This is a genomic window from Pseudobutyrivibrio sp. (assembly GCF_015057185.1).
In the GTDB taxonomy this organism is placed as follows: domain Bacteria; phylum Bacillota; class Clostridia; order Lachnospirales; family Lachnospiraceae; genus Pseudobutyrivibrio.
Genome location: NZ_SVEV01000013.1, coordinates 1 through 57,671, shown reverse-complemented (window position 1 = coordinate 57,671; position 57,671 = coordinate 1). Strand labels below are relative to the sequence as shown.

At 40.0% G+C, this 57,671-nt stretch carries 50 protein-coding genes (1 of these 50 running past the window's edge); 40 read left to right on the top strand and 10 right to left on the bottom strand.

Going from position 1 to position 57,671, the window contains the following annotated elements; genetic code table 11:
• From E7276_RS06830 to E7276_RS06815, 4 genes are all read left to right on the top strand, one after another.
• Nucleotides 1-1,517 carry the final stretch of a fibronectin type III domain-containing protein gene (locus tag E7276_RS06830; protein ID WP_294215450.1) on the top strand. It extends 8,923 nt beyond the left edge of the window, so 1,517 of the gene's 10,440 nt are visible here — the last part of the coding sequence; its start codon lies off the left edge, out of view; the stop codon is at nt 1,515-1,517.
• Between the two features lie 126 nt (nt 1,518-1,643).
• Nucleotides 1,644-2,819, top strand: coding sequence for a class B sortase (locus tag E7276_RS06825; protein ID WP_294215445.1), 1,176 nt, complete (start codon nt 1,644-1,646; stop codon nt 2,817-2,819).
• A 49-nt stretch (nt 2,820-2,868) separates the two neighbouring features.
• Nucleotides 2,869-4,626, top strand: coding sequence for a hypothetical protein (locus E7276_RS06820; RefSeq protein WP_294215442.1), 1,758 nt, complete (start codon nt 2,869-2,871; stop codon nt 4,624-4,626).
• A gap of 17 nt (nt 4,627-4,643) precedes the next feature.
• On the top strand, nt 4,644-5,291 hold the full coding sequence (locus E7276_RS06815; protein WP_294215438.1) for a lysoplasmalogenase family protein: 648 nt from the start codon (nt 4,644-4,646) through the stop codon (nt 5,289-5,291).
• 40 nt (nt 5,292-5,331) lie between these two features.
• Here E7276_RS06815 and E7276_RS06810 read toward each other — a convergent pair whose 3' ends face one another.
• On the bottom strand, nt 5,332-7,587 hold the full coding sequence (locus tag E7276_RS06810; RefSeq protein ID WP_294215435.1) for an LTA synthase family protein: 2,256 nt from the start codon (nt 7,585-7,587) through the stop codon (nt 5,332-5,334).
• A 137-nt stretch (nt 7,588-7,724) separates the two neighbouring features.
• Here E7276_RS06810 and E7276_RS06805 point away from each other — a divergent pair, with 137 nt between their 5' ends.
• Nucleotides 7,725-10,277, top strand: a complete 2,553-nt coding sequence (locus tag E7276_RS06805) for a hypothetical protein (RefSeq protein WP_294215432.1) — start codon at nt 7,725-7,727, stop codon at nt 10,275-10,277.
• A 758-nt stretch (nt 10,278-11,035) separates the two neighbouring features.
• Here E7276_RS06805 and E7276_RS06800 read toward each other — a convergent pair.
• The 4 genes from E7276_RS06800 to murC form a co-directional block, all read right to left on the bottom strand.
• Nucleotides 11,036-12,211 (bottom strand): ribose-phosphate pyrophosphokinase, encoded by a 1,176-nt coding sequence (locus tag E7276_RS06800; RefSeq protein ID WP_294215429.1) that lies wholly within the window; start codon nt 12,209-12,211, stop codon nt 11,036-11,038.
• A 21-nt stretch (nt 12,212-12,232) separates the two neighbouring features.
• Nucleotides 12,233-13,222 carry an ATP-binding protein gene (locus E7276_RS06795; RefSeq protein ID WP_294215426.1) on the bottom strand — a complete coding sequence of 330 codons (990 nt, stop codon included), beginning with the start codon at nt 13,220-13,222 and terminating at the stop codon, nt 12,233-12,235.
• 17 nt (nt 13,223-13,239) lie between these two features.
• A complete protein-coding gene (locus E7276_RS06790) occupies nt 13,240-14,343 on the bottom strand; it encodes a DnaD domain protein (RefSeq protein ID WP_294215423.1) in 1,104 nt (367 codons plus the stop codon).
• A gap of 212 nt (nt 14,344-14,555) precedes the next feature.
• Nucleotides 14,556-15,935 (bottom strand): UDP-N-acetylmuramate--L-alanine ligase, encoded by a 1,380-nt coding sequence (murC, locus tag E7276_RS06785; RefSeq protein ID WP_294215420.1) that lies wholly within the window; start codon nt 15,933-15,935, stop codon nt 14,556-14,558.
• A 270-nt stretch (nt 15,936-16,205) separates the two neighbouring features.
• Here murC and E7276_RS06780 point away from each other — a divergent pair, with 270 nt between their 5' ends.
• From E7276_RS06780 to E7276_RS06685, 20 genes are all read left to right on the top strand, one after another.
• Nucleotides 16,206-17,480 carry a glucose-1-phosphate adenylyltransferase gene (locus E7276_RS06780; RefSeq protein WP_294215417.1) on the top strand — a complete coding sequence of 425 codons (1,275 nt, stop codon included), beginning with the start codon at nt 16,206-16,208 and terminating at the stop codon, nt 17,478-17,480.
• Entirely contained in the window at nt 17,477-18,610 is a 1,134-nt protein-coding gene (gene glgD / locus E7276_RS06775; protein ID WP_294215414.1) for a glucose-1-phosphate adenylyltransferase subunit GlgD, read from the top strand. Before E7276_RS06780 ends, glgD begins: the two co-directional genes overlap by 4 nt.
• 2 nt (nt 18,611-18,612) lie before the next feature.
• Entirely contained in the window at nt 18,613-18,873 is a 261-nt protein-coding gene (spoVG, locus tag E7276_RS06770; protein ID WP_294215410.1) for a septation regulator SpoVG, read from the top strand.
• A 5-nt stretch (nt 18,874-18,878) separates the two neighbouring features.
• Nucleotides 18,879-19,454, top strand: coding sequence for an aminoacyl-tRNA hydrolase (pth, locus tag E7276_RS06765; protein WP_294215407.1), 576 nt, complete (start codon nt 18,879-18,881; stop codon nt 19,452-19,454).
• 129 nt (nt 19,455-19,583) lie between these two features.
• Nucleotides 19,584-20,825 (top strand): BTAD domain-containing putative transcriptional regulator, encoded by a 1,242-nt coding sequence (locus E7276_RS06760; protein WP_294215404.1) that lies wholly within the window; start codon nt 19,584-19,586, stop codon nt 20,823-20,825.
• Nucleotides 20,826-20,827: 2 nt separating this feature from the next.
• Nucleotides 20,828-21,247, top strand: coding sequence for a hypothetical protein (locus tag E7276_RS06755; protein WP_294215403.1), 420 nt, complete (start codon nt 20,828-20,830; stop codon nt 21,245-21,247).
• 21 nt (nt 21,248-21,268) lie between these two features.
• Nucleotides 21,269-22,225, top strand: a complete 957-nt coding sequence (locus E7276_RS06750) for a transglutaminase-like domain-containing protein (protein WP_294215401.1) — start codon at nt 21,269-21,271, stop codon at nt 22,223-22,225.
• A 9-nt stretch (nt 22,226-22,234) separates the two neighbouring features.
• On the top strand, nt 22,235-23,287 hold the full coding sequence (locus tag E7276_RS06745; RefSeq protein WP_294215398.1) for a type II secretion system F family protein: 1,053 nt from the start codon (nt 22,235-22,237) through the stop codon (nt 23,285-23,287).
• Between the two features lies 1 nt (nt 23,288).
• Nucleotides 23,289-23,639 (top strand): hypothetical protein, encoded by a 351-nt coding sequence (locus E7276_RS06740; RefSeq protein ID WP_294215396.1) that lies wholly within the window; start codon nt 23,289-23,291, stop codon nt 23,637-23,639.
• 16 nt (nt 23,640-23,655) lie between these two features.
• Entirely contained in the window at nt 23,656-24,180 is a 525-nt protein-coding gene (locus E7276_RS06735) for a DUF4860 domain-containing protein (RefSeq protein ID WP_294215393.1), read from the top strand.
• The gene (locus E7276_RS06730; protein WP_294215391.1) at nt 24,170-24,556 is read left to right on the top strand and encodes a hypothetical protein; all 387 of its coding nucleotides are present in this window, start codon (nt 24,170-24,172) and stop codon (nt 24,554-24,556) included. Before E7276_RS06735 ends, E7276_RS06730 begins: the two co-directional genes overlap by 11 nt.
• 2 nt (nt 24,557-24,558) lie before the next feature.
• Nucleotides 24,559-24,921, top strand: coding sequence for a hypothetical protein (locus E7276_RS06725; RefSeq protein WP_294215388.1), 363 nt, complete (start codon nt 24,559-24,561; stop codon nt 24,919-24,921).
• Nucleotides 24,922-24,936: 15 nt separating this feature from the next.
• Nucleotides 24,937-26,043: a type IV pilus twitching motility protein PilT gene (locus E7276_RS06720; protein WP_294215387.1), complete on the top strand. Its 1,107-nt coding sequence runs from the start codon at nt 24,937-24,939 to the stop codon at nt 26,041-26,043.
• Nucleotides 26,044-26,045: 2 nt separating this feature from the next.
• On the top strand, nt 26,046-27,692 hold the full coding sequence (locus E7276_RS06715; protein WP_294215382.1) for a SulP family inorganic anion transporter: 1,647 nt from the start codon (nt 26,046-26,048) through the stop codon (nt 27,690-27,692).
• A gap of 24 nt (nt 27,693-27,716) precedes the next feature.
• Nucleotides 27,717-31,244: a transcription-repair coupling factor gene (gene mfd / locus E7276_RS06710; protein ID WP_294215379.1), complete on the top strand. Its 3,528-nt coding sequence runs from the start codon at nt 27,717-27,719 to the stop codon at nt 31,242-31,244.
• Nucleotides 31,245-31,353: 109 nt separating this feature from the next.
• The gene (locus tag E7276_RS06705; RefSeq protein ID WP_294215377.1) at nt 31,354-32,538 is read left to right on the top strand and encodes a peptidyl-prolyl cis-trans isomerase; all 1,185 of its coding nucleotides are present in this window, start codon (nt 31,354-31,356) and stop codon (nt 32,536-32,538) included.
• The gene (locus tag E7276_RS06700) at nt 32,538-34,274 is read left to right on the top strand and encodes an ABC transporter ATP-binding protein (RefSeq protein ID WP_294215375.1); all 1,737 of its coding nucleotides are present in this window, start codon (nt 32,538-32,540) and stop codon (nt 34,272-34,274) included. Before E7276_RS06705 ends, E7276_RS06700 begins: the two co-directional genes overlap by 1 nt.
• Nucleotides 34,267-36,006, top strand: a complete 1,740-nt coding sequence (locus E7276_RS06695) for an ABC transporter ATP-binding protein (RefSeq protein ID WP_294215373.1) — start codon at nt 34,267-34,269, stop codon at nt 36,004-36,006. The genes E7276_RS06700 and E7276_RS06695 overlap by 8 nt, the downstream gene beginning before the upstream one ends.
• A 44-nt stretch (nt 36,007-36,050) precedes the next feature.
• Nucleotides 36,051-37,346 carry a UDP-N-acetylglucosamine 1-carboxyvinyltransferase gene (locus E7276_RS06690; protein ID WP_294215371.1) on the top strand — a complete coding sequence of 432 codons (1,296 nt, stop codon included), beginning with the start codon at nt 36,051-36,053 and terminating at the stop codon, nt 37,344-37,346.
• 18 nt (nt 37,347-37,364) lie between these two features.
• Nucleotides 37,365-37,586 carry a Lar family restriction alleviation protein gene (locus E7276_RS06685; protein ID WP_294215369.1) on the top strand — a complete coding sequence of 74 codons (222 nt, stop codon included), beginning with the start codon at nt 37,365-37,367 and terminating at the stop codon, nt 37,584-37,586.
• 2 nt (nt 37,587-37,588) lie between these two features.
• On the opposite strand, the gene E7276_RS06680 is transcribed toward E7276_RS06685, so the two are convergent.
• Nucleotides 37,589-38,950 (bottom strand): HAMP domain-containing sensor histidine kinase, encoded by a 1,362-nt coding sequence (locus E7276_RS06680; RefSeq protein ID WP_294215366.1) that lies wholly within the window; start codon nt 38,948-38,950, stop codon nt 37,589-37,591.
• Complete coding sequence (locus E7276_RS06675; RefSeq protein ID WP_294215363.1) at nt 38,947-39,657, bottom strand: response regulator transcription factor; 711 nt, start codon at nt 39,655-39,657, stop codon at nt 38,947-38,949. Before E7276_RS06675 ends, E7276_RS06680 begins: the two co-directional genes overlap by 4 nt.
• A 174-nt stretch (nt 39,658-39,831) precedes the next feature.
• On the opposite strand from E7276_RS06675, the gene E7276_RS06670 reads away from it, so the two are divergent.
• From E7276_RS06670 to E7276_RS06655, 4 genes are all read left to right on the top strand, one after another.
• Complete coding sequence (locus E7276_RS06670; RefSeq protein WP_294215361.1) at nt 39,832-41,685, top strand: efflux RND transporter periplasmic adaptor subunit; 1,854 nt, start codon at nt 39,832-39,834, stop codon at nt 41,683-41,685.
• On the top strand, nt 41,678-42,388 hold the full coding sequence (locus E7276_RS06665; RefSeq protein ID WP_294215360.1) for an ABC transporter ATP-binding protein: 711 nt from the start codon (nt 41,678-41,680) through the stop codon (nt 42,386-42,388). Before E7276_RS06670 ends, E7276_RS06665 begins: the two co-directional genes overlap by 8 nt.
• Nucleotides 42,388-43,641: an ABC transporter permease gene (locus E7276_RS06660; protein ID WP_294215358.1), complete on the top strand. Its 1,254-nt coding sequence runs from the start codon at nt 42,388-42,390 to the stop codon at nt 43,639-43,641. Before E7276_RS06665 ends, E7276_RS06660 begins: the two co-directional genes overlap by 1 nt.
• Before the next feature lie 74 nt (nt 43,642-43,715).
• Nucleotides 43,716-45,218, top strand: a complete 1,503-nt coding sequence (locus E7276_RS06655) for a nicotinate phosphoribosyltransferase (protein ID WP_294215355.1) — start codon at nt 43,716-43,718, stop codon at nt 45,216-45,218.
• A gap of 52 nt (nt 45,219-45,270) precedes the next feature.
• Here the strand turns inward: E7276_RS06655 and E7276_RS06650 are convergent, their stop codons facing one another.
• Nucleotides 45,271-46,380: a hypothetical protein gene (locus E7276_RS06650; RefSeq protein WP_294215352.1), complete on the bottom strand. Its 1,110-nt coding sequence runs from the start codon at nt 46,378-46,380 to the stop codon at nt 45,271-45,273.
• Nucleotides 46,377-46,940: an RNA polymerase sigma factor gene (locus tag E7276_RS06645; protein WP_294215351.1), complete on the bottom strand. Its 564-nt coding sequence runs from the start codon at nt 46,938-46,940 to the stop codon at nt 46,377-46,379. The genes E7276_RS06650 and E7276_RS06645 overlap by 4 nt, the downstream gene beginning before the upstream one ends.
• 514 nt (nt 46,941-47,454) lie before the next feature.
• Between E7276_RS06645 and E7276_RS06640 the strand changes: the two genes are divergently transcribed.
• Entirely contained in the window at nt 47,455-48,090 is a 636-nt protein-coding gene (locus E7276_RS06640; RefSeq protein WP_294215349.1) for a hypothetical protein, read from the top strand.
• Nucleotides 48,091-48,151: 61 nt separating this feature from the next.
• Nucleotides 48,152-48,484 carry a nucleotidyltransferase domain-containing protein gene (locus E7276_RS06635; protein WP_294215345.1) on the top strand — a complete coding sequence of 111 codons (333 nt, stop codon included), beginning with the start codon at nt 48,152-48,154 and terminating at the stop codon, nt 48,482-48,484.
• A 142-nt stretch (nt 48,485-48,626) separates the two neighbouring features.
• Here the strand turns inward: E7276_RS06635 and E7276_RS06630 are convergent, their stop codons facing one another.
• Nucleotides 48,627-49,274 carry an L-rhamnose mutarotase gene (locus E7276_RS06630; RefSeq protein ID WP_294215342.1) on the bottom strand — a complete coding sequence of 216 codons (648 nt, stop codon included), beginning with the start codon at nt 49,272-49,274 and terminating at the stop codon, nt 48,627-48,629.
• 287 nt (nt 49,275-49,561) lie between these two features.
• Here E7276_RS06630 and E7276_RS06625 point away from each other — a divergent pair, with 287 nt between their 5' ends.
• The 9 genes from E7276_RS06625 to E7276_RS06585 all read left to right on the top strand — a co-directional run bounded on the left by E7276_RS06625 (nt 49,562) and on the right by E7276_RS06585 (nt 57,399).
• Nucleotides 49,562-50,350: a hypothetical protein gene (locus E7276_RS06625; protein ID WP_294215340.1), complete on the top strand. Its 789-nt coding sequence runs from the start codon at nt 49,562-49,564 to the stop codon at nt 50,348-50,350.
• Nucleotides 50,351-50,486: 136 nt separating this feature from the next.
• Nucleotides 50,487-50,654: a hypothetical protein gene (locus tag E7276_RS06620; protein WP_294215338.1), complete on the top strand. Its 168-nt coding sequence runs from the start codon at nt 50,487-50,489 to the stop codon at nt 50,652-50,654.
• Between the two features lie 106 nt (nt 50,655-50,760).
• Nucleotides 50,761-50,886, top strand: coding sequence for a hypothetical protein (locus E7276_RS06615; RefSeq protein ID WP_294215335.1), 126 nt, complete (start codon nt 50,761-50,763; stop codon nt 50,884-50,886).
• Between the two features lie 16 nt (nt 50,887-50,902).
• The gene (locus E7276_RS06610; RefSeq protein ID WP_294215332.1) at nt 50,903-53,239 is read left to right on the top strand and encodes a glycoside hydrolase domain-containing protein; all 2,337 of its coding nucleotides are present in this window, start codon (nt 50,903-50,905) and stop codon (nt 53,237-53,239) included.
• Nucleotides 53,240-53,366: 127 nt separating this feature from the next.
• Nucleotides 53,367-53,723 carry a hypothetical protein gene (locus E7276_RS06605; protein WP_294215330.1) on the top strand — a complete coding sequence of 119 codons (357 nt, stop codon included), beginning with the start codon at nt 53,367-53,369 and terminating at the stop codon, nt 53,721-53,723.
• Nucleotides 53,724-54,022: 299 nt separating this feature from the next.
• On the top strand, nt 54,023-54,577 hold the full coding sequence (locus E7276_RS06600; RefSeq protein WP_294215327.1) for a hypothetical protein: 555 nt from the start codon (nt 54,023-54,025) through the stop codon (nt 54,575-54,577).
• Nucleotides 54,578-54,701: 124 nt separating this feature from the next.
• Complete coding sequence (locus tag E7276_RS06595; protein ID WP_294215326.1) at nt 54,702-55,391, top strand: class I SAM-dependent methyltransferase; 690 nt, start codon at nt 54,702-54,704, stop codon at nt 55,389-55,391.
• A gap of 188 nt (nt 55,392-55,579) precedes the next feature.
• Complete coding sequence (locus E7276_RS06590; RefSeq protein WP_294215323.1) at nt 55,580-56,971, top strand: cache domain-containing protein; 1,392 nt, start codon at nt 55,580-55,582, stop codon at nt 56,969-56,971.
• Between the two features lie 167 nt (nt 56,972-57,138).
• The gene (locus tag E7276_RS06585) at nt 57,139-57,399 is read left to right on the top strand and encodes a DUF1292 domain-containing protein (protein ID WP_294215320.1); all 261 of its coding nucleotides are present in this window, start codon (nt 57,139-57,141) and stop codon (nt 57,397-57,399) included.
• Nucleotides 57,400-57,671 lie beyond the last annotated feature (272 nt).

Sequence of the window (57,671 nt, the reverse complement as noted above, 5' to 3'; positions counted from 1 at the left end):
TGGACTACAAGGTTTACTACAGTGCTGAGTGGTTGGGTGAGGAACCAACATCAGAGCAGCTTGCAGCAGTTGTCACACCTAGAGACCCATCACAGTCATATGTATATGTAGAGGGTATTGGTAGCTACACAGGCATTCTTTATAGATGCTTCAATATTGTAGCTCCAATGAATTTGACAGAGATTTGCAAGCTGTCAGCAGATGGTACGACAGTAGAATACACAGGCATCAAGGACCAGTTCCAGACAGGTGAACCTATCACACCTGAGTTTGATGTAATTCTCTATAGAGTGGACAAGACAGAATCTGAGTCTGCATTCATTACGCTTACAAAGGATATGGACTATACAATAACCGTAACATCTACAGACAATTACAAGTCAGTAGGAACAGTTACACTGTCAGCTAAGTCTGCTTACTACACAACGCCTGACAAGGTTGAGAATTTCAACATCAAGCTGGACAAGGATTTAGTTGAAATCACAAATTACGATTCAACCTACAAGTACACAGGCTACAAGATTGAGCCAGAATTCAAGACAAATTATGACAATATTTCTGTAACAGGAGTCACCTACAAACGTGATGATGTGGTTACTACTGATTTGGTTTCCGTTGGTGACATCGTAGCAGAGGTTTCATGGCAGTCTACATCAGGTGACACAGGTATTTCAAATGCAGAATATTCAATCATCCAGCGCCCTATTTCAGAGTGCTCGGTTGTATACTCTAAGACTCAGAGATACACAGGCAGCAAGATTACACCTAGCATCACTGTATTCCTGAAGACTGAGTCTATAGCTGGAGAATCGCAGGTTTACTCACTTACAGAGGGCTCTGATTATACAGCAGACTACGGTAACTATATTAGCGGTACAGGAACAATTGCACTTACAGGTAGTGGAAGCTTCAGTAGCTCTAAGACTGTAAATTACGCGATTGCCCTCTGGCCAATAGTAAATCTCAAGAGAACTGCATCTACAGAGAGCTCAATATCTGTATCATGGGTACGTGATGTTTACTCAGACGGAACAGAGCTCACATTGCTCAAGATGAACTCTAGCGGCTCATACTCTACAGTAAAGACTGTAAAGGTAGCAGGTACAGCAACAAAGTACACATTTGATGGTCTTGAAGCTAGTACTAACTATCAGATAAAAGCTAGAGCATACACTGATAGTGGTGTATTTAGTACCAAATATGTAAGCATCAATGCTTCAACAGAGATAGCAACATCTGGTATTACAGTAACAGCTAGTGGCAATTCATCAGCATCCGTATCTTGGACAGACAGTGGAGACGTAACAGTCTACTATATCTACAGAGATACAAACACAACATCAACTTCTGATGACACATTAGTTGCAGTATACCCAGCAGCTAACAGCCCATACACAAATACTGGACTTGCAAGTGGCACCTACTACTACCGTGTAGTTGGCTACTATCTAAATGGAAGCAGCGAGCTTGTTGAAATCTGCAAGTCAGATTATGAATCAGTAACAATTACAAATTAAAAGCAATAAAGAAGTAGCCCAAGGCCTTGCGCCCTGGGCTGCTTTTTGTGAATTTTTTATTAAACTGTGTATTTAGCTACAATAACTGCTAAAATATAAGCAAATAAGCTTGGGGAAGCGTAATGTATGGCGGAAAATAAGTTCATTATTGGGGGCTACGAGTTCGATACATTTTACGAGTATAGAGCGGCCCAGGAGGATGTAAAGAAAATAGAGTGCATCAATGAGGAGCTTGATATCCAGGATCCTGAGGTAGCTTTGCGCCTTTATAATGACATTCGTGACGGCATCATTACATTCAATAGCCCTATTGGACAGCAGTACGCAGACCATGTGGCAGACATAGTAGCAAATAGGTCTGCAGACCTTTTGGACGATAGAGAAATAATAGAAGAAGCAGCAAAAAAGGCGAAGAGTAGCAAGTATCTTGGCCTTATTTTTGTGTCTATGGCAGTAGTGCTCATTGGCATTTTCGTGGGTGTGGAGATTAAGGATATTATGCATGCCCGTAAAATGGCCAAGCTGCAGGAGAGCATACAGTCGGCTTCGGACACTAATAATTCACAAAATAACGTTAATATTGATGGTGAAATTGACGATATAGATTCTGTAGAGGATGCAAATGGGGGTGAAAGTGTCGAATCCAATGCCTCTGCAAATGAAATAACCGAGGACTGGATAGAGAGTCCTTGGGATACAAATTATTCCGCATCAGATAGACCAATCCTTGCAGAAATGCAGGATTTATACACACAAAACAGCGATTTTGTAGGGGTTTTGACCATAGTCGATACAGACATCAACTATCCGGTGATGCAGACTCCAACAGATCCAGAGTATTACCTAAGAAGAGATTTCTATGGTGAACAGAGTACAGCAGGTACTCTTTTTGTGGACTATCGATGTGACATAGTAAATCCAACCACAAACACTATAGTCTATGGGCATAATATGCGTAATGGAACAATGTTTGGTGGCCTGAAATATTATTTAGATTATGACTATTACCAGTCTCACAAGACTATTGTTTTTAAAACTCTGTATGAGGAGCAGGAATATGAAATAGTAGGAGTAGGTCTATCTGAGGTAGGCTATGATGATGACGATACCTACAAATACTACGATTTCATTGACGCTCTTACAGGTCCAGAGCTCCAAGAGTTTTTAGATACTATTCAAGGTTTATCTGTATATGATGAGACAATAGATATAACTAGCACTGACAAAATATTGACTCTCAGCACATGCAATACTTATAAGGAAGACGGAAGAATGTTCATTGTAGCAAAGAGGGTCAAGTAAGATAACTGACACTTGTATTTCTAAACTTGGATTTAGGGATGGGGATGCTATGGTGAAAAAAGGATTTTTAAAGAAAACAGGATGTATTCTTATAAGCGCATCTATTATTCTAACGGGGTGGACTTTCTTTGCCCCAATCACTTCAGAAGCCGGTGGAACATATAGCGATGGAACCTACACTGTTACAGACGGTACAATTAATCTTGGCGATTTAGAGGATTATGTTGATGAGGTTGAAACCATCACCTCTTCTAGTGATACTTCAATCGCAAGTTCTGCAGCAGGTGGCCTTAGCAATTTAAGTACACTGAAGGTATCAGGCAATCTTAATTTGGCTTCAAAGTCTTTAGCCGGAGATTCTTCATTATCTAGTCTAAGCTGTACAACAATGTCAGGCGCAGATGCTACCACATTTAGCGGCTGTACAAGCATTGTATTTTCAATAAGTGGACAGTCTGTAGGCAGCGGATATTATGTTTACGACCAGGCTTTATATAATGGAACAACCCTAGTATACGTACCACTTAGCGTAGGTTCTTCCTACACTGTTCGTAGTGGAACCACAGCCATTGCACCATATGCATTTGATGATACACAGGTAAAGGAGCTTAATTTCGAAGGAAATCCAGCGACAATTACATCAGTTGGAACACATTCAAAATGGCCTACAGCAGGAACGGTTATTAATGCCTACGGGGCAACTGCCTCAGATTATGTGGTTACATATTTCTCTACCGAATGCCTCAACGCAGGAGAGGTAATAGTAAACTGCGATGAATCAGGAACAACATATGACGTAACTGTTTACAGGGATTTGTATGACAGTGAAAGTAGTTCAGAATACACAACAGAAAAGGATGAGGTAAAGTCAAAGGCTTATCCTGAAAATTGGACAATCGAGGCTTCCACAGTAACGGACTATACTATAATGTCAGGTACACCTAGCACCTACACTGTTGTGGCAGAGGATGGACAGGTTGTTCATTTTAAATATGTGAAAAACAGTTCACCAACCCCTACACCTACGGGAATTACCGTAACAATCACTGAGGTGGTTGGCGAGACATCCTATACACTCACATACTCAGACCAGAGTGAGGGTAATGTCATTACCCCAACAGCCCGTGATGGCTACACATGCTCAGATAGCTACACAGTTACCTCAGCTGAGACCCAAAGTCACACATTCACCTACACCAAGAGCGGTGGCGGTGGTGGAGGAGGCGGCGGTGGCTCCTCAGGCGGTGGAAGCAGCTCCTCAGGCAGCAGCTCTTCATCAACAGGTTCCACCTACGTTAGCGACGCAGCTCAGACCAATAACATTTATCACATTATTGAAGGCGCAGGTCAGGTAGTGGCTCAGAACGAGGGCCCTGTAAAAATCACTTGCGACGGACCATTAGAGAAATTAGCTTATATCCTTATGGATGGCCAGAAGGTGGCTACTTCAAACTACATAGTAGCTTCAGGTTCCACCATTTTGACATTATCAAAAGATTATATTGCTAGTTTACCAGTGGGTGATCATGCGGTACAATTCCAATATACAGATGGTTATGCTTTAACAGGACTTCGAATCACAAGTGCCGGAACATCTAGAACTACAACTACAGTTACCTATAGAGTTAGCTCAGACGGTTCCATCTCATCAGGAGAGCATACAATGGATTCAACTCCAAAAACAGCGGATGGATTTGATAATAGATATATCCTTTGCATCGCAATATTCTTGCTTGGTGCAGGAGCAATCATGATGGGAAGACAGCGCAAACTTGAGGAAATCCTAGCTAGCCAGCGAGAAGACTAAGAGAAGCGGGTGAGAAAATGGTATTGGAAATTATTGTTTATGCAGCATTAATATTTGCATTGTTTTACGTATGCGACAACGAATTATCAAGGAGGTACTATGTCCCATTAAAGGTGGTGTGTAGTGCCTCCTTTTTGGGGATTTTCCTAGTTAATAATTGGTTCTCGGAAAAGCTGACCTGGATGCTATGGGCGCTTATTGCATGCTTTGTAGGAGATTTGCTTATGGGTCTTTATAATACCTACAGTCGCAAGCAGTTCATGGCCCTTGGAATCATAGCTTTTATGCTAGGTCATGTGGGATTTTTAAATTACATGTGCAGAATAACCAACAAAACCAACGTGTTAATCTACATACTGCCAATTATTCCATGCTTAATGCTTATATATCTTAAAAAGCAATTTAAGCTTCATATGGGCAGTCTTTACCTGCCATGCTTCATTTATACCTACTTTGTATCTACAATGACTTTAAAGGCTATTGAATGCGGTTTGAACGGTATGCCAGGACTTGCAATTGCAGGAATTCTATTTTTGCTTAGCGATTTTACAATATTATTCCTTTATTTCTATCATTATCGCAGCAAGACAAACAAGAGAATAGGCCACTTCGTAAATCTGGCCACCTATTACGCAGCAATATTTGTATTTATGATTAACATATAAAAGAAAAACCGACTTGAATTTTTCTCAAGTCGGTTTATTTTTATTCTTCTGAACTATTTTCTTCGTCCTCATCGGACTCTTCTTCAGCGGTTACATCTTCCTCAGTGTAGCTTGGGTCATTTACAACGTATTTATTGGATTCTCTAAATACTGTATTTGAACTACCCATCTGACATACGGTGATAATATCGCCGTTTTTAACGTCCTCAGCCTTTACCGAAAGAACCTGCCCGGATTCGTACTTGGTAGAAATCTGTTCGCCATTGACGAATACCTTGGACCACTTGGTGAATTGGTCACCGTAAATGTGGAGCCTTCCGTTGAAGTAGTAAGCACTGTCGATTGTAACGTCATTAACACCCATAATCAGGTCTGAAGGACCGTATTCTGTGCCGTATTTGTAAGTGTAACGGTCGCCGTACATGATGTCGTACTGGAGCATCCTAAGGTCATTCATGTACTCGCTAGTGCCGTACTGTTTACCAGCTGCCATAGCTGTCTGGTGGTAAGCATTAATGTTACCGTTGTGAATGTCTAATCTGTTTAAGAACTCTGAAACAAGTTGGTAAGAAGCCAAATCCATGTCGATTTTCTCCATTCCAAAGTTGTTCCATGTGAAGTACTTAGTTTTGTATAAGTCGCCAGTAAGTACCTCGGACTCTGTAAGACCCATAGTAGGAAGGTGGTCACCAAACATGATAACAAGTGTATCCTCGCCTCTAGCGTCCAAAGCCTCGATGTACTGCTTTACAAAGTCATCAACATTGTAAATTCGATTTACGTAGTATTCCCAAGCCCAGTTCTCTGCCTCAGTTTTGCCTACGCAGTTAACATCGATAACAGGGTCTTCCTCAACCTGGTAAGTAGGGTAAGCACCGTGACCCTCAACGGTAATAGTGTAAACAAAGTCGCTACCCTCTGTGGAATCCATAGCGTCCATGGTTCCTTCGATAAGAATATCATCTGTAGGCCAGTTTCCAAGAGGAGTGTAGTCTGTAATGTCCAAAAGCTCCTTAGATGTAAATGAGTCAAAGCCCATCATACTAAAGGCATTGGCACGTGAGTAGAAGTTACCACCATTGTTGTGAACAACGTGGGTGCTATAGCCGTCCTCTGAGAGAACATCGGCATAGCTTTCTACGTCAGTCTCTTTAAGTATAGTCTTTTGAGGATATTCACCAGGACCAAAGAAATTACAGCTAAGTCCGGTAAGAACCTCAAACTCTGAGTTACATGTTCCAGCACCAACAACAGGTACGATACAGTGTCCTGTTGAATAATTTGCCTCGAGATAGTGAATGAAAGGAATTGGATCCTCGCTTGTCTCGATGAAGTCCGACTCTGATACATCATAGAAGGACTCTAAAAGCATAACAACGATATTTGGCTGATTGTCGCCAGTATCGATTTCAGTAACAGTTAAATTGCCGTCAGTATTGCCCTCTTCATCGGCAATCTCGTATTTAGTGGACTCAAGAGAATTGATATAAGCCTGATCTTCTTCAACGATTGACTTAATCTTTGACTCTGAGTATCCGAATGGTCGATTCATACCTCTGTCTAAAACGGAAGTAGAGAAACCATACAAGTAACCGTAATCCAAATATCCCTGAGCAAGGTTACCGAAATATGAAGTCATGATTCCGGAATTGCGAAGGAATATTGTAAGTGGATTAAGTGAAATGAAAAGTGCAACTACAAGAAGCAATCGCTTCCAGAACTTTTGTGGATTCTGCTTCTTAGGACATTTAATAGCGAAAACTATCAATACAATAATGTAGATAATAAGTGCAATTACTGAAATGGTAGCTTCTTCTGCTGAGAAGTAGTTTGAATCCTGCATGGTCAGCAAATCGCTAATCATGTAAAGGTCTGTATATCCAAATGGCGAAACACGATTCAAAAGTATGACGCAGTTGATAATACCAAGTATTATAAAGAACATACTTATGAATAATCGCCACCATCCTCGGCGCTTGCTGAGGAATGAAATGCTCAGTGCAACAAATACGCAATATGAATTAAATAGGAAAGGACCTGTGTGATGAACCACAAATCCTGCTGCTTTTATAAATGAATGTCTCGATAGCCATTCCATGGCAAACACAATACACATGGCTAGCGGAACATGCATCCAGAAAGCATAGTCAGTCCAAAGCTTAATCCAAAGCTTGTGGAACTTTGAATCCAAATACCAATTTACTATCTTTGAATTAGCCAGGATAGTAAAGGGCTTTTTGATAACAGAGCCAATAGAACTAAAAAATGGCTTTATTATATTTAAAAATTTCTTCATGAATCCTCCGATTAAATAGTGTCTAGCTGGAACCATTTTAGCAAGACAGTAAGCAAAAAGAGTGATAAAATAATCATAATCCAACGGATTATAACACTTTATTTTTTATTAGGCAAGAAAGGATAGACCCGTATAGAATGAAGTTACAGTTTTACAAGAAGGGCATACCTACCAAAATAATACGAAGAATTATCACTCTTGTTATCGTATTTATTGTATCAGTTATATTCTTTGAGATTGTCACAAATATCTCAGAGGATGTTGAAATATCTAGTCAATCTAAACCAACACTTCCACTGGTCAAAATAAATTACCTCAGTGATGCATCCACAGAATTACACGGTTACGTTACGGAAATGGACCCAGCCTACATGCGAGATGCCATCATTCCACTAGACAGCGAGCGAAACATCAATATTTCAGTGGACACCAAGGGCTACCGGGTGGACACATTAGAATATGAAATAAAGTCTCTTGATACCCAGCGCAACATTTCCAAAAATGAGCTGGATTTCAATCGGGATGGCAATGTGATTACCGCCAATTTCCAAGCGGAGAACCTCATCGAAAAGAATGAAGAGTATCTCCTTGTAATCACCCTGAAAAATAGTACTCAGGAAGTTTACTACTACACAAGAATCATGCAGCCAGATGGATGCCACGAGGAAGAAATCCTTGATTTTGCCCAATATTTCCACAACACAGCCCTGTCTGCAGATGCCACTGATTTGGCTACATTCATCGAGCCTGATGTTTACAACACCAGCCAGGATCTTAGCCACGTGGACATCAACTCCACACTTTCACAGATTTCCTATGGCACCTTTGATGGAGCCCAGGTAGGTGAGGAGAGAGTAGCTCTTACGGATATCAGCACCAACTACATTAGCTTGACCTTATCCTATGAGCTTTCACGAGAATATGCAGGGAAAACCGAGTATTACACCTGCGCTGAGGACTACAGAATCAGGTACACCTCCGACAGAATGTACCTACTTGACTACGACAGAACAATGGAGCAGATTCTTGATGAGAACTCAGTACAAATCAAGGACAATCTTCTTACAATCGGAATTACCGACAATGACGTTCAGTATCTTTCAAACGAAACAGGAACCATTGTTTCCTTTGTTCAAAATGGAAGCCTTTACGAATACAACCAAAACGACCGCAAGCTCAAGGAAGTATTCAGCTTTGTGGTAGACCCAACAGACACACGTTCAATCTACGACCAGCATCAAGTCCTTCTATTAAATATAGATGAGTCTGGAACAATGGATTTCGTAGTATACGGCTACATGAATTCCGGCAGCCACGAGGGAGAATGTGGAATTAACCTTTACCACTACGATGCTATCAGCGATGTTTCAACAGAGCAAGTATTTATCAGCTCTACAAGCTCATACCAGATTTTGAATGCCAATTTCTCAGAGCTTTTATATGAAACAGCCGACAACGAGTTCTACATCATGGTTAACGGCACACTTTTATACATGTCGTTGACTGACATATCAACAAAAGAGCTCATGACAGGCCTAGACGATGCACAGTACGCAGTATCAGGCTCCCGCAGATACTTAGCATGGATGGATGACAAGGTAGTTTCCAGCGTAATCCACATTATGGACTTGGAAACTGGCGAATCCTTTGACATCACTGCCGGCGAAAACGAATTGTTGAAGCCACTGGCATTTATGGATGACGACCTAATCTACGGCACCATCAACGAAAGCGACATCATGACAGATAGTGCCGGCTCCACTGTTCATCCTATGTACAAGCTTACAATTTCCGATATCTCCACAGGCAAGCCATACGAGCTTATGAGCTACGAGAAAAGCGGATATTTCATAAATGACGTAACACTGGATTCCTACACAATCTACCTAGACAGAATCCAAATCGATGCAGAAGGAAACATCATCCCTGCAGAAGAGGACACCATCAAAAACAGTGCCGGTGAGCAGAACAAAGCCGTTCCTATCACCACAGCAATCGATGACATCAAACAGCAGGTAGTTGTACTTAACATGACAGCACTTGATGAAGACGAAAAGCTAGGCAACGTAGACTACGAAATTACCGGCGTAGTACTTGCCGACGACACCAGAAACATCTCTGTTGCCTCAGCCACAAGCTCTACCCAATACTTCGTATACGTAGGCAGCAAGGTAATGCTTGCCACCGACGACCTACTATCGGCAATTACCGTAGCCGACGAAAACATGGGAATCGTACTGGACAACGAACCTAAATACATATGGAAACGTGGCCGCAAATCATACCAAAACGCCATAGCTTCCATAGCCGTAGGCTCCAACGACTCCGAGGCCAGCGGCTCAGCCCGCGCCCTCTCGGCAATGCTTGTCCACGAAGGCGAAAACGTACAGGTGCACACACTCCTTGAGTCTGGCGAGACACCAATCTCAATCCTCTCCAAGACCCTCAAGGACTACGACATCCTAGACCTTAGCGGAGCAACCCTCAGCCAAGTCCTCTACTACGTCAGCATAGGCACCCCAGTCTACGCATACACCGGAGACGACACCGCAGTCCTCATCGTAGGCTATGACGCTAGCAGCATCATCTACTTCGATCCTATGACTAGCACTAACTCCAAGATGGGACTCTCAGACGCCACCCAATACTTCGAATCCTTCGGAAACGTATTCGTAACGTACCTACAATAAATCAAGGCCCCCGCACTCAACTGCCGGGGGCTTTTCTTATGCCCACCTTAGTGCAACTTGGCCCAGCCATCTGCCCTTTATCGCACCCACAGCCTTACGCCCAGCCCCTCTTGGCCCCAGCCTGTCCAGGGCCTTCTGACACACAGTTTTGCGAATATCGTAGTTTTCCAATATGCAAAAGGGAGCATCCGCATGTGTCTTTCTATGGATGAACTGTTTTGAAAAATGTATTTTTATTGGGCGGACATATTGATAATTCTCAATTTGTACAACTCAGGTCTCAAGGGGGAATTGGGCTCATATATCGTTCACCAAGAAAAATTAAAAAGCAGGATTATCATATATTGGCACCGTGCTTTATACGACATCGTGTCGCGTGTCGCACTTGCGTCGCCGTCCTAGCGACGCATGCCAATATATTGATAATCCTGCTTTTATTTTTCTAGGTTCACTTAAAAATCGCCCAATTCCCCCTGAGCCTGAGTTGTACTAATTTTTATTTTGTGTCCGCCCATAAAATACCTTTTTCAAAACTGTACAGACATGAGAAAGACACATGCTAATAAAGATGCGAGTCTTTGCATATTTGGAAAACAAGATATTCTTGCAAGGTGTGTCAGAAGGCCCTGGACAGGCTGGGGGCCAAGAGGGGGTGGGCGTAAGGCGCCAATAATAGAAGGGGCAGATGGCTGGGGCTTGGATAGAAGAGAGGTGGGCATAAGAAAAGCCCTCTGGAAAACTCCAGGGGGCCTTGATTTTTATTCTCCGTTTTTGTAACGTGTGATAAGTTTTTCGATACGACCGTAAGGATTGAGAAGCTCTGAGATTGAGCAATCGTGGTTGAGTGTATCGATGATGTATGCGATGTATTTTGACATGTCGCATTTGATGAAGTAGTCGCGGTTCTGAATCTCCTCTGGGAGATATGTAAGGTTTGTAGTGACGACCTTGTAGATGATGCCGTCAGCTACTGCCTGATCGAACTTCTCCATTCCGCTTGTGAAGAGTCCGAATGTAGCTACTACGAAAATGCGGCGTGCGTTACGCTTTTTAAGCTCTGTAGCTACGTCTATCATTGACTCGCCGGAAGAAATCATATCGTCTACGATGATAACGTCCTTGCCGGCAACGTCATTACCAAGGAATTCGTGAGCGACGATTGGGTTACGTCCGTCTACGATACGGCTGTAATCACGACGCTTGTAGAACATACCAACATTAACTCCTAAAACTGAAGCCATGTATACTGCTCTCTTTGTACCACCTTCATCAGGTGAGATAATCATAAGGTGATCGTTATCGAGTGTGAGATCCTTGCAGTTCTTGAGGATGCCCTTAAGGAACTGATATGTAGGAGATACAGTCTCGAAGCTGTGAAGTGGAATAGCATTCTGTACACGTGGATCATGAGCATCAAATGTAATGATGTTGTCAACACCCATGTTAACAAGCTCCTGAAGAGCCATAGCACAGTCAAGTGACTCACGGCCGCTACGACGATGCTGACGTCCTTCGTATAAGAAAGGAATGATAACAGTGATTCGTTTTGCCTTGCCCATTGCTGCAGCGATAATACGCTTTAAGTCACAGTAAATATCATCTGGACTCATATGGTTCTCATGGCCACATACAGTGTAAGTAAGGCTGTAGTTTGTAACATCAACAAGAATGTATAAATCCAAGCCTCTTACAGACTGATTAATAATACCCTTTGCCTCGCCTGAACCAAAACGAGGACAATCTGCGCTAACGATGTATGAATCGCTACGATACCCAGCAAGAGTGATAATTGATTGATCGCTCTTGCGCTCCTGTCTCCAGTGAAGGAGATAGTCATTAACCTTCTCAGCAATCTTTGAACAGCTCTTGTGAGGAATTAATCCTAACTCAGCCATAGGGGGTGTGTTTTCCAACACGATTTCATTGTTTGGCATTTTTTGCTCCTTGAAAAATATTTAATTGTTAATTACTTTCTTTATGCGAATATCGTCGCCTATAAGCTTTATAACCTCATAGTTTGAAAATACTCTAGAAGTAATACGTTCACTGTAGGTGTCTCTCATATCTTCTAGTGAGAGATTCGTAGAAATAATAGTCGATTTGTTCCGTAGTAGTCTTTCATTTAAACACTGAAATAATCTAGCGGTAGTAAAAGAATTTTGGAATTCAGTACCTAAATCATCAATAATTAATAAATCGCAATCAAAAATTTGATCATGAAGATCTGCCACATCGGCATTCTTCTTAAAGGTCTGTTCTTCAAATACATGGAAAAGCTCAAAGGCTGTAAAATAAATGACAGAAACGCCTTCGTCTAAAAGAGCTTTTGCAATGCAGTTAGAAAGAAATGTCTTTCCACAGCCTGTCTGCCCAAGCAACAAGAGATTACCACCTTTTTGCTTAAAATTCTGCACAAAGTTTTGGGCTCTTTCTAGGGCTATTTGTGCAGTGGCACGAGCGCTAACGTCAGAATTACCCTCAAAGTAATTATCGTCGTATACATCTATATCGTAATATTTGAAATTTTCCTTTGAGAGAATGTTGCTGATATTAGACTGCTTGTAAACAATATTAATAGCAGCCTGCTTGAAGCAATGACAGCGCTTGTTACCGATATATCCAGTGTCCTTGCAGTCTGGACAATCGTATGGTGGCTCTAAATAATCAACAGGAAAGCCGTGAGAAACCAGAAGGTCCTCACGACGAGCCTTTAATTCGTTGAGTTTTGTTTTAGATTCAGCGGCAGCTTGGGCAACATCCTTACCGTCAAAAATAGCGGTAATAGATGAAATAGAAACCCTAGAAACCTCTTCGTCGATTGTACGTAATTCAGGGATGGCAGAATAAACTTCATCAGTTCTATATGAAACAATTTGATTGTTACGTGACTGTTTATGATAATACTGACGCATAAGAGCATCATACTGTTCATTAGAAAGTGCCATATGTATATTCCCCCTTATTAATATCCTAATAATTTCTTCTCTAGAGCTTCGAAATCGCAATCTCTCTCTGAGAAATTTTTAAACTTGTTTGGCTTGCTAGAAGTATTAGCACGACCATTGTTTGCACGATTAGCCTGTGCAGAAGCAAACTTTTCAATGTTTTTGCTTGTAAACTCATCATCAAGCTTTTTGATATCGTCTAAAGACTTAACAGATTGCTTGTACCATTTTGTAAGTATTGAATCTGCATATCTGAAAAGTGGTCTGTTTGTCTGTGCAATAGTGCGATGGCAAGCTTCGCATATAATATCAAGACTGAAGCTGAAAGTCTCAGTCCATTTGTCCACGTAGTTAAGCTCTGACTCGATTAGATCACGTCCTGAAATGCCCATGGCCTTCATTATAGTGTAAACATTGTTGTTTCGAGTGCTGCTAGTTTTTCTAGCTGCCTCAACTGTAGTGATTCCGTCCTCTGCCCAGTTTCTGGCAACGGTATCCATGTAATGGAAACTGCTGTGTCCACCATCAATGCAAGTCTCAATAAGATATTGAATAAGGTCTACAGTCATGTGTAAACTATCGTACCAAAATAGCAGAGTAGTTGTATCAGATGTAGAAAGTGGTCTACCTAAGTAGGTTTGAGTGGCGAAAAGTAAGTCTCTTACTTCCTCCTCCTCTTTGAAAGCCTTTAGATCATCTGAGCTGTAGCTTGGTTTTTGTTCAACTGTTTCTGTAGAAGCAACAGTTGGTGCAACAGTGTGATTAGCAACTGGTGTACTAGTTGCCTGAGTAAGTACTGGGGCACTAGCACACGCAGAGTAATCAGATGGTGTTGTAAAATGGATTCCTGAAAGCTCATTATCTGAAGAATACTCAAGACGAAGCAAACCCACTTTCTCCCAATAAGTGAAAGCTCGCATTACATCTTTCTCTGTGTGGTCTAAACAGTCCGCCAACTGTCCGATGGAAAACTCAAATCCATCGATATTAAGACAACGAAGCAGATAAAGGTAAATCTTAACAAATTCTCCATTGGCGTCTTTCATGAAATCATCGATAAAAGTATTAGAAACACAAGTAAAACCGCTATTATTACTTGTGTGCAACATGATGTCAGCCATATTTATTATCCTCTCCTCATAACCTGAGGCAAATTATATCAAAAGGGAAATAAAATGAAAAGGGCTCGAACCCCCGAAACCCTTGTAAATAAAGGGTTTGTGACGATTGTGGATAATGTGGATAACCCATATGATATCCCTAAAAAAGGCGAAAAAAAATCCACATTTTCTGGTGAGTAAAAATCAACAAAAAATGTGGATAATGTGGATAACTAGTTGTTAAGTAAGTTTTCGCCTACTAAATACACGTCTCCGGCTCCCATAGTTATCAACAGGTCATTGTTCAAAAGATTTTTTTCTAAAAATTTTTCGCAGGCGTCAAATGAGCCTAAATAATGAACCTCTGTTCCTAACTTTTCGATGCGCTCAGCAATGTCTTTTGCACTGACTCCGTAGATGTCAGGCTCTCTAGCAGGATAAATATCAGCAAGAACAACAATATCAGCAGCTGAAAGTGCCTCAGCAAACTCATCTAGGAAGCTAAGAGTTCTAGTGTAGGTATGTGACTGGAAGCAAACGATAAGTCTGTTGTGTGGATAGTTCTTTGCTGCAGCAAGGCTAGCGCGAATCTCTGTTGGATGATGTGCATAATCATCGATAATAGTAGCACCCTTGTAAGTACCCTTAAGCTCGAAGCGTCTGTGGGCACCGCCAAATTTAGCAAGTCCTGTTTTAATGCAATCATAGCTAACGCCCATTTTGATGCATAAAGCAATAGCAGCAAGAGCATTGCTAATATTGTGATCACCAGGAACATTAAGAGAAACACGCTCCAAAGTCTCTCCGTTAAATACAGGTACGAAGCTTGCGAAGCCCTTCTCATTATAAGTAACATCAGTTGCCACAATGTCAGCGTCACCTGTCAATGCGTAAGTAATAACCTGACATTTCACATCCTGAGTAAAGTATTTAACATCATCAATATCCTTGTTAATAATCAAAATGCCATCTTCGGCAGTATTTTCAGCAAACTTCTTAAATGAAGCCCTAACGTTTTCAAGGTTCTTGAAGAAATCAAGGTGATCAGCTTCAACATTTAAAATAATGTTGTACTTAGGGAAAAATGAGTGATAACTGTTAGTGTACTCACAAGCCTCTGTGATGAAAACATCGCTATCTCCAACATGCACATTGCTGTGGATGGCATCTAAAATACCACCAACAGAAATAGTAGGCTCGTCAGCAGTTTCAAGTAAAATCTGGCTAACCATAGAAGTAGTTGTAGTTTTGCCGTGGGTACCAGCTACTGTAATAGAGCGAGCATAGTTTTCCATGATTTCTCCAAGGAGCTCAGCTCTAGTAAGCATTGGCTTGCCACTTGCCTTTGCAGCAGCAAACTCAGGGTTATCCTCACGAATAGCAGCTGTATATACGATTAAGTTGATATCTTCTGTAATATTAGAGGCTGCCTGTGGATAATTAATTTTGGCACCAAGAGCCTCAAGATGCTTTGTCAAATCAGAGGAATCTCTGTCCGAACCTGAAATAGTAAAGCCAGCACCGAGCAAAATCTCAGCAAGACCGCTCATGCTAATACCGCCAATTCCTATAAAATGAACATGTATTTTGTTGTTAAAATCGATTTTATACATAGTTTTCCTTCTTAATAAAAATAATTTTTTTCAACATACACAACCTTACCCCCAATTGACAAGAGTTTCAAGAGTTTTATCTGGTAATTTTAGCTCAACATTTCGTCAAAATGACAACCAATTGTCAAACAATTAACAAGGTAATGGTAAAAATTATGAATATTATTGCACGCAATTTTACACTTTGTTATACTAAATATACAAAGGGGAGTGCTTGGGGTTAATATTTGCACATCCCTTGTGACAGCATGAGAAAGGCAGATGATAGGGATGATTAGAAAAGAAATGATTGCAATGCTTCTTGCTGGCGGGCAGGGTAGCAGGTTAGGCGTACTCACGTCTGACGTTGCAAAGCCAGCAGTTTCTTTCGGGGGAAAGTATCGTATTATCGATTTTCCTCTATCAAATTGTATCAATTCTGGAATTGATACCGTTGGTGTTCTCACTCAGTATCAGCCTCTAGTCCTCAATTCTCACATTGGAATTGGTATTCCATGGGATTTGGATAGGACAAATGGTGGCGTTACAGTATTACCACCATATGAGAAGAGCGATACTAGTGAATGGTATTCTGGAACAGCTAACGCAATTTTCCAAAACCTTAAGTACATGGAGAACTATAATCCAGAGTATGTGCTTATCCTTTCGGGTGACCACATTTATAAGATGGATTATGAGGCCATGTTAGATTTTCATAAGGCAAAGGGCGCAGATGTTACTATTGCGGTAATACCAGTGCCTATCGAAGAAGCATCGCGATTTGGTGTTGTAATTGCTGATGAAGAAAAACGTATCAGCGAATTTGAGGAGAAACCACCTCAGCCAAGAAGTAACCTTGCTTCTATGGGTATTTATATTTTCAGCTGGAAGGCACTTAAGGAGTCACTCCTTGCTCTTAAGGATCAGAGCAATTGTGATTTTGGTAAGCATGTTTTACCTTACCTTCACGAAAAGGGTTCTCCAATGTATGCCTACGAGTTTAACAGCTATTGGAAGGATGTAGGAACACTTGGCTCATATTGGGAAGCTAATATGGAGCTTATCGATTTGATACCAGAGTTTAACCTCTACGAGGAATTCTGGAAGATTTATACTAATCAGAACATCATCGAGCCACAGTTCATTGCTAGCTCCGCAGTAGTTGACAAAGCAATCATCGGAGCTGGTGCACAGATTTATGGTGAAGTATACAACTCAGTACTTGGTGCTGGTGTAGTTGTTGAAGAAGGAACAATAATCCGCGATTCAATTATTATGGAAGGGGTTACCATTGGAAAGAATTGCGTGATAGATAAATCGATTATCGCTGAGAACACAGTAGTTGGTGAAGACACAAAAATTGGTCAAGGCGAGGAAGCAGTTAGCAAGCTGAACGCAAGCATCTATGGATATGGACTTGCAGTAATCGGCGAGAATTCTACGATTCCAGCACACGTTACTATTGGAAAGAATACAGCTATCAAGGGCGAGACTGGCGAAGCAGATTATCCTGACGGACAGTTAGCTAGTGGCGGCTACATTATCAAGGCAGGTGATCAAGTATGAAAGCATTAGGTATAATTCTAGCAGGTGGAAACAGCAGTAGAATGCAGAATCTTACAGACAAGCGTGCAATCGCAGCTATGCCAGTAGGAGGCAGCTACAGATGTATTGATTTTGTCCTTTCAAATATGACAAATTCACACATTCAGACAGTAGCAGTGCTGTCCCAGTACAACGCTCGCTCATTAAATGAGCATCTTAATTCATCAAAATGGTGGAACTTTGGTAGAAAGCAGGGAGGTCTCTTCCTTTTCACACCAACAGTTACTACTAATAATAGCTGGTGGTACAGAGGTACTGCCGATGCCATTTGGCAAAATATTGATTTCCTAAAGAAAAGACATGAGCCATATGTTATTATAGCTAGTGGTGATTGTGTTTATAAATTGGACTTCAATAAAGTTTTAGACTATCACATCGACAAGCAGGCAGATATTACTGTAGTCTGCGCGAAGCTACCTGAGGGCGATGACATCAATCGTTACGGTGTAGTGGACATGGATAGAAGCGGCAGAATTGTTGAGTTCGAGGAGAAGCCAATGGTTGCAAACTCAGACATTGTTTCTGCTGGTGTGTACGTCATCAGACGTCGAGCTCTTATCGATTTACTTGAAGAGTGCAATCGTGAGGGCAGATACAACTTTGTTACAGACATTCTCATAAGATACAAGAGCATGAAGAAAATCTACGGCTACATGATGGAAGGATATTGGGCAAACATCGCTGACGTAGACAGCTACTTCAAGGCAAACATGGATTTCTTACGTAAGGATGTACGCGATATGTTCTTCCACACAGAACCAGGAGTATTTTCAAAGACACACGACCTTCCACCTGCAAAGTTCAACACAGGTTCACAGGTTAGAAATTCTCTTGTTGCAGGAGGATGTATCATCAATTCTACGGTAGAGAATTCTGTACTATTTAAAAAGGCCTTTGTTGGCAACAATTCAGTTGTTAAGAATTGCGTCATTTTAAATGGAGCATACATAGGGGACAACGTGCACGTAGAAAATTGCATTGTTGAAAGCCATGAGACATTGCTCAGCGGATCCACATATATTGGGGAAAATGGAATCCGCATAGTTATAGGTAACAAAAATCGTTATGATATGCCAGTTGGGGAGGTATAACAATGCAGATTACTGACATCAGAATTCGCAAAATCGAGAAGGAAGGCAAGATGAAGGCTGTAGTATCAGTCACAATCGATGAGGAGTTCGTAATTCACGACATCAAAATTATCGAAGGAGATAAGGGACTATTTATCGCAATGCCATCTAGACGTGGTTCAGAGGGCGGCTACAAGGATATTGCACATCCTATTCGCTCAACCACTAGAGAGCAGATGCAGAACATGATCCTTACTAAATATAAGGAAGAGTTCCCAGAGTAATTTATATGTTTTTAATTGTTGGTCTAGGTAATCCAGAAAGAAAGTATGAAGGCACACGACATAATGTGGGCTTCGAAGCCATCGACGCTATTTCTCAAAAATTTGGAATAGAAGTCAATCACAAGGAACATAAGGGAATTGTGGGAAAGGGCATAATAAATGGCCATAAGGTCATGCTGGTGAAACCTCAGACTTATATGAACCTCAGCGGAGAATGTGTTTTTGAACTCACTGAGTACTATGATGTAGAGCCAACTGAGGAGCTGATTGTCATCTCTGATGATGTTTCCCTTTCCACAGGAAATATTCGTGTGAGAAAAAAGGGAAGTGCTGGCGGCCATAACGGCCTTAAAAACATCATAGGCCTGTTGGATACTAACGAGTTTCCACGAATCCGAGTTGGTGTAGGCGAGTGTGGAAAGGGTGATTTGATTGCCCATGTGCTTGGTCGATACGACGAGGAGGATAGGAAGCGCGTAGACAGTTCTTTCGACAAGGTAATTGGAGCCTTGGAGTTGTTTCTTGATGGGGATTTGGATGCAGCTATGAACAAATACAACGTCAAAGAAAAAATCGAATAGTTATATGACCTGTGTTTCGGACTGAAGTACAGGTCATTTTTTTGTGGATTTTATTATTTACAATAACGATTAAAAAATCTATACTTTAAACTATAATGAAATAACTGTAAACATAAGGGAGATACAAAGTTGGAACAGATTATTAAAATCAAAGCCCAAATGTTGGGAAACGTAGAGATTTCCTACGAAGGCAAACCATTTACTATCGAGAGAAACAACACAACAAAGGTTAATCAGCTTTTTCAAATGCTTCTTTATTATCCTAATGGGTTAGCTAGAGAACAGATTATGTATAACCTATTTCATAATGAAGAGATTGCAGACCCATCGAACAGCTTACGTGCGCTTGTTTTCAGATTGAGAAAAGCGCTTCCAAAGGTTGGTCTTCCTGAGGAGGACTACGTTCATGTAAAACGTGGTATATACAAAATCAATTCAAATATTGAAGTTGAATGTGATGCTATTATCTTTGAAGACGTGGCAAAAAAGGCACTTGCAGCAGATACTCTTCCAGAGCAGCTTGCAGCATTAAAGGAAGCCTGCGACATGTACAAAGGAGATTTCCTTCCAGGTCTTAGTGGCTCTGATTGGGTTATCACAGTACAGGTTAAGCTCAAGAGACTTTACACTAGATGTGTAAAGCAGCTTTGCGAGATTTGCCTTGTAGAAAAGGACTACCGCACAATCAATCAGGTGGCTCACAAGGCTAATACTTTATATCCATATGATGGATGGCAGACATACGAGATGCAGGCTCTTATCGAGCTTGGCAAATCAAAGGATGCTCTCAAATTATATGAGGAGACAGAGAACCTCATGTTTGAAGAGCTTGGTGTGTCTATTCCACCAGAGATGACAAAGCAGCTTGAGGAGCTTGGTGCTCAGGTTAAAAACAATACAGACATGATCAGCGAGGTTAAAAAGAACCTCGATACCAGCAAAGAGGATATTGAGGGTGCATTCTATTGCTCATATCCTAACTTTGTTGAATGCTACAGATACATCAAGCGTGTTATCATGCGTTCAGGTCAGGCTGCATGGCTTATGCTTTGCACAATTACAGACGGCAAGGGCTTCGCTCTTGAAAATTCAGACCGCTTAAACACACTTGCAGATGAATTAAACGAGGCAATCAGAGTTTCTACCCGTGGTGGAGATATGTACGCCAGATACTCAAACAACCAGTTCGTAGTTCTTCTTCTTGATATCACACAAGAAGATTGCGTATTAGTTCAGGCTCGTATCAACGACAACCTTAGCAAGGAATCTAGAAAGCGTTACATTAAATACAATGTAGCACCAGTTAACCTTGCCAGCGCTGGCACATCAGAAGACACAGCAGAGTTGAACAATATTATCCAAGGAGAATAAGTATGTCAGTTTCGGGTAGAATGAAAAGGACAAGTAATAGCGTCGGAATTATCATTGATAAGGACGCAGAAGGCTTCAAAGGTCAGGTAATTAATCGATTTGGCAGGGAGACTGCAGAGTTCGAGGATTTACCAGGACTTTTTGACCTTATAGAAGAGGTGCTTGATGAGGTAAATTACCCAGCAGTTAAAATTCAAAAGCGCCATTTCAAGCACACAGAAGATGCTACTAAGAAATTTAAGGTAGATCAGGATTTAGAAAAAATTGATGTAACAGAACTTCTTCCAGGCAATGAGGGCTATATACTTATGGTGACAGGTCGTGATAATGCCACATTACAGGGTGCTCTTTACATTGCTTCAGAGGACAAAGAATACAAATTTAATGGGGATGTTGAATTAGTTAGGTTATTAAACAAATAAGAGGACTTCGGGAGGAAGCAATTGAGAAGGATTAGATATTTGCTTTCGCTGATTGTTCTAGGTATTAGCCTAGCTGCATGTGGCTCCTCTGAGAGTGTTGCGGACGTTGCCTCTAGTGGAACGACTGCATCATCTGCATCAGCCAAAGAGGCAAAGGGTTCTAGGGATAATTCCATTAGAGTCCTGACTCCAGAGGCCAGTGGCACAGAGGTTTATGAAAACATGGACGCATCCATAGACGCTAGCAATGCCAGCGATGGATACGTAATGGTTAAATACACAGGCTCAGCAGCTAAGGTGAGAATGCTAATAGAAACGCCGGCAGGTAACACCTACAACTATCTGATGGATTTGGATGGCAATTATGCCGTCTATCCTCTGTCAGAGGGTAGTGGTACCTACAAAATCGGTGTATATGAAAACCTACATGATGACCAGTACGCAGCAGCATTTACACAATCGGTGAACGTAACCCTCAAAGATGAATATAGTATGTTTTTGTATCCAAATGCCTATGTGAATTTCAACGCCAATTCTAACGCGGTGAAAAAGGGACAGGAGTTGGCAGCCAGTGCCAATACTGATTTGGAGGTGGTGGAGAATGTCTACCACTACATAATCAACAATATTACCTATGATTATGACAAGGCGGAGACAGTACAGTCAGGCTATGTTCCAACGGTGGATAGCACACTTGCTAGCGGCACTGGAATATGCTTTGATTATGCATCATTGATGGGCGCGATGCTTAGGTCTCAGGGCATACCTACTAGACTAGAGATAGGTTACGCAGGCACTGAGTATCATGCATGGATTTCTGTATACACAGATGATACAGGTTGGATTGATAACGTGATAGAGTTTGATGGCTCAAAATGGACCCTTATGGATCCAACACTTGGGTCTTACGCTAACACGAGTACAGTTAAGAAATATTTACAAGACGATACTTATTATCAATTAAAGTATAAATACTAAGGTGGAGCTATGAGCATAAAAAATAGAAAAAAATTAACAGCTGAGGAGCTTTATGCATTCTCAGATGAAATGGGAATGATGATCACTAGCGGTGTTTCATCAATTCAAGGAATTACAATGATGCTTGACGAATCCCAGGGAGGAGAGGAAAAGGAACTCCTTGCTGAGATGGAGCAGGTAGTTACAGAAACAGGCTCTTTGGCCAAGGCCATTGAGGACGCTGGAGTTTTCCCAGATTACTTCGTTGAAATGACTCGCATGGGCGAGCAGACAGGTAAGATGGATTCAGTTCTTACAAATCTTGCAGCACATTACGCTAGAGAAATGGCAATCAGCAATGCCATCCGTAGTGCTGTTACATATCCACTTATGATGGTTGCAATGATGCTTATTATCATCATTGTTCTTGTCACTGAGATTATGCCAGTATTTGACCGTGTATTCCGCCAGCTTGGTGGTACAATGGACGGTTTGTCAGGTGGATTTTTAGCTTTTGGTAGCTTTATCAAATCCAACGGGGCAATTTTCCTAGTGATTCTACTTGCGGTTGTGATTTATTTAATTGTCCTTAACAAATCTAGATGGGGCAAAAATCACCGCAATAATCTTTTATACAAGAATCGTCACTTTAAATCTATTCATTCAAAAATAGCTACAAGCCGTTTTGCTTCAGCTATGGCAATGACTCTTTCAAGCGGTATGGACGTTATGCAGTCCCTTGAGGTCAGCGGACGAATTGTTGATGCGCCAGAGTTTGAGCAAAAGGTGGAAAAATGCAAGGATTCCTTTGCAGAGACTATGGATGTAGGTAAGGCATTTTCAGTTTCTGGTATTTTCGGAGGCCTTTATGGTCGTATGGCAATTTTAGGTGCCAAAACAGGTAATATGGAAAATGTTCTTGAGAAGGTTGCAACAACCTACCAGGAGGAGGCAGATGAGGAAATTAACGACCTTATCGCTGTTGTTGAGCCTACGCTTGTAATTATTCTTTCAGTAATCGTTGGAATAATTCTTTTATCAGTTATGTTGCCACTTTTGAATATAATGTCAGGGATGATCTAATATGTCTAAAACAAGATTTGGTAGCCTTGATGGCATTCATGAAATTAAAAAGAAAAATGTTGCAGGAACAACACTTATTTCTGCACTGCTTTTTGTGCTGATTTTTATAGGCTTTCTGTTTGCAGTTTCCAAGGCCGCAGAAGGCTCTGTAACAGAGCAGCGCCAGAGTCTTTCAGAGGCAATCGATAGGGCCATTATCCAGTGCTATGTTACGGAGGGCCGCTACCCTGAGAGCTTTGATTATTTAAAAGAAAACTATGGAATCATCTATGATGATGAGATGTTTAGAGTAGACTACGTAATATTTGGTTCCAATATGAAACCGGATGTGACAATTATAAACTTGCAGTAATGTTGGAGGAGCAGCTTTGAGTATAGGACGTTCTAGAAAACATAATATAGATATCATGTTCCTCATGATCTTGTTTCTTATATTCACTTTCTCAGCAGTGAGTGTTCTTTTGATGGCTGTTAATTCCTACAGGTCCGTTGTAAATGCAAACGAGTCAAATGCCAATGCTAGAACAGCAATTGCCTACATTCGAGAGGTGGTTCGCCAGCATGACAGCGCAGGAGTAATTGATATTTCCACAATCGATGGCTGCGATTGCATTAGAATGTCAGAGGGCACCGATTATTACCTTTACATCTATGAATATGACGGATATTTAATGGAGCTAGAGGCCAAAGAAAATTCTGGGGTTACAGCAGACTTTGGAAGCAAAATCCTTGAAATAAATAGTTTAGATATTTCCTTAGAAAAAGATTCTAATACTATGCAAATTGAAATCGAAAACGCAGATGGGCAAAAGGAAAATGTTAGCATAGGAATTAAATCAGGAATAAATAATGGCACTAATGCCAGTGTAGAGGAGGATACAGATGAAGAGTAGAAATAATGGCTCTCGTATTTTCCTTACAGAGCTAATGTTTTCAATATTGTTTTTTATCATAGTATCAGCAATTTGCGTGCAGGCTTTTGCCGGCAGCTTCGCCAAAAGTCGAGAGGCCAAGGAGCTTACTCAGGCAGTTAATTTAGCAACAAATGCAGCAGAAGAATACCTTACAAGGGATGATTTTGTTAGCTACACAGATTACTATGACAAAAATTGGCAGCTTTTAGATGGTGAGGAAGGTGAATATAAGGTAACTACCCTTGTAATTGAACCAGAAACCAACCAAGACTGTCAGTCCATGCATGTGGTTGTTTCCAACATGGATGATGAGGAGATATATTCTCTAGTAGTTAAAAAGGCTATTAAGGAGTAGAGATGGAGCACAAAAAGAGAGAATCAAGGGCAATAATAAATATTGGTACAAGCCTTATGGTTGTTATTTTGATAGGTCTTGCTTTTGCTGTTATTGCAGCTCTTACTATTTCTTCCAGCCATAACAACTATAGTCTTAGCAAAAAGCTTGCGGACCACACAGATGAGTATTACGCAGCATCCAACGAGGCATACGATAGAATTGCTAAAACTGACTGGGCAGACCAGGAATTTCAGATAGATATAAATGATAATCAGGTATTAAATGTTCAGGTTTCAGATGGCCAGATTTCAAAATGGCAGGTAGAAAATACTAGTGACTGGGAGGCAGACAGCTCTCAGCCAGTTATAACAATAATGGATTAACGGGGAGACGAAAAAATGGCAACAGATATAATTAGTTATTTGACAGATGCAGTACGCAAATATAAGGCTTCAGATGTGTTTATCATCACAGGCCGAGAAGTATCCTTTAGAGTAAATGATTTAGTTTTGACACGCTCAGAGCTTGAATCTCAGTATTCAGAAAAGTCAGAGCCTGACAATGGTCCTGTTATGCCTGCAATGGCTGAGGATTTGGTTCAGCAGATTTATAAAATTGCCAATCGTGACATTACAAAATACGTTGAGCAGGGCGACGACGATTTCTCATTTGCCATAAAGGATGTTTCTCGATTCAGAGTAAATGCCTTCAAACAAAGAGGCACTTACGCAGCAGTTATCCGTGTAATTACATTTACACTTCCTGACTACAAGGAGCTTATGATTCCTGAGTCAGTTATCAACCTTGCCAACGAGTCAAAGGGATTAGTTCTCGTTACAGGCCCTGCAGGAAGCGGTAAATCCACCACCTTATCCTGTGTAGTTGATAGAATTAACAAAACCTATAACAAGCACATTATCACCCTTGAGGATCCAGTAGAATACCTTCACAGACATGGTAAATCTATTGTTTCCCAGCGAGAGATTCATCTAGATACAGAAAACTATGTTACAGCGCTTCGTGCATCACTTCGTCAGAGTCCTGACGTTATTCTCCTTGGAGAAATGCGTGATGCAGAGACAATTTCTGTTGCCATGACAGCAGCAGAAACCGGACATTTGATTTTATCCACTTTACATACAATTGGTGCGGCCAACACAATCGACCGTATCATCGACGTTTTCCCATCAGAGCAGCAGCACCAGATAGCTCTGCAGCTTTCTATGGTTATCAAGGCCGTAGTTTCTCAGCAATTGGTGCCAGCCATTGATGGAAGCTTAGTTCCAGCATTCGAGGTAATGACAGTTACCCCAGCTATCAGAAATATGATTCGTGAAAATAAGGTACCTCAGATTGAGGGTGTAATCTATTCTAGCGATACAGATGAGATGGTTTCTATGGATTCAAGCTTGTTTAAATTGGTGAGAGAGGGTAAAATCACTAAGGACACGGCCATGGAATTTGCCGTGAACGCAGAAATGCTAGGAAGAAGATTAGGAGTTTAAAAATGGAAAGTTTCAAACCAATGCTGTTTTCTTGTATGAAGAAGTATAGCAAGGAACAGCTTGCAAAAGATGTTGTATCAGGAATCATTGTGGCAATCATCGCATTGCCACTTTCTATTGCCTTGGCCCTTGCCTCTGGCGTTGGCCCAGAGCCAGGTCTTTACACCGCAATAGTAGCAGGCTTTCTGATTTCATTCTTTGGTGGTAGTACAGTTCAGATTGCTGGACCTACTGCAGCCTTCGCCACAATCGTAGCAGGTATCATCGCTACAGACGGCATGGATGGTCTTATCATTGCCACAATCATGGCAGGTATCATCCTCATTATACTTGGTATTGTAAAGGCTGGTGCACTTATCAAGTTTATTCCTTACACAATCACTACTGGCTTTACAGCTGGTATTGCAGTAACTATTTTAATCGGTCAGTTCAAGGACTTCTTTGGAGTAGATTTCAGAGGAGCCAAGCCAATCGAGACAATCGATAAATTAAAGGCATTCTTTGGAAACATTGACACACTTAACTATCAGGCTATGCTTGTTGGTATCGTATGTCTTGCAGTACTTATTATTTGGCCAAAGTTCTTCTCAAAGATTCCTGCATCAATCATTGCAGTATTCGTAGGTATCGCAATGGTTCAGGGCTTAGGACTTGAGGTTAATACTATCGGTAAATTATATCCAGATTTAAAATCGGGATTACCTACAGTATCTGTGCCACATTTCTCATTATCACTTATCCGAAATGAGATGCCCAATGCATTTACAATTGCAATTCTTGCTGCTATCGAATCACTTCTTTCAGCAGTAGTTGCTGATGGAATGGTAAACAGCAAGCACAGAAGTAATCAGGAGCTTATCGGTCAGGGTATCGGTAATATTGGTTCTGTTTTATTTGGTGGTATCCCAGCAACAGGTGCTATCGCCCGTACAGCTGCCAATATCAAAAACGGTGGACGTACACCAATCGCTGGTATGGTTCACTCAATTACACTATTGATTATCTTAGTTGTTCTTATGCCATATGCTAAGTACATTCCAATGCCATGTATCGCAGCTATCCTTTTCCAGGTTGCTTACAATATGTGCCAGTGGAGACCATTTGTTAGATTAGTAAAGTTCGCACCTAAGTCAGATATCATCGTTCTTGTTTTGACATTCGTGCTTACAGTAGTATTTGACCTTGTTGTTGCTATCGAGTGGGGCATGATTGTTGCCTGCATCCTTTTCATCAAGAGAATGAGCGAGGAGACACACGTTAGCGGTTGGACATATCAGTCAGACGATGCTGAGTTCGTAGATGACCTTCGTGCAGTTACAAAGGAAATCAGAGTATTTGAAATTACAGGACCACTTTTCTTTGGTGTTTCTGATATGCTTGCAGAGAGCATTAATGTAAAGGACTTCACAAAGGTTCTCGTTATTAGAATGAGATCTGTACCAGCAATCGACGTTACAGCTCTTAGAGCTCTCAGAGATTTAGTTGAACGTGCAGAGAAAAAGGGCGTAAAGGTAGTGTTCTCCCATGTTAATGAACAGCCACGTCGTATGATGGAAAAGGCTGACTTCATTAAGCTAGTAGGCGAAGATAACTTCCAGCCAAACATTGATGCTGCTCTTGATAGAGCCGAGAAATTACTTGAAAAATAATTGTTATTAAATCGTGATTAAACTATGAAAACATTTTTAGAACCATTTAAATCACTTACAGCTGTAGAGTCTCTTAGAGAGGCTCTACATAAATATGGAAAGATTTACGATATAACTGGGTGTGCTGACAAGGCACACCTTATTTTTGGTGTCGGCCATGATATTGACTACAAGCTTATCATCACAAGTGATGAGCTAAAGGCTAGAGATTTATACGAAGAATATCGTTTTTACGATAATGATGTAGTATATTTCCCTGCGAAGGATTTCTTGTTCTATCAGTCTGATATAAGAGGAAATGCTTTGACTAGAGAGCGTATGAAGGCAATAGAGGCTGTTATATCCAACAATAGCTGTACGGTCATCACCACAATCGATGCTCTTATGAACAAGCTACCTGCCCTTTCTTATTTTGAGGATGGTGTGGTTGCTATTTCAGATGCTGATACTGTGGAGCTAGAGGCCCTTCGTCGCAAGCTTGTGGCTATGGGCTATGAAGCTGTGGGCACCTGTGAGCATCCAGGAGAATTTGCTGTCCGTGGTGGTATTATCGACGTATTTCCACTTACAGCAGATCTTCCTGTTCGTATTGAATTATGGGGTGATGAAGTTGACAGCATTCGCTCTTATGACCCATCAAATCAGAAGTCTATCGAAAATATAAATTCTGTTTTAATTTTTCCAGCAGTGGAATTAATCCTCTCTAGAGACGAAGTAGAAGCTGGTCTTGCCAAAATTGAAGCCGAGCGAGATCAGCGATATGAAGCATATCGCAAGGAGATGAAAACAGAAGAAGCATACCATCTGAAAACATATGCTGACAGAGTCATAGAGGAAACAAGAGAGTGGGGCCTTAGCCAAGAGCTAGAGACACATCTTACATATTTCTGTGACAAGCTAGGCTCATTTATTGATTTCATGCCAAAGGGCACCTATGTATTTGTAGATGAGATTCAAAAGGTAGTAAACAAGGGCGAAATCACCGAAACAGAATTTGCTGATGCCATGACACGTCGTGTAGAGGCTGGTTACATGCTAAAGGGCCAAATGGAAATGCTTTATGGCCTTACAGAGATCCTTGGCAAAATAGAAGCCTTTCCAACAACGCTTATGTCTATTTTGGACTCTAAAAACAAATACCTTAAATCAGCAGATCATTTTAGTATTGCCGTACAAGGAGTTAATGCCTACAACGGTAGCTTTGAATTATTAACAAAGGAACTTTTATCCTACAAAAAAAGAAAGTACAAGGTCCTTTTGGTAACAAGCTCTAGCACCAAAGGCCAGAGACTTGCTCAGGATTTATTAGACGAGGGGCTAAACTCATATTTCACCACGGATTTGGACCACCCTATTAATCCAGGTGAGACAATGATATGTGTTGGAAATATTAAAAGAGGATTTGATTATCCTGATTCGGCCTTTGTAATGCTGTCTGACGGAGATATATTTGGTCACGTTAGAAAGAAAAAACACCGTGTTAAAAAGTACGAGGGAGAAACAATTTCTTCATTCTCAGACCTTCACGTTGGGGACTATGTTGTTCATGAAAACTATGGTCTTGGTGTATACAAAGGAACAGAGCAAATGGAGCTTGATAAGGTCATTCGTGACTATATCAAGATTGAATATGCCAAGGGTAGCAATTTGTACGTGCTTACCTCTCAGCTTGACCAGATTCAAAAGTACTCTGGCCCTGACGGCAAGAAACCAAAGCTAAATTCCTTAGGTGCAGGTACCCAAGAATGGCACCGTACAAAGCAAAAGGTTCAATCTGCAGTTGGTGTTGTTGCCAAAGAACTGGTGGATTTATATGCCTTACGTCAAAACACAGATGGATTCGTATATGGCCCTGATACTGTATGGCAAAAAGAATTCGAGGAAAGCTTCCCATACGAGGAAACTGATGGTCAGTTAGAGGCAGTTGCTGCAGTTAAATCAGACATGCAATCCACAAAGATTATGGATAGATTGATTTGTGGTGACGTTGGATTCGGCAAAACAGAGGTAGCCATGCGAGCAGCCTTCAAGGCAGTTCAGGAAGGAAAACAGGTGGCTTACCTTGTTCCTACAACTATTCTTGCACAACAGCACTACAATAACTTTGTTCAGCGAATGGGCGGCTATCCTGTAAATATTGGACTTCTATGCCGTTTTAGAAGTGCAGCTGAGCAAAAGAAAACCATCGAAGGCCTTAAAAATGGCATGGTTGATATTGTTATTGGAACCCACAGATTGCTATCGAAGGATGTGGAGTTTAAGGATTTAGGACTTCTCATTATCGATGAGGAGCAGCGCTTTGGTGTAAACCATAAAGAGCGTATTAAGCAAATGAAAAAGACTGTTGATGTACTTTCTCTTTCTGCTACACCAATACCTCGAACCCTTCATATGTCCTTAGTTGGCATCCGAGATATGAGCGTTTTGGATGAGCCACCTATGGAGAGAACTCCAATCCAGACTTTTGTATTCGAATACAATGAGGAAATGGTTCGCGAGGCCATAGTTAGAGAAATGGCCAGAGACGGGCAGGTTTACTATGTATTTAACCGTGTTAGAGGCATTCAGGATATGGCTGCAGAAATAGAGAGACTTGTTCCTGAGGCTACAGTTGGCTATATCCACGGTCAGATGACAGAGGCCAAGGTCGAGGATGTTATGATGCAGTTCATCAACCATGAAATCGATGTTTTGGTGGCAACAACAATCATCGAAATTGGACTGGATATCTCTAACGTAAATACGATAATCATTCATGATTCAGATAACATGGGCTTGTCTCAGCTTTACCAGTTGAGGGGCCGTGTAGGTCGAAGCAACCGTACCGCTTACGCATTTTTGATGTATCGAAGAGACAAAATGCTGAAGGAGGTTGCAGAGAAACGTTTGGCTGCAATCAAGGAATTTACCGACCTGGGTTCTGGATTTAAAATTGCCATGCGAGATTTGGAAATCCGTGGCGCCGGTAACCTTCTTGGCGTAGAGCAGCATGGAAATATGACAGCTGTAGGTTACGACCTTTACTGCAAGATGCTTAACGAAGCTGTCAAAATTGAAAAGGGTGAAATTACAGAGGAAAGCTTCAATACTACAGTTGATATCAATATCGAGGCATACCTGCCAGACACCTACGTATCCAACGAGGAACAGCGTATCGATATCTACAAACGTATTGCTGCAATTGATTCTGAGGATGCTAGAGATGATATGCTAGACGAGTTGGTTGATAGATTCGGAGAACCAAAGAGATGTGTTCAAAATCTCCTTTGGGTGGCTATGCTTCGTGTCAAGGCTCATGATGCTTATATCACAGCAATTGAGCAAAAGCAGGACATCATCAAAATCGTCATGTATGAAAAGGCAAAAATTGATGTGGCACAGATTCCAGCTCTCTTAGAGCGAAACAACCCACATATTACCTTTGCGGCAGACCCAAAGAACCCTGCTTTTATATTCAATACCAAAGCAAATACTCGCATAAAACCTAACGAAATATTCGATTATTTGCAGGATTTTATAGCCGACCTTAGGACCCTAAAAGTTGATAATTAACCTCATATTAACTATAATGAAAAGGCTTAGGTTCATATGTGAGCTTCTATTAGTAGCCCTCAGAGAACCAAAAAATATTGGGTGGGTCCACTCAGGAGGATTAAATGTAATGAGACGAGCAATTTTAAAATCTACAGGTGTGGCAGTTTTATCAGCATCTGTATTGTTGACAGGATGCGGTAAAACAGATGAGAATGCCACATTAATAACTATAAAGACAGCAGATGGCACATCTGATACTATCACATTAGGCTATGCCAAATTTGCAGCTCGCTATGAGCAGTCTATTTATGATCAGAGCTTGATGCAGTATTACGGTGAGCAGATGTGGTCTACAGACATGTATGGCACAGGCACAACTATGCAGGATCAGGTAAAGAGCACAGTTCTTTCAGAAATCGAGGCACAGTACGTTTCAAATCTTCATGCTGCAGATTATGGTATTGCCATTACAGATGAGCAGAACACAGCTATTGCTGAGGCAGCAAAGCAGTTCATGTCAGACAACACATCAGACACTATCGAAGCTCTTGGTGCTACAGAAGACATCGTTAAGCAATACCTTGAGAACAGAACTATTTACTCATTAGTTTCTGAGAAAATCAAAGAGGACAAGGACGCAGAAATCACAGAGGATGATTGCTGGATGCGTACTATCTCATATGTATTGTTTGACACAACAGGCAAAACAGCTGAGGACGGTACAGTTGAGGCGTATACAGATGATGAGCTTGCATCATTAAAGGAGCAGGCTGAGGAATTAGCTGCTAGCGATGATTTCGCTACATATGCTGAGTCTCTTGGCGTTACAGCTCAGACATATTCTTACCTTAAGGGCGAGACAGAGGATGACCAGATGCAGATGGACGTTATCACAGCAGCAGAGGCACTTGCTGAGGGTGAGGTTTCGGATGTTATCGAGGTTGATGGCGTAGGCTATTATGTATTCACAGTTACAGCTGATCATGATGAGTCAGCATCAGAGTCTAAAAGAGAAAGCCTTAAGAGCGAGGCTCTTAGCGCTCAAATAGATGCTTGGGAGGCTGAGATTGAGTGGACAGTTGACGAGGAGCTTTGGGCTACAGTTAATTTCGATTCACTTTTCAAAGCACCTGAGGTAGAAGAAACAACTGATACTACAACAGAGACAACAACAGAAGAGACTACAGAAACTACAGAAGAATCAACAGAAGAAACTACTGAGGAAACTACTGAGGAGACTACAGAGGAAACAACTGAAGCGACATCAGAGGATGCAACAGAAGGTTCAGCTGAGGAATCTGAAGCAGAATAATGCGATTTATAATTCAATACATTAAAAAATATAAAATACGAGCTATTTTAGCCCCACTTTTCAAAATGTTAGAGGCGATATTTGAGCTTTTGGTTCCACTTGTTATGGCATCAATCATTAACAAGGGAATCGCCAGCTCAGATACCCACTACATCATTATGATGAGTGGGGTTTTAATTTTACTTGCTGTAGTGGGATTAATATTTTCTATTACAGCCCAGTACTTTAGTGCTTATGTTGCTGTATACACAGCATCAGAGATTAGACACGATTTATTTAAAAAGATTTTGTCCTTATCTCAGGCAACTAAGGATCAGGTAGGTGAAGAAGTCCTTACCACCAGAATTACAAACGATATAAACCAAATTCAAAATGCAATAAACATGGTTCTAAGACTATTTTTGCGATCTCCATTTATAGTGTTTGGCGCAATGATTATGGCATTTATAGTAGATGTTAAATCAGCATTTATTTTTATCGGGGTTATAGTGCTCCTATCTTTCATTGTATATGTCATCATGAAATATACTTTGCCACGATACAAAACAATTGCAGCACGTCTTGAAAAGATACTTCACGCTACTTCTGAGAACCTTGCAGGTGCTAGAGTCCTTAGAGCCTTTTGCCAGGTGGACAATGAGAGTCGTGAATTTAAACAAAAAACCCATGAGCTTGCCTACATGCAGATTAATACAGGCAAGGTCTCAGCTCTGCTTAATCCAGTAACCTACGTAATAGTAAATCTTGGCATAGTTGCACTTATTTATATTTCAGCCACTAGAGTAGAAGCAGGCTACATCCTTCAAGGTGATGTAGTGGCCCTAGTTAACTACATGAGCCAGATTTTAGTAGAGCTAATAAAGCTTGCAAACCTTATCGTGCTTTTGATGAAAGCATTCCCATCAGCAGATCGTGTTCAGGAATTGATGGAAATGAAATCAGATGAGAGAACACATATAGAAACCGTGGAAACCAGTGAAGCTCTAAGCCAAGGAAATATATCTATTAAAAATGTTTCCTTCAGCTATAATCACACCAAGGAAATGGATTTAGTAAATATAACCCTTGAGATTCCAGCAGGTAGCACCCTTGGAATCATCGGTGGAACAGGCTCGGGAAAGAGCACACTGCTCAAGCTTTTGAATCACACCTACGACGTTAGTCAGGGATCCATTGAAATAGATGGCACAGATGTTAAAAAGATATCTGATAGCAAACTGGCTGAGATTTTTGGAATTGTACCTCAGAGAGCCTCATTGTTTAGTGGCACAATACGAGAAAATATGACAATGAAAACAGCCACAAGTGATGACGCGGAAATTAAATCAGCCCTTAATAATGCTCAAGGACTTGATTTTATAGAGCAAAAGGAAGGGCTAGACACAGTTGTAAATGGTCGCGGTTCTAATTTCTCGGGCGGTCAAAAGCAGCGACTTACTATCGCTAGAGCATTAGTTGGTCAGCCAAAGATTTTGATGCTTGATGATTCTTCAAGCGCCCTTGATATGACCACTGAGGCTAAATTGAAAAAAGCTCTTAGCAAGCTCAGTTGGAATCCAACTCGAATTATAGTTTCTCAGAGAGCATCCTCTGTAAAGGATGCTGACCAAATACTTGTACTAGAAGACGGACAGGCAGTAGGCTTAGGCACACATAGTCAGCTTATGGAAAACTGCGATATTTATCAGGAGATATATTACTGCCAGTTCCCTAGAGAGGAGGCAGCAAATGAATAATAAGTCTCAATCTAGGATATTAAATCGTGTTTTAATAGAACTAAAACCATACGGATTTAAAGTATTTCTATCAATAATATGTGCATTAATTACAGTTATTCTTACCTTGAGGATACCAGTACTTACAGGTGAAGCAGTAGACTGCATCATGGGCAGGGGATCAATTGATTACACCCAGCTAGAAGATGTCCTTAGGGTTATGTGTATCACCATCATAGCCACCTTCTTTTCTCAGTGGATTATGAACAGGCTTAATAATAGCATTACATACGGCATCACAAAGGAACTTAGAGATAGAGCCTTTGCAAAGCTTCAACACATGAAGCTATCTCAAATAGATTCTCATCCACATGGAGATTTCGTCAGCAGAATAGTTTCTGACGCTGATACCTTTGCTGATGGCTTGTTAATGGGATTTACACAAGTATTCACTGGCGTGCTTACTATATTAGGAACAGTTTATTTCATGTTAGTCATTTCATGGGAAATAGCCCTAATCGTAGTAATTGCTACTCCAGCATCCTTGCTTCTTGCCAAATTCATCTCAGGTCGAACCTACAAGTTCTTTAAAGAACAGGCAGGGCTTAGAGGTCGCGAAACAGCCTACATCGAAGAGATGATTATTAATAAAGAAATAGTTCGAAATATGGACTACGAGGATGACGCCTTAGAATCCTTTGTAGTGATGAATTCAAGCCTTGCGGATGCGTCCATGAAGGCAACCTTCTATTCATCAACAGTCAACCCAAGCACACGACTGATTAACAATCTTATCTATGCAGCTGTTGGTGTTTTTGGAGCGATACTTGCAATAGGTGGAGGAATCACCGTTGGCGGACTTACAAGCTTCCTATTTTATGCTAGTAGCTACGCAAAACCATTTAATGAAATTTCTGGAGTTATCACAGAGTTCCAAAACGCGTTGGCTTGCGCAGCCCGCTTGTTTGAAATGATTGATGCAGAGGTTGAAACCAACCAAGGCGCTAATACCACAGATGATGCCAAGGGCTGCATCGAATTTAAGGATGTGGCATTCTCATACGATAAAAGCAAAAAACTTATTGAGCACCTTAATCTAAAAGTAATGCCGGGACAGCGAGTTGCAATTGTTGGACCTACCGGTGCTGGAAAAAGTACAATCATTAATCTGTTAATGAGATTTTATGATGTGGATGCTGGACAGATATTAATTGACGGCGTAGACATCAGGGATGTAGAACTAGACAATCTTCGAAGTAATTTTGGAATGGTTCTTCAGGAGACCTGGATAAAAAATGCTTCTGTTAGAGATAATCTGAAAATGGCTAGTCCTAATGCTACCGATGAAGAAATAATAGCGGCTGCAAAAGCAACCCACGCCCACAGCTTCATAAAAAGAATGCCATACGGATATGACACAATATTATCCACAGAGGGCGGTGCATTATCCCAAGGACAGATGCAGCTATTGTGTATAACTAGGGTAATGCTCAACATTCCACCAATGCTAATACTAGATGAGGCAACAAGTTCAATAGATACACGTACAGAACAGAAAATACAATCTGCATTTAATAAAATGATGACAGGAAGAACAACTTTTGTTGTTGCCCATAGATTGTCGACAATAAAGGGCTCAGACGTGATTTTATTCGTTAAAGATGGACAGATTGTGGAACATGGTAACCATAGGGAATTGTTGCAGAAAAATGGCTTTTATGCTAAATTATATCGAGGCCAAAGTGAAAATTAACTTTGGCAGGATAGAGAGAATTTTAGAAAGTATCAGGAGATAAAATGGAACAGTATGTAATTAAAGGCGGCACTGCCCTCTCAGGAGAGGTTGAGATCAGTGGTGCTAAAAACGCAGCCTTGGGTATTTTGGCTGGCGCTATTATGACAGATGAGACTGTTACAATTGAAAATCTACCAAACGTTAAAGATATAAATGTTTTAATTGGTGCACTTGAAGATATCGGAGCTACAATCGATCGCGTGGATGACCACACTGTAAAGATTAACGGTTCTAGTATCAATCGTCTTTCTGTAGACTATGAGTACATCAAGAAAATCAGAGCTTCTTATTATTTAATGGGAGCACTTCTTGGTAAGTACAAGAATGCAGAAGTTGCACTTCCTGGCGGTTGCCTTATTGGGGCACGTCCTATTGATTTACACGTCAAAGGACTCAAGGCACTTGGTGCCAATGTTGATGTTAGCTATGGCCTTTGGTCAGCTAGAGCAGACAAGCTTGTAGGTAGCCATATCTACCTTGATAAGGTTTCTGTTGGTGCTACTATTAACATTATGCTTGCTTCTGTTTTAGCAGAGGGCAAAACTACTATCGAGAATGCGGCTAAGGAGCCACACGTAGTTGATGTTGCATCCTTCCTTAACAGTATGGGTGCAAATATCAGAGGTGCTGGTACTGATGTTATTCGTATCGTTGGTGTTCCAGCTCTTCACGGTACTACTTATGCAGTTATTCCAGACCAGATTGAGGCTGGTACATATATGTGTGCAGCTGCAGCTACACACGGTGATATCATGATTAAAAATGTCATCCCTAAGCACTTGGAGGCTACTTCAGCCAAGCTTATCGAGGCAGGATGTATCATCGAAGAGTACGACGATGCAGTTCGTGTCATTGGAAAAGGACGCAAGCTTACAAGCACACACGTTACTACATTACCTTATCCTGGCTTCCCTACAGATATGCAGCCAGAGATTACAGCAGTTCTTGGAATTGCCAGCGGCACTAGCACAGTTACAGAGTCAATCTTTGAGAACAGATTCAAATATGTTGATGAGCTTGCTCGCATGGGTGCCAATATCAAAGTAGAGAGCACAGTAGCTATTGTTACTGGTGTTGAGAAATATACAGGCGCTAGAGTTTGTGCTTCAGACCTTAGAGCCGGTGCAGCACTTATCATTGCAGGACTTGCAGCTGATGGCATCACAGTTATTGATGACATCAAATATATCCAGCGTGGATATGAGGACATTGTTGGCAAATTTACAAAGCTTGGCGCTACAATTGCTGAGGTTGACTCAGAGCACGAGCTTCAGAAATTCAAACTTAAAGTTAGCTAGTTCACTATCGAGGTAATTATGGATTTTTTAGAAAATATTGAAATACATGACTGTCCAATTTGTGGTGGGGCAGCCCTCATAGAGGAAGAAGACCACGGATTTTATGTAGCATGCCTAGATTGCGGTAGCTACACAGGCACAGTAGGCTTCAAAGCCGAAGAAGGCAGAGAAGAAGCAGCCCAGAAGGCTGCTATGCTTTGGAATACAGGCAAGGTCATCAACAGTGCCCCAGGCGAGTAATCCTAATATTTAGGGAATATTAATTCAATACAAAATGTATCTTCAGAGGTTCGAGTTTTGCTCGAGCCTCTTTGTCTTTTCATAAGACTTGAAATGGAAATCAAACCGATTTTTGCACTTTCATTTTTGCGAGGCACCTTTCTGATTTTGTTAGTAATGGAAAGGATGACTTTCTCCTCATCATTTTTAAAATCAATTACAACATCTTCACAATCATCTGCATACTTATCTATATTCGTAAATACGTTATTAAATATGCGAAGAATATCATTCATATTCACACGAACCTTAAAGGGCTCAATCTGCTGCCCGTATGTAAACCTGAACCCCTGGTTAATGAGAGGCAAAGAAAACTCACTAAACAGCTGCATAAATAAATCCATGCCCTCGTATTCTTCCAAATCCTCAGAGGAGCGCTCAGGGTTAGGATCAAATGCAAGAAAATATTCAAATAAACGGTCGGACATTTCCTTAATCTGATGACAGGTTTTAAGAGCGGTGTCTACATACTCATCCAATTCTTCCTTGGAATTGTAATGGTGCTCCTTTAATATCTCTAGATAACCCATCTGAGTGGTAAGAGGCGTGCGCAAATCATGGGATAGAGCAGTGACCAAGCTATTATTAGCCTGCAAAGCCTTCTTCTCATTTTCCATTTGCTGCGCCAATGCGATGCGCATAGAATTTAGACTTCCTGCAACCTGTGAAAGCTCATCGTTACCCTTTACAGGAATTTGATAATTCAAATCTCCACCCTCAAGGATGCTAATGTCCTTTGAAATTTCTTTGATATAATGCATCTTTTTCCTAACAAATAAAATGAAAATTAAAAAGGCAATAAGACCACACAGCACAATACTAATAACGTATATACGGTTATAAAGAGAATAAGCAAAATCACCCCAGATATAAAGCTTTGCCGTGCCATCGCTAAGTGTAATATCGTATTTTTTATAATTGAACCATGTCACATCATCAGAAATATACTCCTTAATTTCTTCGTCAGTGTATGGAATATTCTCTTCATCCATTTCCGCCAAGAAGCTAGCAAGGCTAGAGTCAAACACGGTTTTGTTATCCTTTTTTATATAAAAATAAACTAAGTCATGTGCCTTGGACCATTTTTCAAAATCCTCATAGCCAGTGGAAGCCACATTATTATCGGCAATATACTCATTGAAATTTTCCACAGTGGAATTTAGCTGCTGGTACAAATAGGTGGTGTTTGCCCACTTAGAGGTGTAGAGGTTTTCATTTAGATGATTCAAAAAGAAGAAAAGTCCAATACTTACCCCAAAGGAAATAATCAGGGCAAAAATCAGCTCATAGTATAAGGATTTAAAAGTTTGCTTCAATATTTTCATACAAGTTTGTAGCCCTTCCCCCATACAGTTAGCAAGTGTCTAGGTGCCGAAGGGTCCTCCTCAATTTTCGTTCTAAGATTTCTAATGTGCACCATAATGGTGGCGTTTGAGCTGTAAAAATAAGGCTCATTCCAAATGCTTTCGTAAATTAGCTGAGCAGGGAAGACTCGCCCTGGGCTTGCAATCAAAAGCTTTAGAATCTGATATTCCAGCTCCGACAAATCAATAGGCACAGCCTCGCCAGTGGAAGAAACAGTGAACACCTCGTTCCTGTCCTTGGCGACCTTGAAAACATCATAAGTAAAATAGTCATCAGCTACAGTTGTTTCCTTGCCCTTATATACGTAATAGCGCCTAAGAAGAGATTTTACTCTGGCAGTAAGCTCTGCATGGGAAAATGGCTTGGCCAAATAATCATCAGCTCCCAGTAGCAAGCCAAAGGATTTGTCAGAATCAGAACCCTTAGCTGTCAAAAACAAAATTGGCATCTGATAGGTTTCTCTGATTCCCTTGCAAACATCAAGCCCTGATTTCCCTGGCATCATAATATCCAAAATCACAAGGTCAATGGAATCATCCACAAGAGAAAGTGCCTCATTCCCATCTCTAGCCTCAATGACCTCGTAGCCTTCGCTCTCCAAAAGAATCTTTATAATATTTCTAATTTCTTCGTTATCATCAACAGTTAATATTCTCTGTTTGCTCATAAGCTTCTCCATTAATAGTAGTGACTAACCTTAAGCCTATACTAGCATAAAAATAGTGTTTAATCTTTGAAATATCCCATCTTTAGATTTCTTTAGATTTACATTAGGAATTTCTTAAGAATTGATTTGTATGATTCTTAGTGTTGAAACAAAGACATTAACCGGAGGAAACTTATGAAAATGAAGAAAGTTTTAGAGAGAATAAAATTTTGGAATAGACATGCAGAAGAGGACCAATATTTAGATGATGAAATAGATGATGAGCTAAACGAAGAGGAAGGATTGTCCTACAAAGACAAGCTCAGCCTCAAAAGACTTAATAAAAAGGTAGTTGCTGCTATGGTAATTGCGGTGCTGACAATCTCCACAATTATTGGAGTTAGCACAGTTAGAGCCTTTGGTACAGAGGAAACTGAAATGGAAACAATCACTGTTCCAGCAACAAGTCAGACTATCCAAAAGACTTTGTCAGCAACAGGAACAATCATTTCCGCAGAGGAATCCAGCCAGTTTGCCACAACCACAAATTCATACCCTGTAGAGGAAATATATGTAAAGGTTGGTGATCAGGTAAAGGCCGGTGATCAGCTTTATAAACTAGATATGAGCACCATGGAAGACCAGCTAAGCTATCAGCAGCAGGCCCTTAGCATCCAGAATCAGCAGAATGCTATTTCTACAGATAATGCTAATCGTCAGCTTCAGGAAGCATGGGATAACGGTGCAATCAAAGTGAACGAGGCAAACGCATCCCTTGCTGAGGCTCAGCAGGCTCAGACAGCAGCCAACAGAGAAAAGCAAAATAGTAACAACACATTAAATGATAAAAAGAACGCTGAAAGCAGTGCAAAAACAGCTCTTGATAATGCAAATGCTGCCGTGGAAACAGCAAAGAAGGCCCTTGATGATGCAAAGGCAAACAGCAATGACAGCCTTATAAGCGAGCTTAACAGCAAGGTAACAGAGCTTACAAATGAGAAAAATAATGAGCTTGCAGAGGATGCTGCAGCTGATGTTTCGGATTTAAACACACAGATTGAAAGCATTAAAAGTGAAATCACAAGTCTTCAAGAGGCAGTGACAAACGCCCAGAAAGCATATGATGATGCAGTTTCAACAGCATCAGAAAAGCAGACAGCCTATGATTCAGCAGTAGCAGAGCGAAAGGCAGCAGAATCAGGAGTTCAAACAGCAAACGACGCAGTAGCAAAGGCAAATGCCAACGTAAACTCTGCAGCATCCAATGTTGGTAACGTACAAAACAGTGCCAACCAGGAGATTATCAATCAATCTCAGGCAGTTACAAATAACCAGCTAACAACTCAATCAAATACACTTTCCACACAACAGGAAATTGAAAAGTCCAAGGAGGAGCTTTCAAAGGCCATTGTGTACGCTACACAGGATGGAACAGTTACAAATGTAAATATAGTAAAGGGTCAGACCTACAGTGGCTTAGACGCAGTAGTAATCGATAATGTAACAAGCCTCAAGGCGACAGCAGACATCGACGAGGCCCAGATAGCACAGATTGCTGTTGGCCAGAGAGTTGAAATCAAAACAGATTCTACCGGTGATGAAGTCCTTTACGGAACAGTTTCATTTGTGTCTCCAACAGCCACAAAAAACAGCACTAAAACAACAGATTCTTCATCCACAACAGCATCAGTATCTAAAACACGTGCCACATACAGAGTAGACGTAACACTTGATGATATAAGTGATGCCCTTAGACTTGGAATGACAGCAAAAATGAATTTCATTATCGCAAATGCGGATAATGCATTATCAGTGCCTACATCTGATATTCAAACAGATGTTGATGGCAACAAATATGTAGTAGTACAAAAGGCTGATGGCAAAACAGAAAACGTCACAGTAACAACTGGTATCGCAGACGATTTCTACACTGAAATCACAGGTGGGGACCTTAAGGATGGAGATTTAATCGTCGAAAGCACAGCAGATGACGGCTACGAGGCAACCCTAGATTCAATGGGAGCCGACGGAGGTATTTACGTTGAGTAATGATATTTTACTTTCCGCAAGGAATATTAGAAAAAGCTATTACATTGGCACACCAAACGAGCTAGAGATACTTCACGGTATAGACCTTGATATTCGTAAAGGCGAATTCGTATCCATCGTAGGTCAATCCGGCTCTGGTAAAAGTACCCTTATGAACATACTTGGAATTCTAGATCGACAGACTGCCGGTACCTACAAGCTTGATGGCATAGACATTTCAAAGGCCCCTAACAAGGCCCTGTCATCCCTTCGCAACAAACACATTGGATTTGTATTTCAGACCTACAATTTGATTGCTAGAACTGATGCCATTTCAAATGTGGAAATGCCAATGCTTTATGCTGGTGTAGGAGAAAAGGAAAGACGAAGAAGAGCCATAGAATTACTTGAAATGGTGGGCATGGGCAAGCGACTTCACCACACACCGGACGAGCTTTCCGGTGGCCAAAAGCAAAGAGTTGCCATTGCAAGAGCCATGGCAAATGACCCAGATATTATTCTGGCAGATGAGCCAACTGGTGCCCTTGACTCTGGCACCGGCCGCCTTGTAATGGATTTGTTCCACGAGCTCCATGAGAAGCAGGGGAAAACGATAGTATTAATCACCCATTCAAATGAGCTTGCAGCAGAAACCCCACGTATTATCACAATTAGTGATGGCAATATTATTTCAGAAAAAACAGGTGGTAAAGGAGTGGCCTAATGATTAAAGAAAATTGCAAACTGGCTTTAATTAGCATTAAAGCAAATAAAATGCGCGCCTTCCTTACCATGCTTGGCATCATAATTGGCGTTGCAGCAGTTATAGCGATTATGACTGTAGGAAACTCCATGACAAAAGGAGTGCAAAAGCAGCTTGAAAGCTACGGAGTCCAAAACATCTCCGTAGGAATAGAGCAAATTGATTATTCGCAAGAACTGTCCGAAGCGGACGAAGAAAATATGAAAATAAACCCCGAAACCATTCACTCCCTTGCTAATGACTTTCAAGATAAAATTTCTGCAATTTCCGTAGAGGAAAGTGTCGGCCAAGGAACAGTTCTTGTTAATAATAAAAAGGCGACAGTGGACATTACTGGTATTAGCGCAGGTTATTTCAAAGCTAACCAGTTTAAGCTGTTGCATGGAAATTATTTTACAGAAGCAGCATATAATCAGGGCAGCAAGGTGGCCCTGGTATCAGATAAATATGTAAAACAGATTGCAGGTGAAAACTACAATCCTGAGGACATCCTTGGAAAAGAATATGAGGTAAATGTAAATGATGAGTACCTGACAGTAACAGTTGTTGGAATATATGAATACAACAAGCAGTCAGGCTACGGCGGAGCTTCAAAAGTTCAAAGCACTCCAATGTACATTCCGGTGAATACCGCATGGTCATTTACTCATTCCAAAGCAATTTATTATTTCACAGTAGTTGCAGCAGACAATGTGGATGCCATCGCCCTAGGTAATGAAATTAAAACATATTTGACAGACAAGCTTACAACCCAGCTAGGTGATAAATTCATGGTGGATGCCTACAGCAATCAAACTATGATTCAGGAGAATTCCAAAATGATGGGCCAGATGACTATGGCAATTTCCATGATTGCAGCCATCGCCCTAATAGTTGGCGGAATTGGTGTAATGAACATTATGACCGTTTCCATTACAGAGCGCACCAGAGAAATCGGTACTAGAAAAGCCCTTGGCGCACCGGATTCAATGATAATGCTCCAGTTTATTTCAGAGGCAATCATCCTTTGTCTACTTGGCGGCTTTATTGGAATCGTAATTGGAATTGTTCTAGGTGATATGGCCTCTCATTTCATGGGCTATGCACCAACGGTATCCTTCGCAAGCATCTATATGTCTGTAGGATTTTCTATGGCTATAGGAGTATTCTTTGGATATTCCCCAGCCAAACACGCGGCAAAAATGAATCCTATAGATGCGTTGAGATACGAATAAATGGGATTATAATAATAAAAAGTGGTATACTACCTTTGTATACCACTTTTTTTGCATTAATTTTGGAGGGATTTATGCGACAGACCCAAGATAAAGAGAGAAATTTAACAATGATGATGGATGAGTATGAGCTTACCATGGCTAATGCTTATTTTAATGATCCATCAATCGATCCTAATACAAAGGTTAGCTTTGATGTATTTTACAGAATGAATCCAGACGGTGGCGGCTTTGCTATTTTTGCAGGCTTGCAGCAGGTAAAGGATTATCTTTTAAATATGCATTTTACTGATGAGGATATTGAGTACCTCAGAAGTGTGGGACATTTTACAGAGGACTTCCTTACATACTTGAGAGATTTCAAATTTACAGGTGATGTGGATGCTTTCCCAGAGGGAACAATCATGTATCCAAACGAGCCAATCATTACAGTTACAGCCCCTATCATTGAGGCGCAGCTTGTGGAGACAGAGATTTTGGCTCAGATTAATCATCAGTCGCTTATTGCTACAAAGGCTAGCCGTATCGTTAGAGCAGCCAAGGGACGTGCAGTATCAGATTTTGGTGCTAGACGTGCCCACAATAATGATGCTGCAATCTACGGCGCTAGAGCTGCATACATTGGCGGTGCCAGCGGTACAGCCACAGTTTCTGCAGGCCAGTATTTTGATATTCCAATCGGCGGCACAATGGCTCACAGCTATGTTATGTACTTCACTAGCGATGATAATGACTATCGTACATCTGAGCTTGCAGCCTTTAGAAGCTTTGCAAAGAGCTATCCTAACAACTGCATTTTGCTAGTTGATACTTATAATGTTTTGAAATCTGGCGTGCCTAACGCAATTAAGGTTTTCCAGGAGATGAAGGACGCAGGAATCGAGTCAAAGAGCTTTGGTATCAGAATCGATTCTGGAGACTTGGCATACCTTACTAAGAAGGCAAGAAAGATGCTTGATGAGGCAGGCTTTACTGATGCCAAAATTATCGTCAGCAACTCCCTTGACGAGTACACCATCACATCTATTCTTCAGCAGGGCGGACAGGTAAATTCCTTCGGTGTAGGCGAGCGACTTATCACAGCCAAATCGGAGCCAGTATTTGGAGCTGTTTACAAGCTTTGCGCTGTGACTGATTCTAAAACTGGAGAGGTCATTCCAAAAATCAAGATTTCAGAGACAGTGGAAAAGATTACAAATCCAGGTCTCAAGGATGTATATAGAATCAAGGATGAAAAGGGCAGAGCCGTTGCCGACATGCTTGCAATCAAGGGCGAAGAGGTAGACATGCAGGTTGAGGGCGGCTACAAATTCATCGACCCAGAGCAGCCATGGAAGAGCACTCATATTTTCGAGAACTGTACAGCAGAGCTTTTGCAGCAGCCACTTATTAGAGCAGGCAAGTCAGCAACACCTGACGAGGACATGCAGACTATTCGTGCCCGCGTTCAAAAACAGCTTGACACAAGCGTATGGCTTGAGGAGCAGCGTTTCGAGAATCCTCACAAGCACTACCTAGACATGACACCAGCCTACTACAAGATGAAGATGGATCTGTTGACACAAGAGGATAGATAGAATAAAAAATGCGCAAGGCTAATCCTTGCGCATTTTCTTTTAATACAGAGTTTTATTGTATCTCAACTTCAACCATATCACAGCCACCAAAATCGTCTGGCCACAGTAATATGGATTTTACCTGAGAAATATCTATAACTCTATCAAAAGCTCTAGAGCATACAGCGTATTTCTCGGTTTCATCTGTAAATCCAGAAGAACCACCATTTGCCACATATGGAAGTCTTGTTCCGTCTTCTAGAACAAAGCCAGTGAATTCAGGCATACCAAGGCAATCTTCTGAAGCGTTCACTTCACCATTTACTTTGTAATTAACAGTTATTGAAACAGGCGAAATATCAATACTTTCTACTGTGAAATTAGTGCCTGGTACTTCTTTATTTACTTTAATGTTCTGAGTATTGCTTACAGTAGGTAGTTTCAATGTGAAATCCCAGTTGCCAGTTATGTATGATTGATAGTCTGCGTTGCCTGGATAAATGCCTAAGTCAGTAAAGTTAACATGTAAAGTGTTACCTAGTATGGTGTTTACCCCATCGATGGCTTGTATCTGAATAATGTATTCTAGATTTCCATCCTCGTCATAATAATGTCTAATTGTATTTCCGTCATCACCGATTTTAACTTCGCTTCCATCGGCATAGGCAATATATCCTTTATCATCGATGATAAGTCCATCATAAAAACTAGAAGATCCATTTACCCAAGAACTCTCAGTGCTTGGATTATCGCCTAAATAATAATCAAGTTCTGCAGCAGGCTCTTCGTTTTCTCCAACCTCAAAGCCAGAAACAGTAAATGAGATATAAGCAAAATCATCTCCAACAACAACTGTATTTGGTGCAATAGTTACGCCTTGGTCGGTAATCTGATATGATGAGTAATCTGTAAGCTCAGGATATACGATAGCCTGACCGGTTTCTGTTAAAGTCTGTTGCTGTTCATCTGTAGATTTTAAATATCCGCTCATTCCTCGTCCCCAGAAATGACGTATAGCAGCTACTGCTGTAGCAGATATGATTAGAGCCAAACAAATGCCGGCTACAAAGGATAGTCTTTTATGAAATTTTATAACTTTATTATTTTTAGAAGGTCTAGATGCTTTGGCTAAAATAACATCATCTATTCCGACCATACTTAAATATAAATCTCTACTTGTCATGATGCTAAATACCCCTCCCTTATAAGTCTTCGCTGCAATTTTTCTCTTAATCTGCTAAGTATTACTGAAACATTGTTAGCCGACATATTATATTTATGCGCGATTGTCTTAATATCTTCAGTGTAGAAATACCGACAAGAAAAAATACAAGCATCTCTTTCAGGAAGCTCGTTTACAAATTCACGAATTATAAGTGATAACTCACTTCCTAAGATTGTTTGTTCAACATCGTTAGAATCAGGGATGCATTCCTCTAGTTCATCGAGGACAGCTACGATTTCTCCACCCCCTCTTTTCTTAGCAGTCATATTCTCAAATTTATTAAATGCAATATTACGGGTAATCTTGCCCAAGAAGATTCTTAGAATTTGAGGTTTTGTGGGTGGTATTCTTTTCCAAGCCTTCATATAGGTATCATCTAAGGTTTCTTCTACATCTTCATTGCATCTTAAGATATTTCCTGCTATAGATGCCAAATAACTGCCATATTTATTATCTGTCTCTTCAATAGCACGTTCATTACGTTTGAAATACAACTCAATTATTTCTTGGTCCTTCATGATTTCCCCCTTCGAATCATTATTTGTAAGCCTTACACCTATATAGACAGGAAACATATTAATATCTTACATCTTTTATAAAAAAATTTTAATTTTTTAAACATACAAATATAAATCTGCTCGAGGTGTAATCCCTCGCACTTTTTTGTCGATATAAAAGATATAAAACAAAAAGAATTGAAGCTTCAAAAGAAGTACTCCAATTCTCCGGTGGTTGATTTGACAGCAGGTCAGGTTGATTGACGTGAAAAGAGATGTACCGAAGAGGCTGGATTCTAGAAAGGAACTTAATAATGACAATATCAATAATCGCATAAGAGCTGCTTTTCAATTTCCAAAGAAGTTGATTAGCAGCTCATTTTTTTAATGGAGAATGTTTATGAGAAAAAGAAGACAGTGAGTGGACCATATGGATTTCTGGCGGAGACATGTATACCGCAAACCTACACATAGTAATAAAACTGTGTATAATATAATAGACGGTATATAAATTATATTATGGGGCGGGAGAATAATGAAAAAAATACTTATAGAGATAGCAGTTGCTTTCGGGATTTGTTGCGTCATCGGAGTGGTTTTGTGGTTTACAATAGGTGGAAATCAAAAGGATTATGTTGAGATTGAAATTCCTGTAACCTCGGTTTCTGAGAATACCATGGAAAAGATTAAGGGCTTTGACAAGCCAAGAAAGTTCGAGTTTAACAACATCAGCTACGAATATGATTCAGATAGCTATGTATCAATTTTAGATAATGTGTCCGATGCTGAGGCAATATTGGGGAAAAATCTTGTTTTGCCAGAGGCATGTGCTGATAAGGAAATCCTTATGGAAATGGATACCGACTGCTCATACATAGAATTAACACCCGCACTCGTGAGTGTAGATAAAGTGTGGGCAGAAATACATGTGCAAATTCGACTGACCAATGAATCATATAGATTTTATACTCTCTATGGAAACGGAGAGGATGATACCTATACAGAAGAAGAGTGCGAAGTGAATGGACAGCAGATTACATTGTACTATTTCGCAGATAAAACTTTTGCGGTGTATCTAAATGATGATATTTCATACGTATATACGATATATTCCACAGACCCAGATGAGGTCAAAGCATTTTTGGGGACTATAAGCATACCAATCAGTTGATTTTTGTCACTAGTACTAATAGAATAAAGAAAAAAGTCAAATTATTAATATGGGGTGGGATATGGATAACAGTTTTTTAAAGGAATATGTAGAACAAATTTTGTCTATATATGGTTCTCATGTTAAGAAAATTATTCTATATGGTTCTTATGCTCGAGGAGACAATAGACCAGAGTCAGATATTGATATTATGATTTTGCTAGATTTATCTGATGCTGAGGTGGCTGAGTATCAGCATGAATTGTCAGGAATCACTTTTGACTATAATTTTGACAATGATTTGGATATTAATCCTATTGCCCAGAGTGAGGCGGTCTTCAATAAATGGGTGGGTGTATATCCATTCTTTAAGAATGTAAAGGAAGAAGGAGTGGTTCTTTATGGAGCAGCATAATAATGATGTGGGCACTGTAGAAGATTTATGCAGATATAGGATTGAGTTGGCAAAGGAGTTTTTTACAGTCCGATAATATGGGGTACATTTTTTCCAAAAGTGGCATTTTTTGTGTTTTGAAAAAAATGTACCTATAATATTTTTACCCATGATAACAAATTCTTCTTACATGTGGGTGATGCTCATGTGTGATCCAGTCAACATCATCTGTAATCCATGACATGATTTCTAGCATCTTGGTTTCCCAAGCAATATCTGCCTGGCGGTCAGCGTCGGTGCGTTCTCGCTCCATTGTGGTATCAATTTCGTCGTACCCGAAAATATATCCACCTGCATTCCAAATAGAGAAATTGCTATCAGGACCAGGATTAATCCCTTTTCTCGCATCAACCAAAGCATCGTGACGACGCTTGTACTCTTCCTCGCTACCTGGTACCAGTTTTGTCATGAAAACACGGTGCCTAATAAGCTCCTTGTCCTCACGAACGATTCCAAAATCCTGATACATCAGTCGCATTGGCTCCCAAGGCTCAGAAATCCAATCATAGCAGCCATCGAATTTCTGATTCAATTTGACAAAGAAATCCTTGTCTTCGTCAGCCCATTTACTGATTGGCTCGATAGTCTCAAAATATCCAAAAATCAAATCCTCAGCATTCCACATACTAAAATTCGATACATTCAAAGCATCAAATTTCCCTGTAATGGCATACCAATTCTCATGTAAAACCTGTCCAAAGCTGTACATCTGATGAGGACGCAGCTTCAGCGCAAAACTATTTCTTACCATATTACCCTCCCGCAATACATAAGCTCCATATGAGCTGATTTAAGATTCGTATTTCCCAACGGAAACAATAATCTACATATTTATGATAATAATTATATATTTGAAATACCACAGAAAAATCCTTTGAAATAGAGGATTATTTTACGGTGAAGGGAATAATTGCTTTGGCGCGTAATTTGGATTCAAAAGATAAATGATAAAAAATTAACAATAAGCGGTTTGACTATCTAATTTAGAATGTCTACACTAACTATGGTTAGTGGTATATAACTCGAAAGGAGAAAATTATGAAAAGAAAAACCGCTTTATTACTTACATTAGTTATGGCAGCATCACTCTATGGATGCGGTTCTACAGAAACAAATAATCAGGAAACATCGGACAATGATGTCGTGGAAGAAGCAACTGAGGCTGAAGAAGCCCAGCCAGAAACTGCACCTGAAGAGGAAGCTGAATCTGGATATGATCTTACAGCATTGCAAGGAACATATGTTGAATTGTTCCCTGAGTTTATGAAAGACGAATATAAGGACTGGTGGGTTGAGTGCATTAACGAGTATGAAACAGACCCAGAAACAGTTGAAACCTATTACTCAATGCTTACAGAATCTTATATTGGAACATTGACCGGACAGGAAGCAGTAGAAAAATACGCTGATGGTTCATTTACATTTGATTGCTACTTTGAGAATGGTATTAAAACATTCACTGTAGATGGCAATACAATCTCTGGAGAAGACGCAGATGGTAACGAGGTGTTTAGCCATGAGTACACCTATGTTGAAGATATTGATGCATTACATGGAGAGGACGTACTACCTGGCTATTTCCATGTATTTAAAACAGAGGATGCAGATGCTGGTGAATTCACATACTTTGCATTTACTAGTGACACTCCAGCAGGCGAGTACCACATTGAGTTTAGATATGGCGAATCATTGGATGGCATTGATGAGTTCATGAGTGGCGACTATGCTTACTGGATGGCTTCAGGTATACTTCAAGATTATGACGAGGAAATGATTCATAATTGCATTAAACTATTTGTTGATGAGAATGTAGGTGGGGAAGAATAAATAAGAAATGTACGAACAAATTTTCGAAAAACGCTTGACAAACATATGTGCGGTTGATATAGTATAGTCATCGCTACTGAGGGAACAGAAAATGGTTACGCAATGTGAAAGAGACAACAAGTGGGAGGCGATGAGAATGGAAAAACACATTGCATGTCCATGCTGTAATAATAAACGATTATTTGATGTAGATGAGTCTACCATAGGAATTATTAAAATTAAATGTAATAGATGTAAAGCAGTGGTTTCAGTTACTATATCAAACAAAACAATTCGTACTGAGCAAATAGGCACACAATCGTAAGGATTTGTAGTGACCAACGCCTGACGAGATGTTAGAGATTAAATCTTTAGCATTTTGTCAGGCGTTTTTTATTACAGCAAAAGTATTTAGGAAAGGAGAAATCTGTATGGGGAAATTAATGGAATTAGTGAGGCTATTGAATGACCTCAAGAGTGCTCTAGAAATTCTAATGACTATGATTGATTCATTGGAAGATGTAATAGGGACAATTGATAACAATATTTCAAAATAAAAAAGGAGAGAAAAAAATGGATGTAAAAGTTTTAGAGACACAAAAATGGTTAAACAATACATATGGAGGAAAGGCAGGATTTAGTAAATTCAGTGATGATGAGCTGGATGGAATTACGGGAAATGGAACATTTAAACGTTTGATTCAGGCATTACAAATTGAAATTAATTCGCAGTACGGCGGTTCTGTCACAGTCGATGGTGACTTTGGCAATGGAACATTAAAAGCTTTGCCTTCTAGAATAACAAGATCTAACAAGGTGAGTAATATAGTTCACATTATACAGGCATCATTATGGTGTAAAGGATATAATGCAGGGGAAATGGATGGAATTTATGGGGATTCAACAGCGTCAGCGGTAAGAAAGTTTCAGGCAGACGCGGGAATCGCTCAGGATGGTGATGTCAAACCTTATATTCTTCAAGGTATTATGAATACCGATGGATATGTATATAAAGGTGAAAAAGATTGTGATGCATACTATAAACATATGATTCAGAAGAATATGAACTTATATTATGGCGAAAAAATTGGACTGACAGCGCCAAATGGAGAATGGGAAAGAAAGTCACATAAGAATTATATTAAATGCTGTCAGATAGAATGGGGGTTGACTGCTGATGGAGTATTTGGAAATGGTACCATGAATAAAGCACCTACATTATCAGTGAAAAAGACAGGATATACCGCATCTAAGAGATTATTAAAATGGGGATTAACAATTAATGGTTTTTATCCAGGGGATTTGGATGGCACTTTTGATAACAATACATATAATGCAGTATTTGAATTTCAAAAATTCTTATGCTTGGGTGCTGATGGTATTGCAGGAAAAAATACATGGGCTTCATTACTTTCAAGTAGAGGCAACACTGCAAGAGCAGCTACAGCTTGTGATACAAGTACACAGCTAACACTGGAGATGGCAAAAAGCTTGAAAGCAGCAGGATATACTGATGTTGGTCGATACTTAACAAATGTATCGGGAGGTACGCTTAATAAGAAATTGACAAGTGATGAAATTAATAATCTTGCAGCTGCCGATATGAGAGTATTTCCTATATATCAAACAACTGGACGAAATAATACATACTTCACAAAAGCGCAAGGAAAAAATGATGCAAAGTCAGCAAAAGAAGCTGCAGCAAGACTTGGATTCCAGAATTCAACAGTGATTTATTTTGCAGCTGATTATGATGTTTTGGTTGCTGATTTAGACACATACCTTATTCCATATTTTAAGGGGGTTAATGAAACTTTAGGAAATAAATATAAGGTAGGTGTATATGGACCAAGAATGCTTTGTAATAAGTTGGAAGAGTTAAATTTAGCAGAAGCAAGCTTCGTTTCTGATATGTCATCAGGTTTTACAGGAAATATCGGACAGAAGATGCCATCTAATTGGAGATATGATCAATTTTATGAAACAAAATGTGGTAATTTAAATATTGATAAGTGTATTGCATCTCCACTAAGCACAGCTATAGAGTCTAAATATATTGTTCCAGAGGAGAATTATGTCGATTCAATAGAATTGCTTAAGGAATTATATGACTATGCAGTAAGATATTTAAAAGAAAAAAATGGTTATGAGCCGTCTATATCTGAAACAAATCTATTTCTTTTGCAGTATCTTAGAACTAATGCATATGGAACGGGTTATAAATTAGGAACAGCATGGAATTCTTTGGCTGGAAAGCGTGATGAATTATTTGAATCAAAGATTACGTACAAGCAATTGTGGAATGGTTCTGATGAATTGATTCCAATAGAAGAATTCTATATATACACAGCAAGAGACCACGTAACATTACCAATAGAGCATTTTGCTGCAACATTAAATGCATATATTTATAATAGTGCGGCGATTGATGAAAAAGTTATAGATGCGTACACAGGTTGGGCTGGGGATTTACATCAATTAGCGGCAGCAATATATGCAAAGGACGAAAATATTTTTAGTGAAGGTAAATTTTGCGATTATATGTTTCCAGATGATAACGTAAGAGGTAAATATGGGTTCTCATTAGAGGATTTAAGACAGGATGAAGATGCATTCAATATGTATAAGGTTTACGATTTCAACAATATGAAATTATATGAAATTATCAGTGATTATTATTATGTTAACCGATTATACGAGAAGAGATATTCATTATTTAAAGAGAACCTTCTTAGGGAATTTACTGCCGATGCATTAGAAGATGTTTTGATTCCTTTTGTAGATGGTCAATATACAGAATATAATATGTTTGAAGAGGCTTTTGGGAAATATAGTCGCAAATATAGAGATGTTATTACACAGACTTTTATTGGATGTTTAGAAGAATTAATTAGCAATGAAAGTGTTTAATAAAATACGATAAAGTTAAGGAGCCAATATGGGCTCCTTATTTTGGGGTATGTGTAAGTATAAAAAAATGATATATATTATGCTACAATAAAACCAATGAGTTAGTAAATGAAGGAATATAGAAAACATGGATGACATAGTTAGAGAATTAAAAATTGCACATATATCATATACAATTATTTATTTGCTGGGATTTGTGCTTATAGAATTAATCTTAACAATTGATTATAGAGTTAATGGTGGAAATCCTTCGGGGCTTGAATACTTTGTATTCATAATGTATTTTACAATAATTAGTTGCGTACTATTGTTACTTGTAGACATATATATACTCTGGGCAATTAGGGATGTTAAACATCCAATATATTTTGTTCCAATAGCGATTATAACTTGTGGAATATCTTGCATAGCATCTATATATTTTGATTGTTTTGTGGGTAGTTACATCGAGATGAAGATTGTAGAACTACTATTTGTAGTGTAGATGAGAAATGGATTATATTGCAGGGAATAAAGAACTAAAACTGCGCGAGGAAGAAAGCATTTGACGATGTTTAAAACAAGCAAAATTCTTATATTTATATTATTGATAGTATTATCAATAACTTTTACATTACTTTTTCTAGCAAAATATTCCGAACGGAAACAACAATCTACATAATTATTATAATAATTATAAAAGAAATAGGGGATTTTCAATACAATGGAAGTTCCCTATGCATAATTGATGAAGAAATGCACATTCAGCTTGAAATATTTTATCGAATAGAAGCAGGATTAGAGATGGACCGAATTGTAAAAATAGAGGAAGTTAGTAAGTTATCAGCGTTTTTTAGAAATCATTGTATATTTACAGCTGCATTTCCACTTGTTTATTTAATACTAAATATAGTTGGATTAACATTTAGAGAAGTACCACTTTTTATTTTAATTGGTTGGACAATACTAGGTTGGATAGCGATATTTTGGTGGTGGTGGTTTAAAACATATGGAAAAATGAGTCATATCAAACATTTTGTTATAGGAACAATAGGTATAGCATTGCTTCTACTTACTATTCTCGTATCCGCCTTTATTTCTTTATTTGCATATAACCCTGACCACGTAGTGCAAATAGATGGAAAAAAATATGTTGCAGAAGTAAGATCCTTTACACATGTTAACGTTGATTATTACTCTTACTTTGGCCCAGTATTGCGTGGCAATAGAGTAGTTATATATGGCTATTTTGGTAGAGGTGGCTTCGATCCATATGATAGCAATGTTCATGGAACAGTGAAATATACATTCTATGATGATAATTGCAATCCAATTGAGACAAGGACAGGAAGTTTTTAAAATAATTTAAAATACGGCTTAGATGGTATATTCTTATTCTAAGCCGTAAAATTTTTTATTGTCCAAATGGGAAAACTGTTCGAAAATGACAAGGTGAATATAATATTATTGAAAAGACATAATCATGACAAAGACTAACTTATCAACATACAACGAAAAACTAAAAAACGCAGGTGTCTACCTAGAATACACAGATAAGGGCCTTGTCCTAACAGACGGTGAGCTATCCATTATGGTGGATTTTACAGAAATGCTCCCAAGACTTAAAAAGAGCAACCTAGAGCGAGAGATGCAGATAAAGGCAGCCCGTATCAAGGGTCAGCCTATGCCGCAAAAAATTATAGATGCCACTGCAGGCTTTGGTGAGGATTCTATTATTCTTGCTGCAGCGGGATTTCAGGTGGAGATGTACGAGTTCGACGAGATTATCGCCTTGCTTCTAGAGGACGGTTTGGCTCGCGCCCAGGAAATTCCAGAGCTGTCAGCCATCGTGGAGAGAATGACGCTGCATAAATGCGACAGCATTAAAGGCATGCAAAATCTTGATTATCTTCCGGATTGCATTTTGCTGGACCCAATGTTTCCAGGTCGCACCAAAACGGCCAAGATTAAGAAAAAGTTCCAGCTATTACAGAAGCTGGAGAGCCCTTGCTCCACCGAAGAGGAGCTCCTTGATGCAGCAGTAAAAGCTAATCCTAAGCGTATTATAATAAAACGCCCTGTAAAGGGACCATATCTTGCTGGCCGCAAGCCATCTTATTCACTAGAAGGCAAAGCCATCCGTTATGATTGCTTTGTTTTCACTCGTAATTAGTTCAAGAGACTTATTGTGGATTTATACTCAGGTTTTCCACAATAAGTCTCTATTTTTTTCACGGATTCTTCGTATTTATATAATAAAATCGCAGTATAGATAATAAGGGGAGTGTACCTATCATCCAGAAGTTGTTCAGGAACTAGTAAATGACGGTTCTTGTGTTTTTCATATATGGAGGAGTCTAAATGAAGCGTTCTGGTAAGAATTCAATCCGAAGGAAGGTTGCAGGCCGAGTAGTAAAAGCCATTATTATCACTGTTATATTGCTCAGCGTTGTGGATATGATTTATCTAACTAGACGAACAGCAGAATCACAGCAGGAGCATTTACGACTTGCAACTCACATTACAGCAAGTGACATAAATTCATGGATTACTGGCATGGAGGGAATCACTGTAGGCATGGCAGATTCCATTGAAGCAATGGGCATATTGGATGATTATCATATCAAACGAATCATTAATCGGATTGCGGATACTCATCCAGAATTGAAATATGTCTATATGGCCACCGAAGAAGGAAAAATGTACATGGCTCGAGGTGTAACCTTTGCAGCAGGTGTAGATCCACGCGAAAGAGTATGGTACAAAGATGCCAAGGAAGCAGGGGAAACAACTATAATTGACCCATATATTAGCGCAACAACCCCTGACATTATGATGGCCACAGTAGCAACTCCAGTATTCATGGATTATGAAATGGTTGGCGTTGTTGCCGTTGATGCAGAAATTTCATACATAAATGAATATGTAAACTCCCTCAGATACGAGAACGGTGCTTACGGGTTCCTTATTGATTCAAAGGGGAATATCATATCTCATCCAAATGGAGAATACAATCCAACTCCGGATAATGTAGTTAACGCAAAAGAAGCACTGCCTGAGCTAGAAAAGCTATTAATCACTCCAGGTGGAGATTTTATCGAAGCCAAGGATTACAGGAATCATAGCATGCTCTACATGACAGAAAAAATAGATGATTGCGACTGGATAGTAGGCATGGCCTTCCCAAGAAAAATCATAGCTGAAACCATTGATCGTGGAATCAGAATTAGCTTATTTGTAGCACTTATCTGCATAGTATTAGCCACAGCAGACATGACTGCCGCAATACGTAAAATTCTTAGCCCAATAGAAAAAATAAATCCAGTCCTAGACGACATCGTTCAAGGCAAATTTGAAACAAAAGTTGATTTTGATGCAGGAGATGATGAAATTGGAGAAATGCAAGTCAAACTGGCTGCCATGATTAACACACTCTCCAACGTAATTGCCCACGAGAAATACATTCTTGGAGAAATGGAACATGGAAACCTAGCCGTAGATGATATGGAAGAGCTCAAAGGAGATTTAAACGATATCTCTATTTCAGTAAACTCCATCAAATCAGCCTTCAATGACATTATTTCAGACATCCAATTCTCAGCAATCAATTTACAAAGCTTTGCTATGGGAATAAATGAAACAAGCAATATCGACGAAATGAGAAGTGTATTCGAGGAACTTTCCGCCGAGGCCAACATCCTCATGGAAAAAACAAGTAGGTTTATCACCGTTCCACCAGAAGCCAAAGAATAGCAATATTCCGCCGTTTGTGACCAAATCTTGGACAAAATGTGAAATGTACCACATGCACACAGGCTATTCTAATATAGTTCATATTTTTTGCTTAAACTAAACACAATTATAATGTACAATAGTGCCTACAGCAGGGGGGATTTGAATCCTAAAGGAGGGCACCCGCTATGGATAATGAATTCAAAGAGTACATTACATTCGTTGTAAATACCAAAGACGGACAGGAGGTCGAATTAGCTGTTATCGACCAGTTCGAATTCGAAAACAAAGGATATGTTGCAGCGGCACTCGTAGATGGGGACACAGTCAGCGACGAAGGTTGCTTCATCTACCGCGTTAAAGTTGGCGAAGACGACTTCAAAGTCGAAAAAATCACCAACCAAATCGACTACCAAAGAATTGCTGAGGCATACATGGACATGAACTAAATGTACTTAAACCTTACGGGACCATCGCATAACCGATGGTTCCTTTTTTTACGCCCACCTTTCCTTGCCCTTCCCACTACCGATCTTCCAATTATCTTGTGGACCCCAGTGCTTGCCACCTCATATTTTCTTGCTTCGCCGTCTAGGGCCACTTCCCCCCAGCCACCCCTGGCTCACACAGCGCAAGAATATTTTGTTTTCCTAATATGCAAAGACTCGCATCTTTTATTAGCATGTGTCTTTCTCATGTCTGGACAATTTTGAAAAAGGTA

What these genes read in the sequence shown, in the direction of transcription:
- E7276_RS06825 (WP_294215445.1), top strand. Translation starts at nt 1,644, where the DNA reads ATGGCGGAAAATAAGTTCATTATTGGGGGCTACGAGTTCGATACATTT.
- E7276_RS06820 (WP_294215442.1), top strand. Translation starts at nt 2,869, where the DNA reads ATGGTGAAAAAAGGATTTTTAAAGAAAACAGGATGTATTCTTATAAGC.
- E7276_RS06815 (WP_294215438.1), top strand. Translation starts at nt 4,644, where the DNA reads ATGGTATTGGAAATTATTGTTTATGCAGCATTAATATTTGCATTGTTT.
- E7276_RS06810 (WP_294215435.1), bottom strand. Translation starts at nt 7,587, where the DNA reads ATGAAGAAATTTTTAAATATAATAAAGCCATTTTTTAGTTCTATTGGC.
- E7276_RS06805 (WP_294215432.1), top strand. Translation starts at nt 7,725, where the DNA reads ATGAAGTTACAGTTTTACAAGAAGGGCATACCTACCAAAATAATACGA.
- E7276_RS06800 (WP_294215429.1), bottom strand. Translation starts at nt 12,211, where the DNA reads ATGCCAAACAATGAAATCGTGTTGGAAAACACACCCCCTATGGCTGAG.
- E7276_RS06795 (WP_294215426.1), bottom strand. Translation starts at nt 13,222, where the DNA reads ATGGCACTTTCTAATGAACAGTATGATGCTCTTATGCGTCAGTATTAT.
- E7276_RS06790 (WP_294215423.1), bottom strand. Translation starts at nt 14,343, where the DNA reads ATGGCTGACATCATGTTGCACACAAGTAATAATAGCGGTTTTACTTGT.
- murC (WP_294215420.1), bottom strand. Translation starts at nt 15,935, where the DNA reads ATGTATAAAATCGATTTTAACAACAAAATACATGTTCATTTTATAGGA.
- E7276_RS06780 (WP_294215417.1), top strand. Translation starts at nt 16,206, where the DNA reads ATGATTAGAAAAGAAATGATTGCAATGCTTCTTGCTGGCGGGCAGGGT.
- glgD (WP_294215414.1), top strand. Translation starts at nt 17,477, where the DNA reads ATGAAAGCATTAGGTATAATTCTAGCAGGTGGAAACAGCAGTAGAATG.
- spoVG (WP_294215410.1), top strand. Translation starts at nt 18,613, where the DNA reads ATGCAGATTACTGACATCAGAATTCGCAAAATCGAGAAGGAAGGCAAG.
- pth (WP_294215407.1), top strand. Translation starts at nt 18,879, where the DNA reads ATGTTTTTAATTGTTGGTCTAGGTAATCCAGAAAGAAAGTATGAAGGC.
- E7276_RS06755 (WP_294215403.1), top strand. Translation starts at nt 20,828, where the DNA reads ATGTCAGTTTCGGGTAGAATGAAAAGGACAAGTAATAGCGTCGGAATT.
- E7276_RS06745 (WP_294215398.1), top strand. Translation starts at nt 22,235, where the DNA reads ATGAGCATAAAAAATAGAAAAAAATTAACAGCTGAGGAGCTTTATGCA.
- E7276_RS06740 (WP_294215396.1), top strand. Translation starts at nt 23,289, where the DNA reads ATGTCTAAAACAAGATTTGGTAGCCTTGATGGCATTCATGAAATTAAA.
- E7276_RS06730 (WP_294215391.1), top strand. Translation starts at nt 24,170, where the DNA reads ATGAAGAGTAGAAATAATGGCTCTCGTATTTTCCTTACAGAGCTAATG.
- E7276_RS06725 (WP_294215388.1), top strand. Translation starts at nt 24,559, where the DNA reads ATGGAGCACAAAAAGAGAGAATCAAGGGCAATAATAAATATTGGTACA.
- E7276_RS06720 (WP_294215387.1), top strand. Translation starts at nt 24,937, where the DNA reads ATGGCAACAGATATAATTAGTTATTTGACAGATGCAGTACGCAAATAT.
- E7276_RS06715 (WP_294215382.1), top strand. Translation starts at nt 26,046, where the DNA reads ATGGAAAGTTTCAAACCAATGCTGTTTTCTTGTATGAAGAAGTATAGC.
- mfd (WP_294215379.1), top strand. Translation starts at nt 27,717, where the DNA reads ATGAAAACATTTTTAGAACCATTTAAATCACTTACAGCTGTAGAGTCT.
- E7276_RS06705 (WP_294215377.1), top strand. Translation starts at nt 31,354, where the DNA reads ATGAGACGAGCAATTTTAAAATCTACAGGTGTGGCAGTTTTATCAGCA.
- E7276_RS06700 (WP_294215375.1), top strand. Translation starts at nt 32,538, where the DNA reads ATGCGATTTATAATTCAATACATTAAAAAATATAAAATACGAGCTATT.
- E7276_RS06695 (WP_294215373.1), top strand. Translation starts at nt 34,267, where the DNA reads ATGAATAATAAGTCTCAATCTAGGATATTAAATCGTGTTTTAATAGAA.
- E7276_RS06690 (WP_294215371.1), top strand. Translation starts at nt 36,051, where the DNA reads ATGGAACAGTATGTAATTAAAGGCGGCACTGCCCTCTCAGGAGAGGTT.
- E7276_RS06685 (WP_294215369.1), top strand. Translation starts at nt 37,365, where the DNA reads ATGGATTTTTTAGAAAATATTGAAATACATGACTGTCCAATTTGTGGT.
- E7276_RS06680 (WP_294215366.1), bottom strand. Translation starts at nt 38,950, where the DNA reads ATGAAAATATTGAAGCAAACTTTTAAATCCTTATACTATGAGCTGATT.
- E7276_RS06675 (WP_294215363.1), bottom strand. Translation starts at nt 39,657, where the DNA reads ATGAGCAAACAGAGAATATTAACTGTTGATGATAACGAAGAAATTAGA.
- E7276_RS06670 (WP_294215361.1), top strand. Translation starts at nt 39,832, where the DNA reads ATGAAAATGAAGAAAGTTTTAGAGAGAATAAAATTTTGGAATAGACAT.
- E7276_RS06660 (WP_294215358.1), top strand. Translation starts at nt 42,388, where the DNA reads ATGATTAAAGAAAATTGCAAACTGGCTTTAATTAGCATTAAAGCAAAT.
- E7276_RS06655 (WP_294215355.1), top strand. Translation starts at nt 43,716, where the DNA reads ATGCGACAGACCCAAGATAAAGAGAGAAATTTAACAATGATGATGGAT.
- E7276_RS06650 (WP_294215352.1), bottom strand. Translation starts at nt 46,380, where the DNA reads ATGACAAGTAGAGATTTATATTTAAGTATGGTCGGAATAGATGATGTT.
- E7276_RS06645 (WP_294215351.1), bottom strand. Translation starts at nt 46,940, where the DNA reads ATGAAGGACCAAGAAATAATTGAGTTGTATTTCAAACGTAATGAACGT.
- E7276_RS06640 (WP_294215349.1), top strand. Translation starts at nt 47,455, where the DNA reads ATGAAAAAAATACTTATAGAGATAGCAGTTGCTTTCGGGATTTGTTGC.
- E7276_RS06635 (WP_294215345.1), top strand. Translation starts at nt 48,152, where the DNA reads ATGGATAACAGTTTTTTAAAGGAATATGTAGAACAAATTTTGTCTATA.
- E7276_RS06630 (WP_294215342.1), bottom strand. Translation starts at nt 49,274, where the DNA reads ATGGTAAGAAATAGTTTTGCGCTGAAGCTGCGTCCTCATCAGATGTAC.
- E7276_RS06625 (WP_294215340.1), top strand. Translation starts at nt 49,562, where the DNA reads ATGAAAAGAAAAACCGCTTTATTACTTACATTAGTTATGGCAGCATCA.
- E7276_RS06620 (WP_294215338.1), top strand. Translation starts at nt 50,487, where the DNA reads ATGGAAAAACACATTGCATGTCCATGCTGTAATAATAAACGATTATTT.
- E7276_RS06615 (WP_294215335.1), top strand. Translation starts at nt 50,761, where the DNA reads ATGGGGAAATTAATGGAATTAGTGAGGCTATTGAATGACCTCAAGAGT.
- E7276_RS06610 (WP_294215332.1), top strand. Translation starts at nt 50,903, where the DNA reads ATGGATGTAAAAGTTTTAGAGACACAAAAATGGTTAAACAATACATAT.
- E7276_RS06605 (WP_294215330.1), top strand. Translation starts at nt 53,367, where the DNA reads ATGGATGACATAGTTAGAGAATTAAAAATTGCACATATATCATATACA.
- E7276_RS06600 (WP_294215327.1), top strand. Translation starts at nt 54,023, where the DNA reads ATGGACCGAATTGTAAAAATAGAGGAAGTTAGTAAGTTATCAGCGTTT.
- E7276_RS06595 (WP_294215326.1), top strand. Translation starts at nt 54,702, where the DNA reads ATGACAAAGACTAACTTATCAACATACAACGAAAAACTAAAAAACGCA.
- E7276_RS06590 (WP_294215323.1), top strand. Translation starts at nt 55,580, where the DNA reads ATGAAGCGTTCTGGTAAGAATTCAATCCGAAGGAAGGTTGCAGGCCGA.
- E7276_RS06585 (WP_294215320.1), top strand. Translation starts at nt 57,139, where the DNA reads ATGGATAATGAATTCAAAGAGTACATTACATTCGTTGTAAATACCAAA.